This window comes from Planctomycetaceae bacterium, assembly GCA_039680605.1.
Classification (GTDB): Bacteria; Planctomycetota; Phycisphaerae; order SM23-33; family SM23-33; genus JAJFUU01.
Map to the genome: position 1 here is coordinate 1 of JBDKTA010000048.1, position 56,175 is coordinate 56,175.

Annotated in this window: 53 protein-coding genes and 1 tRNA gene (1 of these 54 only partly in view); 32 read left to right on the forward strand and 22 right to left on the reverse strand. The window is 64.0% G+C overall.

What is annotated here, in order from left to right:
* Positions 1-351: 351 nt before the first annotated feature.
* Both ABFD92_14330 and ABFD92_14335 read right to left on the reverse strand, forming a co-directional pair.
* Positions 352-1,137: a prepilin-type N-terminal cleavage/methylation domain-containing protein gene (locus ABFD92_14330; protein MEN6505714.1), complete on the reverse strand. Its 786-nt coding sequence runs from the start codon at positions 1,135-1,137 to the stop codon at positions 352-354.
* 17 nt (positions 1,138-1,154) lie between these two features.
* Positions 1,155-1,874 carry an ATP-binding protein gene (locus tag ABFD92_14335; protein ID MEN6505715.1) on the reverse strand — a complete coding sequence of 240 codons (720 nt, stop codon included), beginning with the start codon at positions 1,872-1,874 and terminating at the stop codon, positions 1,155-1,157.
* 314 nt (positions 1,875-2,188) lie between these two features.
* Here ABFD92_14335 and ABFD92_14340 point away from each other — a divergent pair, with 314 nt between their 5' ends.
* From ABFD92_14340 to ABFD92_14370, 7 genes are all read left to right on the forward strand, one after another.
* Positions 2,189-2,461, forward strand: coding sequence for a hypothetical protein (locus ABFD92_14340; protein MEN6505716.1), 273 nt, complete (start codon positions 2,189-2,191; stop codon positions 2,459-2,461).
* Positions 2,462-2,693: 232 nt separating this feature from the next.
* The gene (locus ABFD92_14345; protein MEN6505717.1) at positions 2,694-3,530 is read left to right on the forward strand and encodes a hypothetical protein; all 837 of its coding nucleotides are present in this window, start codon (positions 2,694-2,696) and stop codon (positions 3,528-3,530) included.
* 177 nt (positions 3,531-3,707) lie between these two features.
* Complete coding sequence (gene ribE, locus ABFD92_14350) at positions 3,708-4,196, forward strand: 6,7-dimethyl-8-ribityllumazine synthase (protein ID MEN6505718.1); 489 nt, start codon at positions 3,708-3,710, stop codon at positions 4,194-4,196.
* Positions 4,197-4,200: 4 nt separating this feature from the next.
* Positions 4,201-4,623, forward strand: a complete 423-nt coding sequence (gene nusB, locus ABFD92_14355) for a transcription antitermination factor NusB (GenBank protein MEN6505719.1) — start codon at positions 4,201-4,203, stop codon at positions 4,621-4,623.
* Positions 4,624-4,842: 219 nt separating this feature from the next.
* Positions 4,843-5,760: a signal recognition particle-docking protein FtsY gene (ftsY, locus tag ABFD92_14360; protein MEN6505720.1), complete on the forward strand. Its 918-nt coding sequence runs from the start codon at positions 4,843-4,845 to the stop codon at positions 5,758-5,760.
* A gap of 220 nt (positions 5,761-5,980) precedes the next feature.
* Positions 5,981-6,052, forward strand: a tRNA-Asn gene (locus ABFD92_14365).
* A gap of 93 nt (positions 6,053-6,145) precedes the next feature.
* Positions 6,146-6,493, forward strand: coding sequence for a GIY-YIG nuclease family protein (locus tag ABFD92_14370; protein ID MEN6505721.1), 348 nt, complete (start codon positions 6,146-6,148; stop codon positions 6,491-6,493).
* A gap of 162 nt (positions 6,494-6,655) precedes the next feature.
* Here the strand turns inward: ABFD92_14370 and ABFD92_14375 are convergent, their stop codons facing one another.
* Positions 6,656-7,108 (reverse strand): hypothetical protein, encoded by a 453-nt coding sequence (locus ABFD92_14375; GenBank protein MEN6505722.1) that lies wholly within the window; start codon positions 7,106-7,108, stop codon positions 6,656-6,658.
* Positions 7,109-7,119: 11 nt separating this feature from the next.
* On the reverse strand, positions 7,120-7,503 hold the full coding sequence (locus ABFD92_14380) for a hypothetical protein (GenBank protein ID MEN6505723.1): 384 nt from the start codon (positions 7,501-7,503) through the stop codon (positions 7,120-7,122).
* A 365-nt stretch (positions 7,504-7,868) separates the two neighbouring features.
* Here ABFD92_14380 and ABFD92_14385 point away from each other — a divergent pair, with 365 nt between their 5' ends.
* Entirely contained in the window at positions 7,869-8,627 is a 759-nt protein-coding gene (locus ABFD92_14385; GenBank protein MEN6505724.1) for a class I SAM-dependent methyltransferase, read from the forward strand.
* A gap of 27 nt (positions 8,628-8,654) precedes the next feature.
* Here the strand turns inward: ABFD92_14385 and ABFD92_14390 are convergent, their stop codons facing one another.
* The 4 genes from ABFD92_14390 to ABFD92_14405 form a co-directional block, all read right to left on the reverse strand.
* Positions 8,655-9,671, reverse strand: coding sequence for an aldo/keto reductase (locus ABFD92_14390; GenBank protein ID MEN6505725.1), 1,017 nt, complete (start codon positions 9,669-9,671; stop codon positions 8,655-8,657).
* A gap of 14 nt (positions 9,672-9,685) precedes the next feature.
* Entirely contained in the window at positions 9,686-10,357 is a 672-nt protein-coding gene (locus tag ABFD92_14395) for a VTT domain-containing protein (protein MEN6505726.1), read from the reverse strand.
* Positions 10,354-11,640, reverse strand: a complete 1,287-nt coding sequence (locus ABFD92_14400) for an erythromycin esterase family protein (protein MEN6505727.1) — start codon at positions 11,638-11,640, stop codon at positions 10,354-10,356. Before ABFD92_14400 ends, ABFD92_14395 begins: the two co-directional genes overlap by 4 nt.
* Positions 11,641-11,897: 257 nt before the next feature.
* Positions 11,898-13,502, reverse strand: coding sequence for a hypothetical protein (locus ABFD92_14405; GenBank protein MEN6505728.1), 1,605 nt, complete (start codon positions 13,500-13,502; stop codon positions 11,898-11,900).
* Positions 13,503-13,756: 254 nt separating this feature from the next.
* Between ABFD92_14405 and abc-f the strand changes: the two genes are divergently transcribed.
* Positions 13,757-15,703, forward strand: coding sequence for a ribosomal protection-like ABC-F family protein (abc-f, locus tag ABFD92_14410; protein MEN6505729.1), 1,947 nt, complete (start codon positions 13,757-13,759; stop codon positions 15,701-15,703).
* Positions 15,704-16,261: 558 nt separating this feature from the next.
* Complete coding sequence (locus ABFD92_14415) at positions 16,262-16,726, forward strand: hypothetical protein (protein MEN6505730.1); 465 nt, start codon at positions 16,262-16,264, stop codon at positions 16,724-16,726.
* A 186-nt stretch (positions 16,727-16,912) separates the two neighbouring features.
* Here the strand turns inward: ABFD92_14415 and ABFD92_14420 are convergent, their stop codons facing one another.
* Positions 16,913-18,019, reverse strand: coding sequence for an aldo/keto reductase (locus ABFD92_14420; GenBank protein ID MEN6505731.1), 1,107 nt, complete (start codon positions 18,017-18,019; stop codon positions 16,913-16,915).
* Positions 18,020-18,578: 559 nt separating this feature from the next.
* Between ABFD92_14420 and ABFD92_14425 the strand changes: the two genes are divergently transcribed.
* The 3 genes from ABFD92_14425 (at position 18,579) to ABFD92_14435 (ending at position 22,504) form a co-directional block, all read left to right on the forward strand.
* Positions 18,579-20,624 (forward strand): DUF6785 family protein, encoded by a 2,046-nt coding sequence (locus tag ABFD92_14425; protein ID MEN6505732.1) that lies wholly within the window; start codon positions 18,579-18,581, stop codon positions 20,622-20,624.
* A 319-nt stretch (positions 20,625-20,943) separates the two neighbouring features.
* Positions 20,944-21,498, forward strand: coding sequence for a tyrosine-protein phosphatase (locus ABFD92_14430; protein ID MEN6505733.1), 555 nt, complete (start codon positions 20,944-20,946; stop codon positions 21,496-21,498).
* 232 nt (positions 21,499-21,730) lie between these two features.
* Positions 21,731-22,504, forward strand: coding sequence for a hypothetical protein (locus ABFD92_14435; protein ID MEN6505734.1), 774 nt, complete (start codon positions 21,731-21,733; stop codon positions 22,502-22,504).
* Positions 22,505-23,028: 524 nt separating this feature from the next.
* On the opposite strand, the gene ABFD92_14440 is transcribed toward ABFD92_14435, so the two are convergent.
* The 3 genes from ABFD92_14440 to ABFD92_14450 are packed head-to-tail and all read right to left on the reverse strand — an operon-like array spanning position 23,029 to position 29,320.
* Positions 23,029-24,000, reverse strand: a complete 972-nt coding sequence (locus ABFD92_14440; protein MEN6505735.1) for a diguanylate cyclase — start codon at positions 23,998-24,000, stop codon at positions 23,029-23,031.
* Between the two features lie 10 nt (positions 24,001-24,010).
* A complete protein-coding gene (locus ABFD92_14445) occupies positions 24,011-25,027 on the reverse strand; it encodes an HD domain-containing phosphohydrolase (GenBank protein ID MEN6505736.1) in 1,017 nt (338 codons plus the stop codon).
* 27 nt (positions 25,028-25,054) lie between these two features.
* Positions 25,055-29,320, reverse strand: coding sequence for a response regulator (locus ABFD92_14450; protein ID MEN6505737.1), 4,266 nt, complete (start codon positions 29,318-29,320; stop codon positions 25,055-25,057).
* Positions 29,321-29,811: 491 nt separating this feature from the next.
* On the opposite strand from ABFD92_14450, the gene ABFD92_14455 reads away from it, so the two are divergent.
* The 3 genes from ABFD92_14455 (at position 29,812) to ABFD92_14465 (ending at position 32,821) form a co-directional block, all read left to right on the forward strand.
* Entirely contained in the window at positions 29,812-30,759 is a 948-nt protein-coding gene (locus ABFD92_14455) for a D-2-hydroxyacid dehydrogenase (protein ID MEN6505738.1), read from the forward strand.
* Positions 30,760-30,859: 100 nt separating this feature from the next.
* Positions 30,860-31,660, forward strand: a complete 801-nt coding sequence (locus ABFD92_14460) for a creatininase family protein (GenBank protein ID MEN6505739.1) — start codon at positions 30,860-30,862, stop codon at positions 31,658-31,660.
* An 81-nt stretch (positions 31,661-31,741) separates the two neighbouring features.
* Positions 31,742-32,821, forward strand: a complete 1,080-nt coding sequence (locus ABFD92_14465; GenBank protein ID MEN6505740.1) for a sialidase family protein — start codon at positions 31,742-31,744, stop codon at positions 32,819-32,821.
* 35 nt (positions 32,822-32,856) lie between these two features.
* Here the strand turns inward: ABFD92_14465 and ABFD92_14470 are convergent, their stop codons facing one another.
* From ABFD92_14470 to ABFD92_14480, 3 genes are all read right to left on the reverse strand, one after another.
* Complete coding sequence (locus ABFD92_14470; GenBank protein MEN6505741.1) at positions 32,857-33,150, reverse strand: hypothetical protein; 294 nt, start codon at positions 33,148-33,150, stop codon at positions 32,857-32,859.
* 204 nt (positions 33,151-33,354) lie between these two features.
* Positions 33,355-34,389, reverse strand: coding sequence for a uroporphyrinogen decarboxylase family protein (locus tag ABFD92_14475; GenBank protein ID MEN6505742.1), 1,035 nt, complete (start codon positions 34,387-34,389; stop codon positions 33,355-33,357).
* Entirely contained in the window at positions 34,373-35,269 is an 897-nt protein-coding gene (locus ABFD92_14480) for a dihydrodipicolinate synthase family protein (protein MEN6505743.1), read from the reverse strand. Before ABFD92_14480 ends, ABFD92_14475 begins: the two co-directional genes overlap by 17 nt.
* A 389-nt stretch (positions 35,270-35,658) precedes the next feature.
* On the opposite strand from ABFD92_14480, the gene ABFD92_14485 reads away from it, so the two are divergent.
* From ABFD92_14485 to ABFD92_14520, 8 genes are all read left to right on the forward strand, one after another.
* The gene (locus ABFD92_14485) at positions 35,659-36,777 is read left to right on the forward strand and encodes a uroporphyrinogen decarboxylase family protein (protein ID MEN6505744.1); all 1,119 of its coding nucleotides are present in this window, start codon (positions 35,659-35,661) and stop codon (positions 36,775-36,777) included.
* Positions 36,778-36,865: 88 nt separating this feature from the next.
* Positions 36,866-37,765 carry a hypothetical protein gene (locus ABFD92_14490; protein MEN6505745.1) on the forward strand — a complete coding sequence of 300 codons (900 nt, stop codon included), beginning with the start codon at positions 36,866-36,868 and terminating at the stop codon, positions 37,763-37,765.
* A gap of 42 nt (positions 37,766-37,807) precedes the next feature.
* Complete coding sequence (locus tag ABFD92_14495) at positions 37,808-39,241, forward strand: sulfatase-like hydrolase/transferase (GenBank protein ID MEN6505746.1); 1,434 nt, start codon at positions 37,808-37,810, stop codon at positions 39,239-39,241.
* A 187-nt stretch (positions 39,242-39,428) separates the two neighbouring features.
* Entirely contained in the window at positions 39,429-40,139 is a 711-nt protein-coding gene (locus tag ABFD92_14500; GenBank protein ID MEN6505747.1) for a PEP-CTERM sorting domain-containing protein, read from the forward strand.
* A 132-nt stretch (positions 40,140-40,271) separates the two neighbouring features.
* On the forward strand, positions 40,272-41,693 hold the full coding sequence (locus ABFD92_14505) for a sulfatase (GenBank protein ID MEN6505748.1): 1,422 nt from the start codon (positions 40,272-40,274) through the stop codon (positions 41,691-41,693).
* Positions 41,694-41,999: 306 nt separating this feature from the next.
* Positions 42,000-42,980 (forward strand): zinc ABC transporter substrate-binding protein, encoded by a 981-nt coding sequence (locus ABFD92_14510; GenBank protein ID MEN6505749.1) that lies wholly within the window; start codon positions 42,000-42,002, stop codon positions 42,978-42,980.
* Entirely contained in the window at positions 42,964-43,731 is a 768-nt protein-coding gene (locus tag ABFD92_14515; protein ID MEN6505750.1) for a metal ABC transporter ATP-binding protein, read from the forward strand. The genes ABFD92_14510 and ABFD92_14515 overlap by 17 nt, the downstream gene beginning before the upstream one ends.
* The gene (locus ABFD92_14520; protein MEN6505751.1) at positions 43,724-44,581 is read left to right on the forward strand and encodes a metal ABC transporter permease; all 858 of its coding nucleotides are present in this window, start codon (positions 43,724-43,726) and stop codon (positions 44,579-44,581) included. Before ABFD92_14515 ends, ABFD92_14520 begins: the two co-directional genes overlap by 8 nt.
* 18 nt (positions 44,582-44,599) lie before the next feature.
* On the opposite strand, the gene ABFD92_14525 is transcribed toward ABFD92_14520, so the two are convergent.
* Positions 44,600-44,920: a hypothetical protein gene (locus tag ABFD92_14525; GenBank protein MEN6505752.1), complete on the reverse strand. Its 321-nt coding sequence runs from the start codon at positions 44,918-44,920 to the stop codon at positions 44,600-44,602.
* Positions 44,921-45,066: 146 nt separating this feature from the next.
* Here ABFD92_14525 and ABFD92_14530 point away from each other — a divergent pair, with 146 nt between their 5' ends.
* Together ABFD92_14530 and ABFD92_14535 are read left to right on the forward strand one after the other, a co-directional pair.
* Positions 45,067-46,080 carry an aspartate-semialdehyde dehydrogenase gene (locus ABFD92_14530; GenBank protein MEN6505753.1) on the forward strand — a complete coding sequence of 338 codons (1,014 nt, stop codon included), beginning with the start codon at positions 45,067-45,069 and terminating at the stop codon, positions 46,078-46,080.
* Positions 46,081-46,209: 129 nt separating this feature from the next.
* The gene (locus ABFD92_14535) at positions 46,210-46,590 is read left to right on the forward strand and encodes a four helix bundle protein (GenBank protein MEN6505754.1); all 381 of its coding nucleotides are present in this window, start codon (positions 46,210-46,212) and stop codon (positions 46,588-46,590) included.
* 51 nt (positions 46,591-46,641) lie between these two features.
* Here the strand turns inward: ABFD92_14535 and ABFD92_14540 are convergent, their stop codons facing one another.
* On the reverse strand, positions 46,642-47,796 hold the full coding sequence (locus ABFD92_14540) for a vWA domain-containing protein (GenBank protein ID MEN6505755.1): 1,155 nt from the start codon (positions 47,794-47,796) through the stop codon (positions 46,642-46,644).
* Positions 47,797-48,080: 284 nt separating this feature from the next.
* Here ABFD92_14540 and truA point away from each other — a divergent pair, with 284 nt between their 5' ends.
* Complete coding sequence (gene truA / locus ABFD92_14545) at positions 48,081-48,836, forward strand: tRNA pseudouridine(38-40) synthase TruA (GenBank protein MEN6505756.1); 756 nt, start codon at positions 48,081-48,083, stop codon at positions 48,834-48,836.
* A 7-nt stretch (positions 48,837-48,843) separates the two neighbouring features.
* Here truA and ABFD92_14550 read toward each other — a convergent pair whose 3' ends face one another.
* From ABFD92_14550 to pyrR, 4 genes are all read right to left on the reverse strand, one after another.
* The gene (locus ABFD92_14550) at positions 48,844-49,182 is read right to left on the reverse strand and encodes a PilZ domain-containing protein (protein MEN6505757.1); all 339 of its coding nucleotides are present in this window, start codon (positions 49,180-49,182) and stop codon (positions 48,844-48,846) included.
* Positions 49,183-49,310: 128 nt separating this feature from the next.
* Entirely contained in the window at positions 49,311-50,591 is a 1,281-nt protein-coding gene (locus tag ABFD92_14555; GenBank protein MEN6505758.1) for a dihydroorotase, read from the reverse strand.
* A 76-nt stretch (positions 50,592-50,667) separates the two neighbouring features.
* Positions 50,668-51,672, reverse strand: coding sequence for an aspartate carbamoyltransferase catalytic subunit (locus tag ABFD92_14560; protein ID MEN6505759.1), 1,005 nt, complete (start codon positions 51,670-51,672; stop codon positions 50,668-50,670).
* On the reverse strand, positions 51,635-52,162 hold the full coding sequence (pyrR, locus tag ABFD92_14565) for a bifunctional pyr operon transcriptional regulator/uracil phosphoribosyltransferase PyrR (protein ID MEN6505760.1): 528 nt from the start codon (positions 52,160-52,162) through the stop codon (positions 51,635-51,637). The genes ABFD92_14560 and pyrR overlap by 38 nt, the downstream gene beginning before the upstream one ends.
* A gap of 136 nt (positions 52,163-52,298) precedes the next feature.
* Between pyrR and ABFD92_14570 the strand changes: the two genes are divergently transcribed.
* The gene (locus ABFD92_14570) at positions 52,299-52,850 is read left to right on the forward strand and encodes a hypothetical protein (GenBank protein MEN6505761.1); all 552 of its coding nucleotides are present in this window, start codon (positions 52,299-52,301) and stop codon (positions 52,848-52,850) included.
* A 45-nt stretch (positions 52,851-52,895) separates the two neighbouring features.
* Here ABFD92_14570 and ABFD92_14575 read toward each other — a convergent pair whose 3' ends face one another.
* Positions 52,896-53,915, reverse strand: a complete 1,020-nt coding sequence (locus ABFD92_14575) for a radical SAM protein (protein MEN6505762.1) — start codon at positions 53,913-53,915, stop codon at positions 52,896-52,898.
* A 493-nt stretch (positions 53,916-54,408) separates the two neighbouring features.
* Between ABFD92_14575 and ABFD92_14580 the strand changes: the two genes are divergently transcribed.
* From ABFD92_14580 to atpE, 4 genes are all read left to right on the forward strand, one after another.
* Positions 54,409-54,633: an AtpZ/AtpI family protein gene (locus ABFD92_14580; protein MEN6505763.1), complete on the forward strand. Its 225-nt coding sequence runs from the start codon at positions 54,409-54,411 to the stop codon at positions 54,631-54,633.
* Positions 54,614-55,087, forward strand: a complete 474-nt coding sequence (locus ABFD92_14585) for a hypothetical protein (protein ID MEN6505764.1) — start codon at positions 54,614-54,616, stop codon at positions 55,085-55,087. Before ABFD92_14580 ends, ABFD92_14585 begins: the two co-directional genes overlap by 20 nt.
* Before the next feature lie 40 nt (positions 55,088-55,127).
* Positions 55,128-55,985, forward strand: coding sequence for a F0F1 ATP synthase subunit A (locus tag ABFD92_14590; GenBank protein MEN6505765.1), 858 nt, complete (start codon positions 55,128-55,130; stop codon positions 55,983-55,985).
* Between the two features lie 179 nt (positions 55,986-56,164).
* Positions 56,165-56,175, forward strand: partial view of an ATP synthase F0 subunit C gene (gene atpE / locus ABFD92_14595; GenBank protein ID MEN6505766.1) — the start only. Its footprint extends 196 nt past the window's final position; the window shows 11 of its 207 coding nt (coding positions 1-11); its start codon is at positions 56,165-56,167; its stop codon lies off the right edge, out of view.

Here is a 56,175-nt window from a genome sequence, read left to right on the forward strand (position 1 = left end):
GTCGCGCAGCCCATCGCCCGCCCCTTTCGCCCGATCGTCCGCCCTCAGCCCGGCAGTCCCAAGGCTCTGTTCCAGGCGCAGCTAGCCGAAGATCGGCAACGTCGCCTCAAAAGGGGCGACCTGTGAATTGTGCAGCGTGCGACGGAAAAGACGAGCAGGCCCTTGCCCGGGCGCTTCGCCGCAGCGAAAATATACGCAGACCGCTGGGGCCGGTGGGGTTCGTCAAAAGCTCCATGCCGCCCCCCCAAAAAAAAGGAGAAGTAAACGGGACGAAGACCGCTGAAGCGGTCCTGCAGAAGGAATGAGCGGTCCGGTGGCGGCGTTTAACCACAAAGGCAGCGAGGCTCTTTATCATTTTCCGTCGATCGCGCCGGGGCAAATCACCGAGTCGGCTGGGGAGTTGGCCGGACAGATGCCGTCGCCGCTGAGGGCATCGGCGTAGATCTCGTCGCCGTGGATGACCGAGTCGGGAGTGGGCCTTGTGTGAAAGCCTACGGTGCCGCCCCGCGTCAGGTAGGAGATGCCGTCGCGGTGATTTTGAAGATCGTCGGACTTCTTCACGACCGGGTCGGCCGCGCCGCGCTTGGCCATGTCGGCCATGAACACGCTGTTGGCAGTGAACCCGCCTTTTTCCGGACTGATCGAAGGATTGGCCGCGCTTCGGGTGCCCTGGAGGTTCTTGTCGTAGGGGAACTGGATTCCGTACGAGAACTGCGTGTCGGACGACCAGCCGTTGATCTTGATGGTCGTTCCGTCGACCATGCGCGGCTTCCAGTCCTTGTCGCCGCCGCACTTGAGGATGTTCTCGGGAATCAAGGCTCTCTCGACGAGCACCCAGATCTCGTTCATCGGAGCGACCGCAACGTCTTCGAGCTTGTCGCTGGTGCCGGCTGGCTCATACTTGGCTGCTGCATCGCCGCTGACATGGCCGCGGATGCGCGCGAACCTGGCATTCTTTAGTTCATATTCCCGGAAGGCCCCGCCGATGATCTTGAGATTCGCCTGGCACGCACTTTTCCGCGCTTCGCTGATCGCATTGCCGATCCCGCAGCCGCTGCCATAGAACATCACGGCCACCAGCATCGATACCGCCACGACGACAACCAGCAACTCCACCAGAGTGAACGCTTTCTTCATGACCAGGCTCCCATGTGTTATGGATTCAGCGTCAGGGTGAAGGACGCGCCGGCGCCGGGTTGGCTTTGGGCTTCGATCGTTCCGCCGGCGGCGGTGACGATCTCGCGGCAGACGGCCAGGCCCAGACCGTTGCCGCCCGAGCCGTCGGGGCGCTGGCCGGTGGTGAAGAAGGGGTCGAAGATCAGCGGCAGATTCTCCGGGGCGATCCCCGGGCCATTGTCGGACACCTGCACGACGGTGCGGCCGCCCTCGGTCCAGGCCTTGACCGCGAGCCTGCGCGGGCCTTTGCTGCCCAGCAACGCCGTACGGGCGTTCATCAGCAGATTCAGCAGCACCTGGTGCAGTTCGACCGGCCGGGCGAGCACCGTCAAATCTTCCGGCACGTCGAGTGCCAGGTCGATGCGGTCCTTGGCCGGTTCGCGCGCCATCGCGGCCAGCACGTCCTGCACGGCCTGTCGCACGTTGACGTGCTGGGCCTGGGCCTCGCCCGGGCCGCTGATGCCCAGGATCGCCTGGCAGATCTCTGCCGCCCGCGCGCCGCCGGTAGCGGCGTGGGTCAGGGCCTTGTCCGTCAGCGAGGGGTTGCGTTTGGCCAGCGTGGCGTAGTTGAGGATCGGCGTGAGAATGTTGTTGAACTCGTGGGCGACCATCGCCGCGACGGTCCCGATCGTCGCGAGGCGCTGAGCGTGACGCAACTGGTTCGTCAACGCCTGAACCTGCGCCTCCAGGCGGGTCACCTGCTCCTGATGAGAGTCTGTACTGGATGCAGAAATAGCGGACACTCCGGCGAATCCTTTAGTGCGACGCGGTTTCACCATCGACCGGCGCTTCCGCCGGCCGCACAAATGCTCTATTATGTTATCGGGTTTCGAGCCGATTTCCTTGAAGGCATCCCCTCGGGAAGCAGCATGGGCATCTTGCCCATGAGTAGCACGGGCGTCTCGCCCGTTCAAACTGCCGGGGCATGGCCGGGACGGCCATGCGACTCACGGGCGAGACGCCCGTGCTACGAAGTTCCCGGCCGAGGACGTTACGAAGGAAGCATCTGACCATGGACGGCGGGGCACAACTGGACGCGCTGATCGCTCTGGCCGAGAGCCTGGAGATCACGGTGCGCTGCATCGCCGGGCGCCCCGGCGATGGGGCCTCTGCCGCAGACCTCGTGCGCCTCAACGGCAAGAGCGTGCTGTTTCTGGACTCGACCGCGCCGCCGGCCGAACAGGCCACGGCCGTGGCCAAGGCCTTGGCGGGCCGGCCGGAGCTCCAGGACCGGTTCCTGCCCCCCGCGCTGCGCGAAGCCATCGACCGCGCAGGAGGCCGATGAATTATGCGTCGCGGCAGATTCGACGGCCGTCAAAAAGCAATACAAAGCTGCTCTGTGTTCTCTGTGTCTCTGTGGTCGAATTGTTTTGGTGCGAACGCGCGGGGCAAGCCCCGCCGCTAACGCTGCAAGCAAGAACCGGGTGGAGGGAGTTGGTTCCGCGCTGCCCGGTTTGTTGTTCAATTGGAAATTGTAAATTGGAAATCGAAAATCACTGCGCCTTGAGTAGATAGCAATGTCACTACTGTCACTGATCAATCCGCGGCGGCTGCTCGACCGCTCCGGGCACGACCTGCTGGTGATGGGCGACGAGCGCCTCGCGGCCGAACCGCCCGGGCGATTTGCCAACACGGGGTTTGCGCTGATGCTGGCGGCCGCCGTCTGGGGCGTGGGCGCGGCATGGCTGTGGGGGGCGTCGTGGGAGCTCTTCGGCGGCGTGGGCAATTCGGAACTGGCCATGCCGGCGGCTGTCACATTGGCGGCGATCGTCGCCTGGCCGCTGCGGCGGGCTCTGGCGTCGCTGGTGGAAACGCTGTTCGGTCGCGACGCGACGGTGCGGTCCCTGTGCGGGGCGGCGCTGCTGATCCTGATGTTCGCGGCGATGTTTCACCTCAAGGCCGATTGGTCGCGCAGCGAGTGGGCGATGTGGCAGCCGATAGCGGGCATCCGCCCGCAGTGCAAGATTTACCGCGTGCTGATCCTCATGCCGCTGTGGGGCTGCTGGTCCATGCTGGCGGTTTGCCAGTTCTGCAAGAAACCTCCGGCCGAACCCGACGGCAAGGGCGGCACGTCTGCCCCGATGGCGACGTTCGCCCGCTCGTGCGGGCCCGGCGCGACGGCCTTGTGGCTGGCCATCGCCCTGGCGGCCAGCATGGGCTACTACGGATACATGGGCGAAGGGGCGCAACTGACGATGGCCGGCGCGAGCATCGCCGCGGCCATCGTTGGAACGCTGATCCTGTGCCGGCTCGGGGGCGGGCTCACGCGGCGCGCCCTGCTGGCGGGCAACGCCCTGACGCAACTGGTGCATCTGCTGACGTTCCTGGCGCTGCAAAACATTGCCATCGCCTGAGAACCGGCGTATAGTACGACATCGCTGGATCGGTGGTTTTCGTGTGGCGGACATCCTGTCCGCGCGTGTCGCGGGCGGCCCGCCCGCGCAATGCGATAAACCATGCGAAGGCAAGATGCCTTCGCCACGCGCGGGCGAGACGACCGCGACACGGTCCCAAACCCGAGGAGCCGCAGCATGAACGTATATCAAGGCAATCTGGTGGCGCCGGCCGGCGCCAAGTTCGCCATCATCGTCAGCCGCTTCAATGAGTTCGTCACCGGCAAGCTCCTGGAAGGCTGCCTCGACGGCCTGGTGCGCCATGACGTCAAGGACGACGATATCGACGTCGTCTGGTCGCCGGGGGCCTTCGAGATCCCCGTGCTGGCCCAGCAGCTCGCGGCCACCAAGCGATACGCGGCCGTCATCTGCCTCGGGGCCGTCATCCGCGGCGGGACCGACCATTATCAGTACGTCGCCTCGGAAGTCGCCAAGGGCGTGGCGATGGCCTCGATGAGCACCTCCGTGCCGTGCATCTTCGGCGTGCTGACGTGCGACACTGTCGAGCAGGCCGTCGACCGCGCCGGCGCCAAGAGCGGCAACAAGGGCGCCGCCGCCGCCGCGGCCGCTCTGGAAATGGCCAACCTCATCAGCCAGTTGCCCAGCGCGACCAAGCGGGGCAAGTAACGCTGTGCTAGCCCGCCATCGCGCAAGACGCCTGGCCCTTCAGGGGCTCTGCTGCCTCGACGTGCAGGGACCCGCGGCTCGCCCGAACCTCAGGGAATTCTTCGCCGACAGCGACGAAGACCCCGCCACGCGCAATGAGGCCGCCAAAATGCTCGACGTGGCGCTGCAGCGACGCGACGAGGCCGACGCCATCATGACCCGCCACGCCAAACACTGGGACCTGCAGCGCCTGGCGATGGTCGACCGAAACGTGCTGCGACTGACGATCGCCGAGATGATCGACGGCCGCACGCCCGCCAAGGTCGCCATCACCGAAGGCATCAAGCTGGCCCAGGAGTTTTCCACCGCCGAAAGCCCGAGATTCATCAACGGCATCCTGGACGCGGTGGCGAGGGAATTGGGTTTGGAAGAAGAAAGAAAATCCTAAACACTAAATCCTAAATCCTAAACAAATTCAAAAGGACAAATCGAATGATCGAAAGAAAAACCCTAAACTCTAATATCGAAATACTAAGCAAATTCAAAACAGACAAAATCAAATGATCAAAACCGGGATGGTATCGCGGCGTGTTTTGGTGATTAGAGTTTTTGAATTTGGTTCTTGTTTAGGATTTAGAGCTTAGGACTTAGGATTTGGAGTTCCAAAGTGGCTTTGTTCAGAAAAGCAATCGAGAAGCTCGCCGCCGGGCTGGCCCGGACGCGGCAGAAATTTGTCGGCTCGCTCAAGTCGCTGCTGACGGGGCGAAAGCTCGACCATGCTCTGCTGGACGACATCGAGGCCGAGCTCATCCAGGCCGACATCGGCGTCGCGGCGGCCACCAAGATCTGCTCCGATCTCGAAGCGGCCTTTAAGGACAAACGCATCGAGAAGGGCGACGACGCCATCGGGTTCCTCAAGGACGAGCTCAAGAAATATTGGCCGCCCGCCGACCGCTCCCTGCGGCTGGCCGCACAGGGGCCCACCGTCGTGATGGTCGCCGGCGTCAACGGAGCGGGCAAGACCACCTCCGTGGCCAAGCTCGCCTACCAGTTCAAGTCCGAGGGCAAGAAGGTCGTGCTCGCCGCGGCGGACACGTTCCGCGCCGCGGCCGTCGAGCAGCTCACCATCTGGGCGGGGCGCATCGGCGTCGAGATCGTCGCCGGCAAGGGCGCCGACCCGGCGGCCGTGGTCTTCGACGCCTGCGACGCGGCGACGGCCCGCGGGGCGGACATTCTGCTGGTGGACACGGCCGGGCGGCTTCACACGCAGGACCACCTGATGCGCGAGCTGACGAAGATTCGCGACGTGGTGGCCCGCAAGATCCCCGGCGCCCCGCACGAGGTGCTGCTGGTGGTCGACGCCACGACCGGCCAGAACGCCATCAACCAGGCCAAGGTCTTCTCCAAGGCCATCGACGTGACGGGCATCTTCCTGGCCAAGCTCGACGGCACCGCCAAAGGCGGCATCGTGGTAGCCATCCGCTCCGAGGTGAACATCCCCGTAAAGTTCGTCGGCCTCGGCGAGACCTACGAAGACGTGGAACCCTTCGACCCGGACCAGTTCGTCGAAGCTCTCTTCGCGTGAGTGGGTGGCACAGCCTTTCCAGGCTGTGAGGCCACAGGCTGGAAAGCCTGTGCCACCTGTCGGATCGTGTCGCGGGCGTCTCGCCCGCGCGTGCCGAGGGCATCTTGCCCTCGCTGGGGCAGGTGCGACTTTTGCACATGCCGCGCTTAACCCTCTTGACAGAACCGGCCGATATAGTGATGATAATACCTTCCGGCCCCGAGGCCGGGAGTGACTACCTTCCCCGATAGCTCAATGGTAGAGCGAGCGGCTGTTAACCGCTAGGTTCTAGGTTCAAATCCTAGTCGGGGAGTCCTTCGACTCGCTGCGCTCGCTCAGGACTTCGTCCTCACGGCTGCACGGCGTAGAGTCAGGGAAACTGTATCCTGGGGAAGCGAGTCGAAGGATGCTGAGCGAACGAAGTGAGTCGAAGCATTCCCTGATCGCGGCGCTCGCTCAGGATGCTGAGCGAGCCCAGCGAGTCGAAGCAGTCTGGCACGTTTACATCCTCCTCTGTCGCGATGGTGCGTACTACGTCGGCGTAACCAATGACCTCGAGCGTCGCTGCAGTGAGCATTTCACCGGCCGCGGCGGCCACTACACCAAGTACAATCCGCCCCTCCGCCTGGCATGGCACGAGGCTCATCCCACCCGCGCGGCTGCCGAAGCACGGGAACGACAACTCAAAGGCTGGACTCGCCGAAAGAAACAAGCTCTCATGGCCGGAGACTTGGCGCTGTTGAAGAGACTCTAAGGAACCTTTCGCCCCGCCAAGAGCAAAGTCCTGAGCGAGCAAATGAGCGAGTCGAAGGGCAACGGCCCAAACTCTCTGACTCTCCGGTGAACAGCTCGCCAGTGGTTAACAGACCCGTCCGCACCGGGACCATGAGCAATTTACGCCAGCAGGCCGAGCGAATCACGCGCCGATGCCGTAGAAGTAGACGGTTCTGGTGCTGCGGTCGATCACGAGGTAATGTGTGCCCTGGTGGGTCCAGCCGTTCTTTACGTCGCTCAGTTCGTAGCATTCTTTCGTGGAGATAGATGCCGGGTCCCAGGCTGGCGTGAAACGGTCGTACCCGGCAGGAAGCTTGAAGCGGAAGGAAATGGATGCCCAGGTGGCGGGCTTAAACCCTTGGGCAATCACCGCGTCGATGTCCGCCTTGGATGCGTTGAACCGCAGATAAAGGCTATAGCCCTGCCATGTGTCCCCGACACCTTGCAGGTTGGTGATGCTGGCGGAAATGGGATTCTGGATGGTGTATTGAAACATCTCCTGTGGCATGTTGGCCGAAGAAGGCCCGCTCCCCGAATCGCAGCCAGCAAGCACAAGACAAACGAGCGTCAGCAACCCATAGGAAATTCGCTTCAATGCTTCCCCCCTCATGGTCCGTAGATGGTGACGAATTCGCTGTACGTTACCAGCATCGCTGTCTGATGCAGGACCAGGAACGCCGCGCACAAAGCCAAGTTCAGCGCACCGAAACTACCTGCCGTCACTCGCCATAGCCGTCTGTGAAACATCCAAGCCGCCGCGAGGCCCATTACCATTGCCGCAGCGCTTGCCAAATAGACCATCGAGAAGTAACCATCGGCAACATGGTTCATTCCCGGCTGGCTATTGTAGGTGAACCAGAACAACCGGAGTCGATTAGCGATTTCCAGCCCCAAGCCGATCGCGGCCACGGCTGCAACCAGCAGGCACAACGCAGCAGTAGTCTGGCGAAGTCGCCCGATCGCCCCTGATGTTGATGGTTGGGCTTCCATAGTGCTCATTATCGGCTGTGTTGGCGGGAGATGTCCAGCGCGATTCGTCCGGCAACAGCCGGTTGCTTCCGCATCCTACCGCCATTTCGAACTCGCGCCGGGTAAGTAAGAGAAGGACGAGCAACACCAACCCAGCCAGACAGCGTGCCGGTCGCTAAGCGAAGGCCGTTGTGGGCGCTTCCGCAAGGAGCCCGCAATGCGCCACGAACTGGACGACCGGATCGAACCGAGATCGCATCGGGCGTCGTGTTGCGTGGCCGGGCTGGGAGCATTAGTATGAGCATCGACTGGGGGGGGTAAGCCGTCAACAGGGGTTAATGAAGATCAGACGGCATGCCAGTCGCAACGATAGAAAGGAGTCGGCTATGGACCTCGGCATGGACATGTGGAAGTACTTTGGCATCACTCACACTGACCACACGGTTATGAATCCCTTGAGCCTGGAGAAGACGCGGGAGCTCGTGGGGCTGCTGCGGCTGGCGGATGGCGGACGCGTCTTGGACGTGGCCTGCGGCAAAGCGGAGTTCCTGTGCCTGGTGGCCGAGGCGTACGGCGTGACGGCCACGGGCGTCGAGCTTTCGCCCTATACCATTGCGGCGGCCCGCGAGAACGTGCAGGCCCGCGGCCTGGGCGGCCGCATCGAGTTGCTCCACATGGACGGCGGCCAGTACCAGCCCGATGCGCCGGAGAGTCTGGACTTGGCATCGTGCATCGGGGGCTCGTGGGTGTACGGGAATCACAAGGGCACGCTGGAGGTCTTGACGAAGATGACCCGCCCCGGCGGCCTGGTGCTCGTGGGCGAGCCGTTCTGGGCGGCCGACCCCGACCCGGAATACCTCAAGCTCACGGGCTCTGATCTGAGCCTGTGCGGAACCCATGCCGGCAACGTGGCCGTTGGCGAGGACGTCGGCCTCGCTCTGCTCTATACTCTGGTGGCCAACCCGGACGACTGGGACCGCTACGAGGGGCTCCAATGGCGCGCCGCCGAGCAATATGCCGCCGCCCACCGGGACGATCCCGACGTAGAGGCCCTGCTCCGCAGCACCCGCAGGAATCGCGACGCCTATCTCCGCTACGGCCGCAACTGCATGGGCTGGGCGATATACCTTTTTCAGAAGCCCTGAAGATTCTGCGCAGAGACGGATTTCTCTTCAGGCAAACACGTGCTCGGGGCGGAGGTAGGACAGGTGCAGGTCGCTGTCGCGGAGTGACTTCTGCAACTCGCGGCGTTGGGAGTCTTTCATTGGTTGGAAGTCGTAGCACACAGCCGTGTTCTGCTGGAGTTGCTTGCGGTCGTAGATGCCGTTGACGACGACGTGGATCGGCAGCGACAGCGCGTAGCGCAGCAGGTTTTCCGGCGAGGTTTTGCCGGCCTCGCCGCCGACGAGAAGGCCGGGCAGGCCCTGCGTGCCCTTGCGGCTGTACTGCGGGGTTCCGCCCATGACTTTCATCGCGATGATGCCGAGCTTCTGCTTCTGGGCGGCCGGCAGGAGCGTCTCCTCGCACGCGAGCCCGTTTTTTGTGGGGTTGAAGGTTGCCAGCAACGTGTCGAACTCGTACATCTCGACGGCCTGCTTCATCCGCTCGGCGCCGCAGTGGCCGGTCACGCCGATGAAGCGGATCACCTTCTGATCCCGCAGCTTCCGCACAAGCGTGTAGATGCCGTCGGGTTTGCCCAGGCGGGCGAGGTCCTCGGCGGCTGTTATGCTGTGGATTTGCAGGCAGTCCAGATGATCGGTTTGGAGCAGCTTGAGGCTCGTCTCGATGTCGCGCATCGCCTTGTCGGCGTCGCGCTCGAGCGTCTTGGTCGCCAGGTAGACATCCTTGCGGCGGCGGCCGATCGCCTTGCCGAAGCGGCGTTCGCTGTTGCGGGGGTCGTCCTGGCGGCCGTACATCGGTGCGGTGTCCAGGTACGTGATCCCCGCGTCGATGCAGTCGTTGACGAATCGCCCGGCCATCTCATCGTCGGCAAAATCCGTCAGCGCGCTCTGGCCGCCCAAGGCCAGGATACTCACTTCGACCCCGGTCTTGCCGAGGGAGCGCTTGGGCATCTTGCCGGCGGAGGATGCGAAAGCGACCGCCGCGGAATCTAACCCGGCCAGCCCCGCGCCAGCCGCGCCGGCGGCGATGAGTTTCAGGACGTCTCGTCGTGCAATGCCGTGCTTCATGTCGTGATCCTGCTTCAATGCTTCACCTTTCTCGTGCAATTGTTCCACTGAGCCCAGACCAGGTAGGCGCACCACAGTGCGGCCGGCACCAGCGTCAGAACCAACAGCAGCTCCGACGAGGCAGCCGTGGCGCTGCCGGCCCAGGCCAGCAGGAAGCCCATCGGAACGGATCCGACGCACAGCGCCGACACGAAGCGTCCGCGGTGCATCCCGGCCAGGCCCGCCATGAAGGTCAGGACTTCGGGCATGACGGGCAGGGCGCGCGAGGCGATGATTCCGCCGACGCCCCAGGTGTCGAAGAAACGCTGGAGGTCGGCCATCTCCTCTTCGCTGGCCAGGAACCTGGCCGCCTTGCGCCCGGCCACACGCGCCAGCGCGTACGCCACCAGCCCGGCCAGAACCGACCCCGCCGCCCCGACCACCCCTCCCCAGAAGGTGCCGTAAATGACCCCCGTCGCCGCCACCACCGGAGCGGCCGGTATCGGCAAAAACAGGTCCGCAACCAGCAGGGCGATGGCGACAGCCCACGCGTACGGTCTTGCCGACGCGACCCATGCGGCAAACTCCGCCGACTCGAAATAGGCATCCATCGCCCTGTGCCAGAGGAAGTACGGCACAAGGATCAAGACGACAATGCCCGCCACAATTGCGGCCAGTTTCAGATGCGTGGTCTGCCTGGAAGTCATGACATAGAGGATACCCGCGAAGTGACCACGGTGGTATCCGGAACGTTGACTACCGCGTCGAAGGCATCCAGTACGGGAGTCTGCAGGAAAGCTCCCTGCATCTGGATTCGATCGGGAGCCCCCTGGCCGTCGCGCGGCGCGGTACGCAGGTCGGCAATCGCCAGACCCAGCCCCGCGTCGACAAATGCCTTTTCAACGCTGCCTTCTTCTGGCGGCGGGACCGGTTGGCTCTTGATGGCAAAGCCAAACTCTGCGTTCTCGTCCAGGAGCATGTCGGCGGTCTGACCGCTGGTGCTGGTAAGGGCAATGGCAAAGTAATCCTCGCCCATCGCCCGCCCGAGGTGCTGGCCCATCGGGAACGCGGAAAGCCGGCCGTCATAGCTGATCGCGGTCTTCTGAATATGTGCGTTGTGTGCTTGCAGGACCATGCGCGAATCGGGGGCGTGATCCAGGTGCCACTGCACCGACTCGGCCATGTAGATTTCCCTGTCGGTGGTGTCGGCCGTCAACCCGCGCCCCGCATACAGGTCGGCCATCGCGGAGAAGTGATAGTCGGCGCAGCAGGCCGCTTCGAGTCGTCGCAGGGCGATATCATAGCTCGACTGATCGCTGCGGCTGATGTAGAGCACCGCCGCGGCGCGGAAGCGGATCAGAAGCCGCGCGAGCACGCTCGTCAAGGCGTTCTGTTCAGCGGCGTTGAGCCGGGCCCATGCCGGTGATGCCGTAGCCATTGAACTGCCCGCAACCTTGCTCGCAATGCCCAGCGCTTTCTCCAGCCGGGGCATGGACTCCGGGTCAACCTTGCGAACATAGTCAGCCAGCGGCTCCAGCGCGGGCAGCAGCGATCCGCCTGCGGCGGGGATGTCGACTCCTGCAAAACGAACGGCACTTGCGGCGTCGGCATTATGTCGACGCAGCCACCGTAACTGTTCGGCGAATCCCAGGGGCAACATCCCCGCGACGAGTTGGTCCAGGTCGCCGTCCGCACCGCCGCCGCGCGCCCAGGCATCGACAGCGACGCCTTCGCTGAAGCCGAACTCAAACGCGAAAATCGTAAACCCGCATCGCTCGACCAGGAACCGAAGTATCCGCTGCCGCATCAGCCAATATTCGCGGATGAAATGGGAACTCTCGCCGATCGCCACCACCCGCGCGTGGCCAATCATGTCTTTGAGCGGCTCCAGATCATCCAGCGGCGCATCAGGAGCAAAACTCGACAACGCGACGCCGTGGCGAGAAAGCCAATTGGCAAAACGGTCACCGCTCGATGTTCCAGCCGACATGAGGGCGAAGATAGCACCTCCAGATCGGTTGTGCGAGTAAAGATTGGCCCGCAGACCTCGCGTCACCCGTTCTGCCGCAGAATCCCGCCAACGCCAACTCAAAAGGCTGGCCCCACGCCAAGAAGATTGCCCTGGCACAAGGCGACATGGAACGGCTGAAGCGCTTGTTAGACCGTTGCCTCTTTGGCCCTTGGCCCGAAGATCGCCCCGAACTCTCTGACTGTGATTTCGAACTCGACTCACTCGGAGCAGCGGCATCATCGCAAGGCATAGTTGACGACTACCGTCCGATTTAGGCCGTCGCTGTCGAACTTGACGAAGGCTTCCGGCCCACGCGACCGGACCATTCGCAGCACCCATCGGCCATCCTTCTGGATCACTTCATTGAACGATTCGGGGGTAATCTCGATCTTGCCGACCGGCTTGCCATTGGCGTGCTTGAACGTCCGCTCGGCAAAGGCGTCGTTGGCAAGTTTGGCGGCCAAGACACGTGCCTGTCGCTTGGTCAGCGCCTTGTCCTTCTCCAGCGTCGGCAGATCCGTCAAACTGGCCTCTTCAAAGCTCCACGTCTGGCGACGGGCCATCCACCACTCGACCATCTTTGGTATCGCGTCGTCGAGCTGAGGAGTCCACGTCCCGCCTGCCTCGTACCCAAAGCGGTCATCGAAGATCGTGGCTAGACGTGTGAAGGTATTGTGGAGCGACTGACGGAAGGATGCCGCATTGGATTCTTTCGCCTGTGGCGAAGGGTTGTCGATCGGCCAAGGCTCTTTGACCGTCAGGCACTCGATCAGAATATCGATGCCACACTTGTCCTGTCGATCAATCAAGGCCGCTCCAACATGCCAGCGTTGGGTCCAACCGATGCTGCCCGTTACGTCCGCTGCCGCCTTGTGTAGCTCCATCAGCCTGGCGACGGCTTCTTCCCGCGAATCGATGCGTTGAAGAACATCGATCTCCATGCGATGGCCGAGCAGCTTTTCACCGAGTGCCTGTCGGACTCTGTCAGCAGCCCCCCAGTTGATCAGCGTCCGCATTACGCCATCGGGCAGTTTCTCCCTTTCGACACTCAGCGCACCATACAACCGGTCAAGGGCTGCTTGGCGGATGCCCTTGGGTATCGCGTTGGAAAAGTTGCTTAGACCCATCCCGGCGTATCCGCGCGTGGTGGCGTCATACTTGCTGTCTGAGGCAATGATCGCCAACGCCTCCGCGCTTTCTCGCGAATAGCCGCTAATGGCCAAGCCCCATACTGCCCGGAAGCGTGTCTTGTCCCCCGTGACTGGGTCGAGTGCTTCCTTCGCCTTGATTGGGCGTTCCTCTGGCTTGAGATACGGATAGCCTCCTGCGCCAGATGATTCGGCTGGAGCCATCGGCTGAGTCGTCACTTTCCTCGCGTTGATGGGATTGATCACATACCACTGCGGTAGGCTGCTCAGTTTTGCGCGGAAAGGCGTGTGCGGTGAGTTGACAAACGCCTTCCAGAGGGCAGCATGGTCGTTTGGATCGATCTTCTCAATGGCCTTGATGACGCCGGAATAGGCGATAAGTTCCTCGTCGCCAGCCGCCAACTTCACCGCCGCCCGCACGTAGCTGTCTTCCTTGTTGTATTCCTTGATGTAGGCGATCTGTCCACTGACGAAGATGCATCCATATAGCCTTTGGTTACTGTAGAAGTGCATGCTCGATAGCTCGAAGACCAACTCCGTTCCCTCAGGGGTCGTCTGGCCGACGTAGATCTGGACGATTGGATTGTTCTCGGCAACGGCCCATTCGGCAGGTTGTCTGGCGGGTCGCAATTCAGGATTGCCAGCCAGAGCCAACTGTGCTAGCAGCAGCACGACCACCCAGTTCTTGCGCATGGGGCATCTCCTATTCTCAACTGCACGATTAGACGCTCTGACAGCCATTTGGTTCCGATGATCTTGCCGCTGGTTACAAACCCGTTCGCACCGGGACTTACCGACATTTCGAACTCGCGCCGGGGTAAGTAAGAGAATGACGAACAAGACCAACGAGTATGAGCAATAGCAGTCGCCGGACGCTACAATCATGCTTTCGCGCGGAGCAGGCCTCCGGCGGCGGGGGGGGGGCGGACGCGTAAGACGGTGCTTGAATGTCGTTGATCACAACCAATGCTGTCAGCAAGAGCTGGTCGGACGTGGACGTTTTGACGAACGTTCATGTGAGTCTGGCGCCGGCTGAGCGGGTGGGGCTGGTCGGGCCTAACGGGCAGGGCAAGACGACGCTGATCCGCATTCTGGCTGGGCTTGAAGGGCCCACCGAGGGCACCATCGACCGCAAGAACGGGTTGCGGATCGGGTATCTTCCGCAGGACCCGCCGGCGCTCGAAGGCGCCTCGCTGCACGAGGCCATGCTGGCGGTCTTCGCCGATCTGCACCGGCTGGAGGAGGAGGTCCACCGCCTCGCCGCGGCGATCGAAAGTTCCAGCGACGAGACGCTCATGGACCGGTACGGCCGCCTGCAGCACGAGTTCGAGGTCCGCGGCGGGTACACGTACGGCCGCAAGATCGAGCAGGTGCTGTCGGGGCTGAGCTTCGAGCGGGAGGTGTGGGACCGCCCGCTGTCGCAGCTTTCGGGCGGGCAGCGCACGCGGGCGTACCTGGGGCGGTTGTTGCTGGAAGACCCCGACGTGCTGCTGCTGGACGAGCCGACCAACCACCTGGACTACCAGACCGTCGAGTGGCTCGAGGAATACCTGCAGAGCTTCGCCGGGGCGATCATCGTCGTCTCGCACGACCGGTACTTCCTCGACCGCGTCACCACCCGCACGTGGGAGGTTTCCGCCGCGGCCGTCGAGTGCTACCGCGGCAACTACTCGCACTATCTCACGCAGCGCGACGAGCGGTTCAAGGAGCGCATGCGCCGCTGGCAGGCCCAGCAGGAGTACATCGCCGAGACGGAAGACTTCATCCGCCGCTTCCTGGCCGGTCAGCGGTCCAAGGAAGCCAAGGGCCGCCGCACGCGCCTCGAGCGGTTCATGAAGACCGAGGCGATCCCCAAGCCGCGCGAGCACCAGCACATCTCGGTCAAGTTCAACCCCGGCGTGCGCACGGGCGATTTCGTGCTGCGCCTGGCGGACCTGCAAGCCGGATACGACGCGGCCGCTCCGCTGGTGCACGTCGAGAAGCTCGAGATCCAGCGCGGGCAGCGCGTGGCGATCGTCGGGCCAAACGGCTGCGGCAAGACCACGCTGCTGCGGACGATCCTGGGCAAGCTGCCGGCGCTGGGCGGCAAGGTGAGCCTCGGCGCCGGCGTGCGCGTGGGGTATCTCTCGCAGACGCACGCGGAGCTGGTGGCCGACATGACGGCCGTCGACGCCGTGCGCCAGGGCGACCCGGGCGTCAGCGAGTACAAGGCCCGCTCGCTGCTGGGCGGGCTGCTGATGGGGGAGGAGGACGCCTTCAAGCGCATCGACCAGCTCTCGGGCGGGCAGCGCAGCCGCGTGGTGCTGGCGCGGCTGATGCTCGCCGACGCCAACGTGCTGGTGATGGACGAACCGACCAACCACCTGGACATTCACTCGCAGGAAGTGCTCCAGGAGGTGCTGGGCGAGTTCGAGGGCACGGTGATTTTCGTCAGCCACGACCGCTACCTGATCCAGGCCCTGGCCAGCCACATCTGGGCCATGCACGACGGGGCCATCACCGAACTCAAGGGCGACTGGAACAAGTACCTCGCCTGGCGCGACAAGGTCGAGACCGCCGGCGGGACCATGCCCGTCGGCGAAAAAGGCAAGGACGCGGCCAAGACTGACCGCCTCGAACAGTACGACCAGCGCCGCGACCAGGAGAAGCAGCGTCGCAAGGCCGCCAACAAGATCAAGAAGATCCAGCGCCAGTTCGAGCAGACCGAGACGCGCATCCACGCCCTGGAAGACAAGCTCAAGACGATGAGCGAAGAGATATCAGCCGCCTCGGCGGCAGGGGATCTGGAGCGCGTCCGCGCGCTGGGGGCCGACTACGCCGCCGGCGACGTTCAGCTCCGCGAGCTGTACGCCCAATGGGAGCAGATGGGCGCGGCGCTGGAAGAGGCGGAATGATGGAAGAATGGAATGATGGGGACGGGGTGGCATGGCGACCCACCAGAAACCAAAACGTGTGTTGCCATGCCACCCAGTTAGCGGCGGGGCTTGCCCCGCGCGTTGGCCCCCGACCCCCAAGAAACTTACCACAGAGGCGCAGAGAAAAACGAGAAGATGGGGATGAGAACGGTAGGGCGGGGTGGCATGGCGACACGCGAAGCGGGTCGCCATGGGCGGAAGGAAGGATACAACGATGCACACAGAGTTCACCGAGACCGGGGGGCAAATTAGCTGCTGAGGTCGCGGAGGTCGCAGAGGGAAGAAGTAGTTTTGTCTTTTTACAGCCTCAGCGTCCTCAGCGACCTCAGCGGCTTGATCTATCGGCGGCAGTCGCCATGGGCGTTCGTGCGCTGAGCATCATGGCGACCCACAAGAAACAGAAACGTGTGTCGCCATGCCACCCGGCAGAATCGAGATTCATTGTGTTTTTCTGGAACCGCCCCTTTGCTTGCGCATCTAATACCAGACCGCCGCCGGGATGGTGCGGGCAGCCCCCTTATCACAAGGACGCGTAACATGACAAAAAGGATTATGATGCTCGCGCTGATAACGTGCCTCTTGATTACGGCGGCCGTCTATGCCGGACGAGGTCTGAGCATGAAATGCCAGAGCCAAGAAGGCAACGCCGGAGCGGCGCAGAAGGGCTGCGGGCACGAAGCGCAGGTGCTTTTCGGGGGAGGCATGTTCTTCAACCAGGTTGGCGGATACTGCCGCGCGTGCAAGAAGTTCGTCTACCTCAGTTGGACGCGGGACAACATCCCCGCCGATATGAAGGCCCGGATCAAAGTCATCCCCCGCCCGGCGCCGCTGGGCGAGGTCTGGGACGCCCAGACAGGCAAGATCATGACCATCCACGCCTGCCCCACCTGCAAGGGGCCGTTCCTCGAAATCCGGAACCCCGACGAGTTGAAACATTGCCCCGCCTGCAACCGGCCTTACTTCGCCATCGACAAGAGCAAGCCCGAATTGGCGGTAGACTGATCCTTGTGCGCTGACCATCATGGCGACCCACGAGAAACAGAAACGTGTATCGCCATGCCACCCGCCCATTGTGGCAGGGGGAACGATCAGGGACATGGCGGCTTGACAACGGCCGCCATGGCACCCCCCGGCCCGTCCGCGCAATCGCTCTGCGGTCTCTGCGATCTCTGTGGTGAAATATCCGGGCTATCCCTTCTGCTTTTTCTCCCAGGCGCTGGCGGCTTCGAGAACTTCCTTGAGCCTTTCACGGATGGGCAGGTGCTGGGTGCAGCGGTCTTCGCAGGCGCCGCAATCGCTGCACTTGGTGCCGCTTTCGGGATCGACCACCCAGTGCCATCGCAGACGCGGCACGGACTGGTCGGGGTCGTTCTGCAGTCGCATCACGTCGCGCGTCTCCATGAACTGCGGGATCGGCACGTCGTTGGGGCAGGGCAGGCAGTATCCACAGCCGGTGCAGAATCCGTCGAATTTGCCGAGAATCTCGCCGCGAAGGCGTTCCATGGCGGCTGCCTCGTACGGGCGGAAGTTTTCCACCGCCGCGACGGCCTGGTCGATCTGCTCGACGCTCGAAAAGCCCACCAGCGCCGTCGAGATGGACGGGTCCGACACGACGAACCGCAAGGCCGCCTCGACGACGGACCGGTCGGCCGGTCCGCGGATGAAATCGAACGTCTTGGCGTGCTGGGCGAGCAGCCCGCCGCCGAGGGGGTTCATAGCCGCCACGCCCAGGCCCATGGCGCCGGCGGCGTCGACGGCTTCCTGGCGATAGGAGAAGTTGGCGGCGCAGTATCCCAGCAGCACGCCCTCGAAGACGCCCTCGGCCAGCACATCTTTCAGCAGCGGACCCGACAGGTGCGACGAGGCGACCACGTGGCCGATGAGCCCTTCTTCCTTGGCCTGGAGCATGGCCTTGACGGCGCCTTCGTCGCGGCGGCTCTGGTAGTCGCCTTCCTTGTTGAGGCACCACATGTGATAAAAGTCGATCTGGTCGACGCCGAGGCGCTTGAGCGATTTCTCAATGGCCGCTCGCATGTCCTCGGTTTTGGCGGCGAAGGTCTTGGTGGAGATATAGAACGAGTCGCGCGGCATGTGCTTGATCGCCGCGGCCATGATGTCTTCGCTCTTGTCGCTGCAGTAGCCCGGGGCGGTGTCGAAGTAGTTGATTCCGCGCCGGTGTGCGTGCAGCACCAGTTCGGCACTGGCGTCGATGTCCTCGGGCTTGGGGAATCGCATCCCGCCAAAGCCGATCGCCGAAACATTCTTTCCCGTCCTGCCGTAGGGCTTGGTCCACATCAGTGCGTTCTCCAATAAGGCCAGAAGAAGGCCGGTTCGCGGGAGGGTAACGATTTTCCTCTATGGCACCAGATACTCGCTCACCCCGGCCGATTCAAGCCCCAATCGCAAAACAACTTGCCACAAAGCAGGATCGAAATTAGCCGCAGAGGTCGCTGAGGTCGCAGAGGGAAGAAAAGAAACAACCGACGACGAGGACGAGGACGACGAGGAGGACGAAAAGAACGCTCCCCGTCCCCATCCCCGGCCCCGTCCCGGTCTTTGTTTTAATCCTCTTAATCCTCTCAATCCGCGTAATCCCGCACTCCCCGTCCCCGAGCCCGAAGAGAAACGAGAGGACGAAATTAGCCGCAGAGGTCGCTGAGGTCGCAGAGGGAAGAAGTTGTTTTGTCTCTTCACATCCTCAGCGACCTCAGCGGCTTAATTCTCCCGATTCCCGGTTCCGACAGACCCCATTCGCGGGCGGGGTTTTTGGGCAGCGGGTTGCCTTTGGATGGCTCGATGAAGTATCATGCGCGTCACGCACAGCCGATAACGGAGCCACACTGACTAGTTCCGCATGACCTTACGAGCGACCATCCTGGGCCTGCTGGGGGCGATGTTTGTCGTCACGGTAGGCTATTTCGCCAGCCAGGTCGCCAACCTGGCGCATTTCGCCAACCATTTCTTTCCGATCGTCGTATTCTTTCCGCTGGTGGTCTTCGGGGCGATCAATCCGCTGATGAAGCGCCTCGGCGGCGGTTGGCGCCTCACCAGCGGCGAACTGTCGGTCATCGCGGCGATCATGCTCATCGGGTGCAGCCTCCTGGGCACGGGGCTGATGCGATTCTGGAGCCGCGGGACCTTCATGCCCGTTCTGATCAACCACGGAAATGTCCGATGGAACAAGGCCCAGGCGATGCAGCAGGTCCCGTCTTACCTGCTGGTCAACGACGGCAAGTATGACGAAAGCCTCGCCGAGGCCTACCGCGGCCTGCGCAAGAGCCCCGACTCGCCGAGCATCGGGTTGTCAGACGTTCCCTGGGGGCAGTGGCGCGGGCCCCTGGCCACCTGGATGCCCATCATCCTGCTGTACTCCATCGCCTCGATCTGCATGGCCCTGATGGTCCGGCGCCAATGGGCCGAGAACGAACGCCTGCCGTACCCGATCGCGCAGGTCGCTGCCGCCTTCATGGGCACCGACGAGAACCCGCCGGCCGGCGGGCTCTTCCGCCATCATCTCTTCCTGGTCGGGGCCATCGCGGTCTTCGCCATCCACCTGGCCAACGGTCTCAACACCTGGACCAACGGGCGCTTCATCAGCATCCCGATGGTGTACGATTTCTTCGAACTGCTCCAGCGATACCCGACCCTGGGCAGCGGCGTCTGGGGGTTCGGGCTGGTGCATGTGGCCCTGTGGCCGACCATCATCGCCTTCGCCTGCTTCATCAACGAGAACGTCAGCTTCTCGCTGGGCATATCGGCTATCCCGTTTTTGCTGGTGGGCGTCCTGTGTACCGAGAACGGCGTCAACCTCAACTGGAGCTACCTCGACGGCGGCGTCCTGGGGTGGCAGATGGCCGGAAGCTTCCTGGCCGTGGGCGTGACCATCCTCTACCTCGGGCGGCGCTACTACGCGCAGTTACTGGGGCGGATCTTCGGGTTCGGACGTGACGGCGAAGTGCGACCTTACGAGGCCTGGGCCGGGCGAATCTTCGTTATCTGCTTTGGTCTGCTGGTGCTGATCCTGTCGAAGATGGGCCTGGACTGGCCTTTCGCCGCCATGGCGGTGGGCTTGTTCCTGCTGGGGTTCCTCGTCTTCGCGCGCATCAACGTCGAGAGCGGCCTGGTGCTCGTGCAGAGCTGGTGGCAGCCGATGGCGGTGCTGGTGGGGCTCTTCGGGGCCGAGGCCCTGGGGCTCAAGAACCTGGCGATGATCGGCATCTTCTACCCGGTGCTGAGCTTCGACCGGCGCGACTGCCTGATGCCGATGATCCTCAACGGTCTGCGGATCTGCCGCTACAACAACATCCTGGCCGGGCGCGTCGGGGCCGTCAGCGTCCTGGCGCTGGTGGCTATCACCGTCGTGGCAGTTCCCTTCGGTCTGTGGGTGGACTACAACTGGGGCTTCAAGATGGGCAACACGCCCAACGAAGCCAGCACCATCGCCAACCCGCCCTCGGGAACCTTCGAGTACCTGGCCAACTCCTTCACCGAACTCAAGAGCACCGCCGTGTTGCTCAATTCCCAGAACCTGACGCTCTGGCAGCGCCTGACGCACATCAAGCCCGACAGCAAGTTCCTCTGGTCGATGGGCCTGGGATTCGGCGCCGTGCTGATGCTGGCCTGGCTGCGGACGCGCTACGCCTGGTGGCCGCTGCACCCGATCCTGCTGCTGGTCTGGGGCACCGGCGCCCTGCAGGAGATGGCCTACTCGTTCCTGCTGGGCTGGCTGATCAAGCGGATGGCCCTGAAGTACGGCGTCTCGTGGCAGTCGCTGCGAATCTTCATGATCGGCGTGATCGCCGGCGACCTGGTCGGCGGGGCCCTGTGGATGATCGCCGGGGCCATCAGCTACGGCATCACCGGACAGCAGCCCGTCAAGTATTTCATCTTTCCGCTCTAAGGCTGTGTGCGAATTAGCCGCTGAGGCCGCTGAGGTCGCTGAGGGGAAGAAAAGCAACAACCGACGACGAGGACGAGAACGACGACGAGGACGAACAGAAGACTCTTTCCGTCCCCGTCCTTGTTTTCAATCCTCTTAATCCTCTCAATCCCATCCCAATCCCGCACTCCCCGTCCCCGTCCCGTCCCGGGCCTGAAAAGAAACAACTGCGACATTTCTGAAATTAGTCCCGGCAGGGCATACACTTTCGCAACAGGTTGGTTTTTCTTAAGGCATCAAGCCGATCATAATAGAGCCCCTTGCCGGAAAAGGTACCATTATGAAACTCAAACGACGCACATGGCTTTATGCGGCGGCGACTATCGTGGTGGTCATCGCGGCCGTGATCGTGTGGGAGGTCTGGCTCGAGGACTATCCGGTCCGACAGTTCGGCGTTGTGGAAGAAGGGGTGCTGTATCGCAGCGCCCAACCGACCGAGGCCGCCTGGCGGCGCCTGCGGGACGACTACAAGATCCGCACGGTGGTCAGCCTTCGCGAGGAGGAGCCCGACGCGGCCTGGTGCCAGCTCGAGAAGCAGTTCTGCGCCGCCAACGGCATTGGCTACGTGAGCATGCCTATCGGCCCGTACGAGATCACTGACGAGCAGTTGCAGACCCTGCTGAAACTGATCGGCGATCCGCAGCGCCAGCCGGTGCTGGTACACTGCGAACTGGGCAAGGCCCGCACGGGCGTGGCCGTAGCAGCGTATCGGATCGCCGCCAACAGGTGGTCGTGCCGCTCGGCCGTGGAAGAAGCCCAAAATTACAAGAAGCACCTCGACGTGGCGTATGTCGGGTACCTGTGGGGCCTGTCCAGGGTCTGCGACCGCAAGTAGACTGCGGCATTATCGGGTGTGCCCAACGCGCTGAAAAGCAACAACCGACGACGAGGACGAGGACGACGACGAGGACGAGCAGAAGACTCTCTCCGTCCCCGTCCTTGTTTTTAATCCTCTTAATCCTCTCAATCCCGTCCCAATCCCGCACTCCCCGTCCCCGAGCTCTGAACAGAAATGCGCTTTTCCACCGCCCTTTGGCGCGGTATTCTTTTGGTCGATGCGAAACGCTATGACACTGCTGATGGGGCTGTCGCTGACGGTGGCGGCCGGTTGTCCGGTTCACCAGGACCAGAACACCCCGGTGGGCCAGAAGCTCGAGCGCGACCCGGTGACGGGGCGGGGGTACTGGATCTACGTTCCCAGCACGTACAGCCCCGAGCGGGCGGCGCCGCTGATCATCACGTGCCACGGCACGCCGCCGTTCGACGTTTCAGAGATGCACATCCGCGAGTGGAAGATGCTCGGCGAGCGCAACGGGTGCATCATTTTGGCCCCGGCGCTGGAGGGCACTGACGGCATCCTGGGCGATGGTCCGCTGGGCAGCATGCAGGTGTGCGAGCGGTCCATCCTGTCGCTGGTCAGCATGGTGGGCTACCGCTACAACATCGACCGCGCGAACATCATGATCACCGGCTTTTCGGGCGGGGGGTTCCCGGCGTACTTCGTCGGGCTGCGCCACCCGGAGATTTTCAACGTGGTGGTGGCCCGCAACTGCAACTTCAGCGAGAGCAACCTTCACGACTGGTACCCCACCGACGCGGTGCAGATGCCGGTGATGGTCTACTGGGGCGAGAACGACCCGCTGACGATCATCCTGCAGTCGCGCAACGCCGTGAACTATCTGCGTTCGCGCGGGTTCATCGTCGACACGTCCGTCGTCGCCGGCGCCGGGCACGACCGCCACCCGGAGTTTGCGATGGCGTTCATGCTCAAGAACCGCCGCACGCCCCGCCCGTCCCTTCCGGTCAAGACCGTCAATCTCCTGACCACGACCGTCGAGTGATCGCACTCCCCGTCCCGTCCCCGTCTTTGTTTTAATCCTCTCAATCCGGTTTCAATCCCGCACTCCCCGTCTCCGTCCCCGTCCCCGTCTCCGTCTCTGTTTGCCTGTCGGCAGGCAGGTCCGGCACTCTCTCCGAAAAACTCCAAAAGCGGCAGCTAAGGCTGCCGCACTCCATAGGTCCCGCACTCCCCGTCCCTGGACTCTGAAAAGCAACAACCGACGACGAGGACGAGGACGACGACGAGGACGAACAGAAGACTCTCTCCGCCCCCGTCCTTGTTTTTAATCCTCTTAATCCTCTCAATCCCATCCCAATCCCGCACTCCCCGTCTCCGTCCTCGTTCCCGTCTCCATCTTTGTTTCAATCCTCTTAATCCTCTCAATCCGGTTTCAATCCCGCACTCCCCGTCCCCGTCTCCGTCTCTGTTTGCCTGTCGGCAGGCAGGTCCAGCACTCTCTCCGAAAAACTCCAAAAGCGGCAGCTAAGGCTGCCGCACTCCATAGGTCCCGCACTCCCCGTGCCTTCACGCCGCCGCCGTGGCCACGATCGATCGATTGCGCCCGAGGCGCTTGGCCTCGTAGAGGGCGCTGTCTGCCGCCCGCAGGACGTCATCAGGCTCGCCCATGCCGGGCGCGTACTGGGTGACGCCGGCGCTGATGGTGACGCGGAAGTCCGGCGCGAACCCGAACCGCAGGCTCTCGACGGCGGTGCGGCATCGCTCGGCGCAGATTATGGCCTGGCTGGCGTTCTGGCGGGGCAGGAGGATCATGAACTCCTCGCCGCCGAGGCGGTAGACGGTGTCGGTGCCGCGGGCCGTGGCGCCCAGGGCCCGGGCGACGGTCTGCAGCACCTGGTCGCCGCGGATGTGACCATACAGGTCGTTGATGTTCTTGAAGTGGTCCACGTCGAGCATGGTGCAGGCAAACGGTTCCATGTACCGCCGCGCGAGGCTCAGGTGCTCCTGCAGGCGGAAGATCGCCTGGCGGCGATTGAGCAGCCCCGTCAGTTCGTCCGTCGACGCCGCCTCTACCAGGCGCGTGTTCAGCGTCGTCAATTCGTTGTTCATCTTGGAGAACCGCGAGGCGTTCTGAACCAGTTCGTCGTAGAGGGCCGTCATCCGCACGCCCGCGCGAATGCGGGCCTGCAGCTCGCCAGGGTGGAAGGGCTTGGACAGAAAGTCGTCCACGCCGGCGTCGAAGGCGTCGACGAGGCGGTCCTTGTCCGACTCGACCGTCAGCATGATGACATACGTGTACCGCTGTCCGTGCTCGCCCCGCACCGCACGGCAGACCGTCAGCCCGTCCATCACCGCCATCCGCCAGTCCAAAATCACGATCTCCGGTTGGCGCTCGACGAGGATCTCCAGTCCCCGCGCCCCGCTCAGGGCCGTCAGCGGCTCATGTCCGCTTGCGGCGACGTGGTGGGCGAGCATCGCCAGGCTTAACGGGTCGTCGTCGATGATCAGCAGCGGTTTGCGTTCACTGGCCAATGTCATAGCAGGAACCTCATGCCGCCTGGGCCGAAAAATCGGACAGGCGGTTTCGCAAGTCGAGGAAGGTCGCCTCGGTCTCAAGGAAAGCCTTGACCACGACCGGGTCGAAGTGGCTGCCGGATTCCTCGACGATGATGGACCGGGCCACCTCATGGCTGTAGGCGTTCTTGTACACGCGGCGCGAGGTCAGGGCGTCGTACACGTCCGCCAGCGCCAGGATCCGCGCACAGAGCGGAATGTTCTCGCCCACCAGGCCCGTGGGGTACCCCGTGCCGTCGAACCGCTCGTGGTGCGACAGGGCAATGTCCCGGGCCATCAGCAGGAACTCCGCGCTGGGGTACTGCGCCACGGCCGCGTTGAGCGTCTCGGCGCCCAGCGTGGTGTGCCCTTTCATGACGGCGAACTCGCGGTCGCTCAGGCGGCCGGGCTTGAGCAGGATCGAATCGGGAATGCCGATCTTGCCCACGTCGTGCAGCGGGCTGGTGGAGTAGATGGTCTGGACGAAGCCTGCCGTCACGGTGTACCCGGGGCGGTCCCATTCGAGCAGGCACTGGGCGAGGGTCTTGCAGTAGTTTCGGACGCGTTCGAGGTGGTGTCCGGTCTCGGGGTCTCGCGACTCGGCCAGGCGCGCCATGGCGAACAGCGCCACGTCGCGGGTCTCCAGCGCCAGGACGCGCTGCCCGGCGCGGACGCGCACGGCCAGCTCTGCGGGGTTGAAGGGCTTGCCGATAAAGTCGTCGGCGCCGGCGTCGAGCCCCTGGACGACGTGCTCGGGTGAATCGTGCGACGTCAGCAGGATGAAGTACACGTAGCCGCCGAAGGCCTCGCCGCGGACCTTGCGGCAGAGTTCCTCGCCGCTGAGACCGGGCATGTCCCAATCGGAGATGACCATGTGCAGCCCGCCGCGTCGGAGCTTGGTCAGCGCGTCGGTCCCGTTGGTGGCGGTCTCGACCTCGTGCTGGGCCTGCGTGAGGGCGTTTTCGAGCAGCGTCAGTGACAGTTCGTCGTCGTCAACGATCAGGATCCTCATAGTGTCCTCGTTTCTTCCCGACTCGGGTCAGTGGTCTCCGCCGACCGTCAAAATTCCCGGTATCGCCTCCAGGCACCGTTCCAGCTCAGCCCGCACCCGCGGCAACCGCTGCGCCGCCGCGGTGATGTCGCCGGCCTGGCCCGCCTGTTCCACCGCGTATGCCGCCTGCCGCAACTGCCCGGCCGAGAGATTGGCCGCGGCGCCCTTGATCGAGTGCGCCAGGCGTCGCGTCTCGGGGGCGTTGCCCGCGGCGGCGGCGGCCTCGAGCTTGTGCAGCTCTCCCGGTATGGTTTCGGCAAATTTGCCCAGCATCTTGTCCATGAACTGGACGTTATTGAGACATCGCCTTTGCAGGTCCGCCAGGTCGAAAGGCACACTGGGCGCAGCGTCCTGCGAAGAGGAGGCATCGGCGCGCCCCGGCGCCGGCGCGAGGGTAGACTCGATCATGCGGATCAGCTCGTCGGGCACGAAGGGCTTGGCGATGTAACCGTCCATGCCGGCATCGAGGCACTTCTGGCGTTCGCCGCTGACGGCGTTGGCCGTCAGGGCGATGATCGGGATGCGAGCGGCGTGGCGGGCCATGACCATGCCAATGCGTTCCTTGTCGCGGATGATGCGCGTGGCGTCCAGGCCGTCCATCTCGGGCATCTGGCAGTCCATCAGGACCAGGTCGAACTTCTTCTTCATCAGCAGGTCGACCGCGTCGCGCCCGTTGGTGACGACCTCGCAGCGGAAACCGCTCATGCGAAGGATCTCGACGGCCAGCTCCTGGTTGACCTCGTTGTCCTCGGCCAGCAGGATCGACGCGTCCCGAGGCTGCACCGCCGCCGGGACCGCCGCCGCGGCGGCGCCCTGGGGCAGGGCTTCCCGCCCCTTGGACCGGGCCACGGCCTGGACGATCTCGTCGAACAGCCGCGACTGGTGGACGGGTTTGAAGACGCAGGCGTGGGCGACGGCGTAAAACGCGCCGTCTTCGAGGGAGGTTTCGGACGGCACCATCAGCACGCGCACGGTCGGGGCGATGGTGGCGTCGGACATGATCGTCCGCAGCAGCGTCTCGCCGGTCATTTGCGGCATCTGGAGATCGGCCAGCACGATGCCGAAGGGGTTGTCGCTGGCGCTGTGGCGGCGCAGCGCTTCGACGGCCTCGGCGCCGCCGGAGCTGGTCTTGGCGACCAGTCCCCAGCTGTTGAGCAACTCGCACATGGCCTGGCGGCTGGCGGCGTTGTCGTCGACCACCAGGACGGGTTTCCTGCTCAGATCGGCGAGGTCCCTGGCGGTCTGGCGCGGGGGCTGGTTGCAGGTGTCGAGCATGACGGTGAACCAGAAGGTGGACCCGGCGCCTTCTTCGCTCTCGAGGCCGGTTTGGCCGCCCATCATTTCGGCCAGGCGTTTGCAGATGGCCAGGCCCAGACCGGTTCCGCCGTGTTTTCGGGTGGCGAAGGAGTCGACCTGGGAGAAGGACTTGAACAGGCGGCCGGCGTTTTCGGGAGAGATTCCCGCTCCGGTGTCGCGCACGGTGAATCGCACCTGGGCCTTGGCGCCGCTGACGCGGACCAGCCTGGCCCGGACGACGACCTCGCCATGCTCGGTGAACTTCATGGCGTTGCCGATGAGGTTGACCAGGATCTGGCGCAGGCGGTCGGCGTCTCCGCGCACCTGGAAGGGTACGGGGGCCTCGACGAGGCTGACCAGCTCGAGGCACTTTTCCTCGGCGGCGCGGGCGAACATCTCGACCGTGTCCTCGACGACGGTCCGCAGGTCGAACTCGCGCGGGTGCAGCGTCAGCATGCCCGCCTCGATCTTGGAGAAGTCCAGGATGTCGTTGATGATCGTCAGCAGCGACAGGGCCGAACTCTTGACGATGCGCGCATAGCGGCGCTGCTGGTCGGTCAGCGTCGTGCGCGTCAGCAGGTCGGTCATGCCCACCACGCCGTTCATCGGGGTGCGGATCTCGTGGCTCATCCGCGCCAGAAAGTCGCTCTTGGCGGCGTTGGCGACGGCCTCTTTCCTGGCGGCGGCCTCGGCATGGCGGCGCGTCTCGTCCAGCGCCATCTCCGCGCGGCGGCGCGTGATGGCGCTTCCGATGGCGCTGCCCAGGGTCGTCAGGATGGACGACTCGGTCTCGTCCCAGCGGCGCCGGCAGTGGCAGTCGTCGAATCCGATGAAGCCCCAGTAGTGCCCGTCGACCATGATCGGCAGCAGCAGGACCGAGACGATGCCCTGCGACTCCAGCAGGTCCCGGATCGGCGCGGCCATGTCCTTCACGATCCCGTTGGTGGCGGCCCCGGAGGCCATGTCGTCATACCACGTGGGCGACATCGAATCGTAAGACAGATTCTGGAGTTGGGGGTTGTCGATCTCCGGTGCGGCGGTTTCGCAGGCCCATTCGTAACGCTGGCTCATGAGGCGGCGCCCCGTGCCGCTCTCGTCGTGGTTTTCGAAGACATAGACGCGGTCGACGCCGGCGGCCCGACCGACCGTCTGCAACGCCTGGGCGACGCTCAGCGACAGGTCGGTGATGGTCAGCAGCGCCGCGGTGGCTTCGGAGACCGCCCCCAGCAGGCGGTCCCGTTGGCGCAGCGCCTCCTCGGCCCGCGTGCGGACGGTGATGTCGCTGCAGACGCCCACGAACTGCGTGACGCGCCGCCCGCGCCACGACGAGGGGTTCAACGTCACCTGCCAGACGATCTCCTGCCCGTCGCCGCGGCGGAAGGGCGCCTCGAACTCGGTCCGCCGTCCCGAAAGCACCTCGGTCACGGCGCTTTGAACGAGAGGCCGCGTCTGCGGCGGCCACACGTCCACGTACGGGCGCCCGACCAGGTCCGACAGGGCGCAGTTCATGGTGCGCAGGCCCGGTTCGTTGACGGTCAGATATCGTCCGCGGCTGTCGAATAGCTGCACGGTGTTGGGCGAGCCCTCGACCAGGCTGCGGTATTGCTGCTGCGACTCCAGCAGCACCTGTGCCGACTCGCGCAGACGGGCATTGACGACGTACGAACCCAGCACCAGGATGCCCACCAGGCACGTGATGCCGATCGGCCCCAGGCGCGCGATGGCGATCTCCCGCGCCCAGCGGTCGGCGGCGATGTCCATGCCCAGCGCCGCGATCACCTTGTGGGTCTTGGCGTCGCGCAGCGGCGCGATCCCGCTGACCCAGACGCCCCATTTGTCCGGGTGCGGTCCCTCGGTCATGGCCTGGCCGTAGCTGAAGACCCTGTAGAAGCCCGCACTGGCGTCTTCATAAACCGATCCGCAAGGGGAATGATCGGGCGAGTCATCCGGTTCCGATTCGACCAGGAACTTCACCTTGCCCTGCGCAAGCTGCGTCAGATAGACAAATCGCACGTCCCGCGCGGATCCGCGAAGGGCGACCATCCGCTCCTTCAACTGGCGGTAGTTGTCGGTGCCGACATCCGCCTCTGAACACGCCAACGCCTGGACGTGTTGGGGTGAAATCCCCGCCGCCGAAGCCATGGCCCGGGCCATGACGTTGCCGCGAAGCTGAGAATCGGCATGGTTGCCGACAAAGATCGTCGCGATCCACCCCGCCGCCAGTATCCCCAGAAGAAACAGCGGCGCCCGGATGGGCACGGCCCCGTGGAACTCGCCAACCTTGTCTGGAGCGGCCGCGGCGACCGAATATCGCCACAGCGAGACCGTCATGATGATCGCCAGGAGCGTGCGAACCGCCTGGACCGGCACGCCCGTGCAGGCGAGAAACCACTCGTGGTTCAGCACGTCTGCCAGAAATACCGGCGCCCGCGGCGTGATGAGCCCCGCGGCGACCGCGTACGCGCCCATCGCCGCCGCCAGGACGCGCAGCCACAGTTTCTGCCGCGCCGGCGCGGCGGTCGAATGCGCCCACAAGACGCCCGCGGCGCCCGCGGCGGCCAGAAACCCCACGACCGTCCGGATGCCGACGTTGATCCCCGCCCAACCGTGCCCCAGGCTGCCCACGATGGCCATCACCAGCAGCGGCAGGCAGACCCATACCGCCGGCGCCTTGCCCCGCAGCGTCGCCAGGCCCCCGCGGGCAAACTCGAGCAGGAAAATGAACGACACCGCCATCACCGTCACGCGGATGCCCGTGAACACCATCGTGTCGGCAACGCTGATCGACAGCAGATCCAGCCACTCGTTGGCGCCGTGGAACAGACCGAACAGGCCCAGCCACCGCCAGGAGATGGCGTCTTTGCGCCCGCGGCTCAGGCAGACCGCCGCCAGGAGCAGGAACGACAGCCCGTAGAGCAAGAAAATGAAATCCAGCTCGGAAAGCAGGAACTCACTCATGTTCCGCCCTCCCGGTAGAGCGTAATCGTGCAGCATCCAATGGGTGTGCGATCATGACAGTCATCAGCTCCGCGCCTCGGGCGTCTCGTGCAACACGCCACGGAGCTAATCGGGAAAAATGGCAATCCACTTAATTTAGGGAACAAAGAAGCTGCGTCACAGAGACAGAAGATTTTGCATAATTCATCCTTCATGAATTTTGGCCTCAGAGGGGCCTTCGTGCTTAGCCCAGGGCGCGGGGCGAGCGAAGCGAGCCCAAGCCCGGCGGGCAATTACGTCCGCCCCTCCGGGGCTCGATGCGGAGGGGACCTGAACCCAGGGCTTGGCCCTGAAGCCTGCTGTCGCAGCCTTCAGTCCTGCGCCCTGGGCTAAGAACGCGTTGCCCCTGCGGGGCAACACCGCCCCGCTGGATATTTGACCGCGGTCTCTGGACGCCGCGCGGCCGCGGCAGTATCCTCCCCTTGCCCAAACGTTATCGCGGAAGAAATACCATGAAGATCGTCATCCTCGACGCCTATGCGACCAACCCGGGCGACCTGTCCTGGGCGCCCCTGCAGGCGCTGGGCGAGTGCGAGATCCACGATCGCACGCCTGCCGAGCTGACCGTTGCGCGCGCCGCCGGCGCCGAGATCGTCCTGACCAACAAGACCCTGCTGCCCGCCGGCGTCATCGAGCAATTGCCCCTCGCGCGGTACATCGGACTGCTCTCGACCGGCACCGACGCCGTCGACGTCGCCGCGGCCGCCGCGGGCGGCATCGTGGTCTGCAACGTGCCGGCCTACAGCACGCAGTCCGTCGCCGAAATGGTCTTCGCCCACCTGCTGAACCTGACGTTCCATGCCGCCGAGCACGCCCTGGGCGTTCGCGCCGGGCAATGGGCACGCAACAGCGACTTCTGCTACAGCGACTTTCCGCTGGTGGAACTTGCCGGAAAGACGATGGGCCTGGTCGGCTTCGGCCAGATCGGCCGCGCCGTCGCCCGCATCGCCCTGGCGATGCGCATGAACGTGCTGGTGCATACGCTCAGGGCATCCGAGGCCGCGGGCGTGACATTCGTCGAGCTGGATCGAATCTTCGCCGACAGCGACGTCGTCTCGCTCCACTGCCCGCTGACCGATCATACGCGGCGACTGGTCGACGCGCGGCGGCTGGGCATGATGAAACCCACCGCCTTCCTCATCAACACCAGCCGCGGCGGGGTGGTCGACGAGCCCGCCCTGGCGGCCGCCCTCAACGCCGGGCGCATCGCCGGGGCTGGACTGGACGTGCTGAGCATCGAGCCGCCTCGGGAAAGCAATGTGTTGATCGAAGCGAAGAATTGCTACATTACCCCGCACATCGCCTGGGCGACGAAAGAAGCCCGACAGCGGCTCATTAACGTAGTCGTTGAAAACGTGCGGGCGTTCCTGGCGGGCAAACCGCAGAACGCGGTGCTGTAAAGAAGTGGTGAGTTGTGAGTGGTGAGTGGTGAGTGCAACAACAAGGGCAACGACTCATTCTTTTGTTGTTCTCACCACTCACCACTGCTGGAGCTCCAGAATGACTGACCGCATCGAAGAATGGGACCTGACAGCCACGAACCTCGGCCGCGCTGCCAGGCAGCGCTATGAGGTGGCCGTCCTGCCGACCGGCGCCATCGAGCCGCACAACCGCCACCTGCCGTACGGGCAGGATGTGCGTCACACCACGTGGGTCGCCCGCGAAAGCTGCCGCCGCGCGTGGGCGAGCGGGGGCAAGGTGCTGTGCCTGCCGGCGATCCCCTTCGGCGTCGACTGCAACCTGATGGACTTCCCGCTGGCGATGCACGTCAGCCAGCAGGTCCTCGACGCGATGGTGCGAGAGGTGATCGTCTCGTGCCTGCGCCACCGGATCGCCAAGTTCGTGATCGTCAACGGCCACGGCGGCAACGACTTTGCGCCGCTGTGCCGCCAGGTGCAATGCGACCTCGATACGCACGTGTTCATCTGCGACTGGTGGAAGGTCGGCGCCGACCGCTACGGCGAAATCTTCGACCACCCCGACGACCACGCCGGGCAGATGGAGACCTCCGTCGCGATGACGCTGTTCCCCGAGCTGGTCGAGATGGAAAACGCCGGCAGCGGCGCCGCCGCCCCCTTTGCCCTGGAAGGCCTGCGCAAAGGCTATGCCCGCACCAGCCGGCGATTCTCCCAGCTCAACGACCACTGCGCCGCCGGCGACCCCAGCGGCGCTTCGGCCGAAAAGGGCAAGGCGTACCTGGAACTCGTAGTGGATCGCGTGGCCGCATTTTTAGCGGAACTTTCAGCCGCCAAAGTGGATAAAGACTTTCCGCAGGAATCATGTGGAGTGCGGCAGCCGTAGCTGCCGCTTTTAGAGTTTTTCGGCTACCGAGAAACTTCCAAAGCGGCAGCTAAGGCTGCCGCACTCCAAAAGGAGCAGAACATGAGTGGCGTTCGCCGCGGTTTCTCGATCCCCATCGTCGATCTCAGCCGTCGCAGCGACATGCATGTCGTCGTCGACCGCGAGACCGGAAAGTACCTCGGCCACCCGACCACCGTCCTTCTCGACGACGGGCAGACGATCATCGCCGTCTATCCCAAGGGGCACGGGCGCGGCGCCATCGTCATGAAAAGGAGCACCGACGGCGGCAAGACCTGGTCCGACCGCCTGCCCACGCCGGAAAGCTGGGCCACCAGCCTCGAGGTGCCGACGATCTACCCGGTCGTCGACGCGGCTGGAAAAAAACGCCTGATCATGTTCTCGGCGCTATACCCGCTGCGGATGGCCGTCAGCGAAGACGACGGGGCCACCTGGAGCGAACTGGAACCGCTGGGCGAGTGGGGGGGCATCACGGCGATGTCCGACTGCACGCCGCTCAAGACGCCCGGGCACTACCTGGCGATGTTCCACGACGACGGGCGCTTCATCGCCGGCGGCGGCGCACACACCAACACCATGACGCTGCTCAAAACGTTCAGCACCGACGGCGGCCTGACCTGGCAGAAGCCCCAGGCCGTGCTCGCCCGCGAAGACGTACACCTGTGCGAGCCGGGAATCTTCCGCAGCCCCGACGGGCGACAGCTCGCCGTGCTGCTGCGCGAGAACGCCCGGCGGCGCAACAGCTTCGTGATCTTCTCCGAGGACGAAGGCAAGACCTTCAGCGAGCCGCGCGAGTTGCCCGGCTCGCTCACCGGCGACCGCCACCAGGGCCTGTACCTGCCCGACGGGCGGCTGATCATCAGCTTCCGCGACACCTGCCACAACTCGCCGACCTGGGGCGACTGGGCTGGATGGGTCGGAACGTACGATGACATCGTGCAGGGGCGCGAAGGACAATATCGCGTCCGCTTCAAAGACAACCTGCTTGACGGCGACTGTGCGTACCCCGCGCTGGAACTGCTCCCCGACGGCACGGTGGTGACGATGACCTACGGCCACTGGTACGCCGACGAAATCAAGGTCGCCTCGATCCTCGCGCTGCGGTTCAAGATCGAGCAACTCGACGCAATCGTGAACGAATAGCTCGTGGGGTGGCATGGCACCCCTGTAAGCCAGACTCAGATGATGGTATCCCGTTTTCGCCGATACCGAGCCCGTCCGCTGCCGCCCCAGTGCGACAGGTCCACCAGCACCGCACCGATCACCAGGGCGAACCACCATCCGCTGATGTTGTGGTTGTTGTTGAGCATGGCGGCCATGTACGCCAGCGTCGTGTAGGGCATGAAGAAGAAGCCCAGCAGCGGCCAGATGATCGTCTCGAACGCGCGTCCGAAGTAGTCGGTCAGGATCCAGATGAAGAACATCACCACGCGCGGAATCAACATCGCCAGGATCGCCACTATGCAGCCCATGGTCGCCCTCCCTTCGGGCAGAGTAATTATATCGGCTTGGGCGACAGTAGCACGGGCGTCCCGCCCGTGAGTAGCATGGGCGTCTCGCCCATGCTCTTGTCTCTCTGGCGGATGGGACGCCCGCCCGTGCATGGCCGAGACGGCCATACCACACAACCGGCCACGGCCGGGACGGCCGTGGGACTCACGGGCAAGATGCCCGTGCTACGGGTGCTCATGCACGGCGTCGCGCATCGCGTAGATGTTTTCCAGCGGCAGGAGCTGGTGCAGGTCGTGGCTGGACGAGACGATGTAGCCGCCATCGGCGGACAACCCCTCGATATGCCGCTGCACGTCGGCCCGCACGTCCGCGGCCGTGCCGGACAGCAGCACGCCGTTGATGTCGATATTGCCGTGGAGGGCGATGCGGTCGCCCCAGGCTTCTTTAAGATGATAGATGTCCTGCTGTCCGCCGCAGGGGTCGATCGGGTGCAGCACGTCGCCCCCCATCGCCAGCAGCGTCGGCAGCAGCGGCTCGACCTGCCCGTCGATGTGGAACATCAGGAACTTGCCGGCGGCCTTGATCATCGCGGCCTGCTCGCGCATGTGGCGGAACTCGAATCGCTCCATCATCGCCGGCCCCAGCATCGGCCCGCCTCCGGCGATGAGTCCCGAGCCGATCTTCACCGCGTCGATGGGGTATTCCAGGTACATCGCCAACTCGCGTAGCGTGTACTCGTGCAGGAGCTTCTGGAACTCGTCGACGAAGGTCGGGTTCTCGATGGCCGCGATGCAGAAGTCCTGAAACCCGATCGCCGTGGCGGCCGTGAATCCGGCGGTCTGCGCCCCGATCACCACGCCCATCTCCGTGCCCTCCAGCGCCGCCAGCAGCGCCTCGAGCCGGCGGCGCAGCGCGTCCAGGTCCGGCAGCGGAAAATCGCGCAGGGCGGCGCGGCTCTTCATCGTGCCGTCGACATAATGCAGCCGCCCGTGCTCGTCGCGCATCTCCTTGCGGCCCAGGTGCCAGACATGGCTGAAGTACGCCATGTCGTTGCCCATGCGGCGGTTCCACTCGACGACGTCGGCGATGGGCAGCTCGAAGGAATGCAGCGCGTAATCGACGGCCTTGCCCAGCATCCCCTCGACGATCGCCGGATCGGCTTCGGTCTCGAACAGCGGCACGTCGGGGCGCGGGCAGTGAGCGACGGCGTCGAGATATCGTTGCCGGTCGGGCGCCCGCACGTCAGGAGGCCTTTTCATGCGCCTGAAGTTCCGCCACCAGCGGTTCGCCCAGCAGGGCCGCTCGCTGGGCGTCGTCGGGGGCAGCCGCCGGCAGGGCGGCGCCGCGCCCGCTGATTCCGCGGTCGTTGAGGATGGCCGCGGCGGCGTTGAAGACCGAGTACCCCAGCGTGCGCAGCAGGTTGAGCATCGCGCTGAACTGCGCCTGGAGGCGGCGGGCCTGGCGGATTTCCCCGCTTTCGGCGGCCGCCGCGACGCGAAGGGCGCAGCGCGGGAAGACCGAGAAGATCCCGTCGAGGTTGCTCTCGACGCCCAGGCGCACCATCGTGTCGATCTGGAACGGCTGGGCGGGGATGATCCGGAAGCCGTCCTCGAGCAGGTCGATGATCTGCCGCGTCTTCTCCCAGATGTCCGAGCACTTGATGCCGTGGATGTTGGGATGTCGCGAGAGCTCGACGACGGTCTGGATGTCCAACGCGTTGCCGGTCAGTTGCGGCAAGTCGTAAAGGAAGATCGGCTTTGCCGCGTAGTCCGCCGCGGTCTGACAGTACGCGATCAACTGCTTCTGCGTGTACTTGACGTACGCCGGCGTGAGGATGACGAGGTAATCGATGTCGCTCTGCTGGGCCAGCGCGATCCGGTCGCGCGTCCGCGGCCACGACGCGTCGCCCACGCCGATCATGACCTCGCCGCGGCCTGGCATGCGCTGCGAGGCGACTTCGATCACCTGGGCGTACGCCTTGTCGCAGAGCTGCTGCATCTGCCCCATGGTTCCGGCGGCGAGAATGCCGGCGATCCCCGCGTTCCACTGGTCGGCGATATGCCGACGCATGCCCGCCGCGTCCAGCGACCCATCTTCGTTAAGCAAACTGCACACGGCGCTGATAAGCTTTGTCTTCATCGTCGTCCTCTTATTGGCAAGGCCGAATCTTACGCTTGTGCAACTATAGTGTCGAGAGTGTGAGCAGGGGCATGGTTGCCGCGGAGCGTCCCGAAGGGACGCAGGAACATAGCCGGGGGCAAACCTGAGCGAGCGAAGCGAGTCGAAGGCGCCGCCTCCGGAAAGGGCATCAACAGGTTTGCCGTCCCGAAGGGGCGGCTGGTACCGGCTCGAACAGCCTGCCCGCCCCTGCGGGGCGGGTTCAACTCAAGGCCCGATCCGGGGGCCGCGCTTCGCTTGCCCCCGGCTATGTCCTGAGCGTCCCTCCAGGACGCACCCGTCGCTGCTGCGAACTTCTTTACTGTGATGAGCCCGCCCGGTATCTTGCCTGCTCTAAAGAAAGGTTTCCCATGCGTTCCGAAGTGACTGACCGTTACTATCGCGTTTACACGTACCAGAACGTCGACCGCGTGCCGGACCTGGAGTTCGGGTACTGGCCGCAGACGATTCGCCGCTGGATTTCCGAAGGCGCCAAGATCGACATGACGCCCCAGGAGATCAACTCGATGTTCAGCGGCAAGTTCGACGCGTTTTTCGGCCTTGAGGGCGAGGGCACGGGCATCGGGGCGGCGTGTTTCATGCACCCGTCGTTCGAGCACGAGGTCATCGAGCGCAAGGAGCATTCCGTCATCGAGCGCGGCGGCGACGGCGTGGTCGCCGAGCGTTTCGAAGCCGCCCAGGACGAAAGCTCCATCCCGCACTTCATCGACTTTCCGATCAAGACGCCGGCCGACTGGCAGGAAATGAGGAAGCGCTACCGCCGCGACGACCCGGTGCGCAAGGGCAAAGACTCCGACTTTGCCCATGTGCGCGAGGCGATGGCCCGCGGGGCGATGGTCACGCTGCACCTGTGCGGGCCTTACGGGCAACTGCGCAACTGGATGGGTTTTGAGAATCTCTCCACCGCGTTCTACGACTATCCCGAGATGATCCACGACATGATGGAAAGCTTCACCGAGTTGATCGTCGACAGCGTCGAGGCCGCACCCGCCGACATTCCGATCGACCAGGTCTCGTGGTGGGAAGACATGGCCAGCCGCAACGGCCCCTTCGTGAGCCCCAGGATGTTCCGCGAGTTCCTCCAGCCGGCGTATCATGCGGTGATGCAGGCCGCCAAAAAGCGCGGCTGCGTGCTGGGCATCGTCGACTGCGATGGCAACCCGCACGACATCGTCGGCAACTGGCTGGAAGAAGGCGTCAACATCATGTTCCCGATGGAGGTCGCCGCCGGTGTGGACGCGGCCGAGTGGCGCAAGGAGTGGGGCCTGGACCTGCGGATGCGAGGCGGCATCGCCAAGGTGCCGCTGGCGCAAGACAAGTCCGCCATCGACGCCGAGCTCGAGCGCATCCGCCCGCTGCTGGACCAGGGCGGCTTCATCCCGCACCTGGACCATCTCGTGCCGCCGGATATCTCTTACGCGAACTACTGCTACTATCGCGAAAAGAAGATGAAGATGATTGGGAAATAGAACAACAGATCCTCGATCCTAGGTCCTAGATCCTAGGGCGGGACAACGAGCCTGTTTTCCCGAGGATCTAGGACCTAGGACCTGTTTTATGCTGAATCTCGACCAGATCACCAACCCCGTCTACCGCCGGGCCGACAACGTCCGCGACCCGTCCGTCCTGCCGCTGGAGAAGGGGTATGCGATCTTCTACAGCCGCCATTCGAACCTCGACTGGGGCCCGGCCGAGAACTGGGCCATCGCCTTGGCGTATACCGAAGACTTTATCACCTTCAGCGACGACCGCGACATCACGCCCAAAGGCTACGCCTCGCCGGGCGACGCGGTGTTCTGGCATGGCCGCTACGTGCTGGTGTTCCAGAAGTATCCCGGCTACGCGCGGCTGTGCTATAGCGAATCGTCCGACGCGGTGAACTGGTCGCGGCCGCAGGCCTATCTTGAAGAGGTGCTCAAGCTGCCGTGGAACGAGTTCGAGCGGGCGATTGATCCAACGCTGGTGATCGACGGCGACACGTTGCACTGCTTCTTCGTCGGCTCGTGCGCCCGCAAAACGCGCAAAGGCCACGCCAATCTGCTCGGCCACGCCGTCACGCAAGACCCCGCGCTGAAGACGTGGGAGATCCTCACGGTCGATAAGCCGCTGATGGGCTACGATCGCATCGAAGAGGGCGGCATCGAGAACGTGACAGTGTTTCGCGCAGGCGGCCAGTGGGTGATGATCTCCAGCGAAGACCTGGGCCCGTCGCAGCACCTGGCCGTTTCGACCTCTCCGGACCTGATCACCTGGCAGCGTCAGGACGCCATCCGCCTGCCCAGGCAGAAGTGGATGGCCGTGTCCGAAGGCGCCCCGTACGTCTGGCAGGAAGGCGACGCCTACTGGATGATCCTGATGGGCGTGGATGAAACGCAGAAGACCAGCGCCGGTCTGCTGTACTCTGCCGACGGGTTCAACTGGACGCCGGCCAAGGAAGGCGCCATTGCGCCACGTTAGCGGCGGGGCTTGCCCCGCGCGTTTGTATATCGGAGCGAGATCATGACTGAACATCTCACGCGCCGTGCATTCCTGAAATCCGCCGCGCTTGGCGCCGCCGCGGCAACTGTGCCGGTGGCGAGGTTGCTGGCCGCCGCCGACGCCGCGGGGGGCCCTCGGCCGAACATCATCTTCATCCTGGCCGACGACCTGGGCTGGGGCGACCCGCATCTGTTCGGCGGGCATCCCTACATCAAGACGCCCAACCTCGACCGCCTGGCGCGCGAGGGCACGTGCTTCACCCAGTCGTATACCAGCTCGCCGGTCTGCTCGCCCAGCCGCTGCGGGTTCATGACCAGCCACTACCCGGCACGGCACAAGATCCACGGGCACTTCGCCGATCATGCCCAGAACCAACAACGCGGCATGCCCAACTGGCTCGACCCCCGCGCCGCCACGCTGCCGGGCCTGCTGAAAAAGGCCGGCTATCGCACGGGGCATTTCGGCAAGTGGCACCTCGGCCACGGCGAAGGCGCGCCGCCGCCGACCGAGTACGGTATCGACGTGTCCAAAACCGTTAACTCGACCGGGCCGCAACTGGGCAGCGAGAAAACGCAGGAGTTCTTCCGCGCCCGATCGACGGGGATGATGGTCGACGAGACGATCAAGTTCATCGAGGCCGGCCGGAATTCGGGCAAACCGTTCTACGTAAACCTCTGGACCCTCGTGCCGCACGCGCTGCTCAAGCCCACGCCCGAGGAGCTGGCTGTCTACAAAGACCTCGACCCCGACCCCAAAGACTTTCCCGCGTACATGCGGCAATACGCCGGCTCGTCGAAGAACTTCAAGTCGCAGATGAAGGTCTACGCCGCGGCCGTCACCGGCATGGACAAGGCCCTGGGCCGCCTGTTCGACTGGCTCGACAAGGAAGGCCTGGCCGACAACACGCTGATCTTCTTCACCAGCGACAACGGCCCGGAAGACTACCGCGTCTCCAACGCCGCCAACGCGGGCATGGGCAGCCCCGGCCCGCACCGCGCCCGCAAGCGCAGCTTGTACGAAGGCGGTCTGCGCACCTCGTGCATCGCGCGCTGGAAGGGGCACGTGCCCGCCGGCAAGGTAGATAAGGATTCGGTCCTCACGGCCGTGGATTTCCTGCCGACGATGTGCAGCCTCGCCGGAGCGGCTGTGCCCGAGAGCGTCAAGGCCGACGGCGAGAATGTGTCCGATATCCTGATCGGCAAGAGCCGCCCGCGCACGCGGCCGATCTTCTGGGAATGGCGCTTTGGTGTGGCTGGCAACAAGAATTACCACCCGCCCAAGCTGGCGGTGCGCGACGGCAAATGGAAGCTCTTCGTCAACCCCGACGGCAGCAACGCCGAACTCTACGATATCCCCGCCGACGGCGAAGAACGCAGGAACGTGGCCGCCGATCATAAAGAGGTTGTCGCCCGCCTCAAAACCCTGGTGCTGGAGTGGAAGAAGACGCTGCCCTGAGAGTGGGTGTGGCTACTTCGGCCACGAAGTTTTGGCTTGACAATTTCCCTGGAAGGGCTTATACTTTTTGGCGTCACATTTGTATGTTGGAGTATCTTGGCCCTGAGTAGAGGTCAGCGCCGGGACGCATTCAGAATCGCATTACTGCGGAGGTATTGCATTTAGGCGCAAAACAAGGAGTAAGCCTATGAAGCAAGCATTAACGATTATGGCTCTGGCCGTTGTGTCTATGTTGGCTTCGGGAGCAGGAGCGGCGTTGATCCGGATCGATTTTGGAACAGAAGACAGTCCCGTTGTGTCTGGCGTGGACGCCCTGGCGGCTGCGGCTGATCCCGTGGCCTTCGGCAGCTATGGACTGAATGTCTGGGACGGTCGCAACGCCGCGGAATATCAGGACACTACGACCAACCCAAGCTTTGCAGGCTTGCTGGACACCGTGACGGGGCTGGCGACCAGCGCCTACATTTCCTTCACCGGGACAGTCTACTCATACAATGCCACCGGTTGGGGTACCGGCGCCGGAAATCTTCGGGGCGACTTCCTGGCTAATACTGTCGGAGACATAGCTTTTGAGATCGGCGGATTGCTGGCCAATACCGAAACGAAGTTGTTTGTGACCAGCCAGGTCTTTACCCGGGACGGGTGGGGAGAAGTGGCCGGCTGGCATGATCAGACAGCTAGCTTCACGATCGACGGTATCCGCAACAACGTGGGAAATGGCATGCTGATCACCACGACGACTGACGGCAATGGTCGAATTACGGGGACGTGGCACAAAGATACCGGCGAATCGGATTTGACCGGTATACAGATCAGCCAACAGCCGATTCCCGAGCCGGCCTCGATGGGCCTGCTGGTTCTGGGAGGCCTGGCTTTGCTCCGCCGTAGACGCGCATAATAGTCGCGTTGCCTGATGGTTGACTCTCAACGGGCGGCTCCGGCCGCCCGTTGGTTTGCGCGGATACGGCCGATGGCATCTTCCGGATTCATCCGCTAGGCTATTGAGGTCCTTGAGAACTGAAGGTGTCCGATGTCCCGGCCCAACATCATCTATGTCTTCGCCGATCAGATGCGTTCGACGGCGCTGGGCTGCGCGGGCGTCGAGCGGGTGCATACGCCGAATCTCGACGCCTTCGCCGCGCAGGGGATGCGCTTTACCAATGCGGTCTCGAACACGCCGGTGTGTTCGCCGTCGCGGGCGACGCTGCTGACGGGGCTGCACGCGCTGACGCACCGGCTGGTGTTCAATGACATCATGCTGCGCACCGACGTGCGGTGCCTGGCGGACGTGCTCAATGACGCGGGGTATCGCTGCGGGTACGTCGGCAAGTGGCACATCGACGTGCAGGACCGCGGGGCCTTCACGCCGCCCGGGCCGCGGCGGCGCGGGTTCGACGACTTCTGGGCCTCGTACAACTGCCACCACTCGTACCTCAACGGCTATTATTACACCGGCGAGAGTCCTGATTCGGTCTGGGTGGACGGCTACATGCCCGACGCCGAGACCGACCTGGCGATCGGCTATCTCCGGCAGAAGGCGGCCCAGCGAGATCCCTTCTGCCTGATGCTCTCATGGGGTCCGCCGCACTGCCCGTACCGCCAGGCGCCCCAGCGCTACCTCGATATGTACCCGCCCGAGAGCATCGAGCTGATGCCCTCAGTCCGCCAGGGGCGCGTCTACGGCGGCAACGGTCCGGGCCCCACGGCCGAGGAAGACCGCGCCAAGCGCGAGCAGGTTGCCGGCTACTACGCGCACGTCACGGCGCTGGACGAATGCTTCGGTCGCCTGATGGCCGCCATCGACGCGGCGGGCATTGCCGGCAATACCATCGTCGTCTTCTCCAGCGATCACGGGGACATGCTGTACAACCACAACCGCGGCTGGAAGTGCAAACCCTACCGCGAGTCGATGGGCATCCCGCTGCTGGTGCGTTGGCCGGGGCGCGTGCCAGCCGGTCGCGCCGCCGGCGGCCCGGTTGGGATCGTCGACCACATGCCCACGCTGCTGCACCTGGCGGGCCTGGCCGCCCCTGAGGGCGTGCAGGGGCAGGATCTGTCGGCGTACTTCCTGGGCAGCGATTCGGCTGCCCCGCACAGCCAACTCATCAGCTTCCCCGTGATGCCGGAGAACTACTCCTACGGCGTGTGGCGCGGCGTCGTGACGTCGCAGCACACGTACGCCACCTTCCGAGACAAGCCCTGGTTGCTCTTCGACGACCAGGCCGACCCGATGCAGATGACGAACCTGGCCGGCTCGCCTGACCATGCCGCGCTGCAGGCCGATCTCGATGCCCAGACCCGCGCCTGGTTGGAGCGAACAGGCGACCCCTTCGAGCCATCCCGCACCGTGGCCGATAAGTACTACCGCGGCCACGTCGGCTGCGTCATGCCCTACTTCGAGAACGAGACCATCCGCCAGGGCTACGCCGCGCACCGTAAGAGCAGTTCCTAGAAGGGTGGCATGGCGACACACGTTTTTGTTTCTGGTGGGTCGCCATGGGGGTCGCGCGGCTCAGAAGACCAGCAGACGGAAAGGAGGCCGCATGTGGAGTGCGGCGGCCTTAGCCGCCGCTTTTAGAGTTTTTCACCCAACGGGCAACGTACAGGCCCAAAAACTTCCAAAGCGGCGGCTGCTGCCGCGGCACTCCATAGGGCGTGTCGCCATGCCACCCGGCCGTGCCACCCATTGTCTGCTGCGAGCATCTTCATTGACTTACCGATAATGCATTCCTATTATCTGTTGTAGAAAGGCGAGCCCATGAAAACGCTACTTCTGACTGCGGCGGCGGTAGCATTGCTGGCGATGGCGGGGTGCGATCGCAAGCCTGCCCCTGCCACGCGTGCGGCTGATGGCAAAGTCCACATTCTCTGCACCACCTTTCCAATGTATCTATTCACGCGGAACGTGACGGCCGGGAGCAAGACGATCTCGGTCGAGATGATGGCGGCGGCCTCGGCGGGCTGCCCGCACGATTACGTGCTGACTCCGCAAGACATGCAGGCGATCACCGGCGCCGACGCGCTGATCATCAACGGTCTGGGGATGGAGGAGTTCCTTTCGGGGATGCTCGCTAAGGCCGGACCCAAGGTCCGCATTATCGATACCTCGCGCGGGATCGACGGCGTGATCGAGATGGCCCACGAAGAGGCCGGCCACGACGACCACCATCATGAGCATTGCCAGTTCAACCCGCACCTGTTCGCCAGCCCGAAGATGGCCGCCAAAGTCGTCGCCAACATCGCTGCGGCGCTGGGCGAGCTGGCGCCGGGCGAGGCCTCGCTTTTCGCCGCCAACGCGGCCGCCTATCAACAGCGCCTCGCCGCCCTGGGCGAAGAGTTCGCCAAAGCGGCCCAGGCGCTGCCCAACAAGAAGATCGTCACGCAGCACGCGGTGTTCGATTACCTCGCCCGCGACTGCGGGCTGGAGATCGTCGCGGTCATCGAGGCGGCGCCCGGCCAGGAGCCCTCGGCGGCAGACATGCTCAAGATCATCCGGACCGTTCGCGACAGCGGCGCCGCGGCGGTCTTCACCGAACCGCAGTATTCGCCCAAGGCCGCCCAGGCCATCGCCCGCGAGACGAACGTGCGCGTCGCGGAGCTCGACCCGGTCGCCAGCGGTCCGGCCGATGCGCCGCTAGACTATTACCAGGCCGTTATGCGCGCAAACCTCGCCACGCTCCAGAACGCGCTGGGCCGCGGCGACATGAAACCCGAGGCTGCCGATGCCGCCATCGATTAGCTTTGAAAACGTCGGCGTTTCGCTGGCGGGCGTGACGATTCTCGAGTCGGTCACGGCCGAGGTCCCCGCCGGCAGCGCCACGGCGATCATCGGTCCCAACGGCGCGGGCAAGACCACGCTGCTGCTGGCGCTGCTGGGGCAGGTGCCTTTCAGCGGGAGCATCCGTATCGGTAGCCATGCGGCCGCGGCCAGTTCGCTGCGGCTGGGGTATGTCCCGCAGCGTCTGGATTTCGATCGGGCGATGCCGCTGACGGTGATGGAGCTGCTGTCGATGGGGCGTCAGCGCCTGCCGCTGTGGTTCGGCGTCAAGGCGGCGCACCGGCGGCGGGCGATGGAAGTGCTGGCGGCAGTCAAGGCCGAGCACCTGTCGCGGCGGCGGGTGGGGGCGCTGTCGGGCGGGGAGTTGCAGCGCGTGCTGCTGGCCCTGGCGATGCTCGAGGACCCGCAGGTGCTGATCCTGGACGAGCCCTCCAGCGGCGTCGATATCGCCGGCGAAAATCTGCTGTGCGAGTTGCTCGAGACGCTCCGGGCCCAGAAGGGCTTCACGCAGATCATGGTCACGCACGACCTGTCGCTGGTGACGGCCCACGCCTCTGACGTAATCTGCCTCAACCGCCGCGTCACCGGGCAGGGCCCCACGCTCGAAGCGCTGACGCCGGAGGTGCTGGCCTCGACGTTCGGGATCCACCTGGGCCTGGCGAACCTGGCCTTGCTGCACCGGGACTGCTGCCAGGAGCACCACCATGATTGACCTGTCCTGGCTGTACGACCTGGTCGGCAGGGCGGTGCCGCTGGAGTGCATGCAGCAGCGGTTCATGCAGCAGGCCCTGATCGCCCTGGTGCTGCTGGCGCCGATGGCCGCGGCCTTGGGCGTGCAGGTCATCAACTTCCGCATGGCGTTCTTCTCCGACGCCATCAGCCACTCGGCCTTTGCCGGCCTGGCGCTGGGACTGATTCTGAGCCTCGACGTGCGCCTGGCGATGGTGGGGTTCGCGGTGCTGATCGGGCTGGGGATCATCGCGGTGGGGCGGCGGACGTCGCTGTCGATGGACGCGGTGATCGGCGTGTTCTTTTCGGCGGCTATCGCGTTTGGTCTGGCCATCGTCAAGCGCGAACCGAGCCTCTCGCGGGACATCCAGAAATACCTCTTCGGCGACATCCTGACGATCTCCGATGTGGAGATCGTCTCGCTGGCGGGCCTGTTCCTGGTGCTGATGGTCTTTCAAGCCGTCGGTTACAACCGCATGCTGTACGTCGGACTCAACGCCGCCCTGGCGGCCGCCCACCGCATCCGCACGCGGATTTACCAATACATCTTTGCGGCGCTGCTGTCGGTAGTGGCGATCTTCTCGGTCTGGACGGTGGGCGTCTTTCTCGTGACGGCGATGCTGGTCGTGCCGGCCGCCGCGGGGCGAAACTTCGCCCGCTCGGCGGGGGGCATGTTCTGGTGGGCGCTGCTGATCGCCGTCAGCTCGGCGGTCGCCGGGCTGTTGATCTCGGCCCAGCCCTGGGCCCGCACCGCCACCGGCGCCACGGTGGTGCTCTGCGCGACTGCGTGGTTCGTCATCAGCCTGCTTCCGCGTCTTTGGCGCCGAAGCTGATCCGCCGGCCGCGGGGCGTCAATCGACCGGTCGCAGCGGCGAGGTGGCTTCGATGCGCGCGGCGGTCCCGTTGATAGTGCGGATGGTGGCCGACATGCCCCGGGCCAGCCTGAGCATCTTGTCCGGCTGACCGTCGATGATCACGACGGTCTTGGCGTCGGTGGTGATCGACAGTTCCCGCCCGGAGACGTTGAGAACGACCACATCGTCTGGATTGATTCGGGCGATGGTTCCCTTGTATTCGGCAATCACGTCCGCCGGGGTTGTTTGAGCCTGTGCGCACGGCGCCAGAACGGTCGCAGCCGTGGCCAGTGAGAGCGTTATCAGTAGCGTCCGCATGGCGATTCCTCCCGTTTGTCCCCCGTGGGGTCCCTATCTAATGTTAGCGGAGCCCACTTGGAGGTGGCGGGAGTTTATGCTAGTATGCGCGGCCCGGCAGGGCGGCGCGAACGCCGCGGGTTCCCTAATACAGAGGTGACAAAGCAATGCAATCCAACGCACGACTGCCTCGGGTGGCCATCATGGGCGCCACCGGCGCCGTGGGTGTCGAGTTCCTCCGCATTCTCGAGCAGCGGAACTTTCCGCTGGCCAGCCTCAAGCTGCTGGCCTCGGCTCGCTCGGCGGGCAAGAGGATGCCCTTCCGCGGCGAGGAACTGACGGTCGAGGAATTGAGCGAAAAGAGCTTCGATGGCGTCGACCTGGTGCTGGCTTCGGCCGGCGGGAGCATCTCGAAGCAGTTCGCGCCCTTCGCCACAGCCGCCGGAGCGGTGGTGGTGGATAACACCTCGGCGTTTCGCATGGTGCCCGAGATCCCGCTGGTGATCCCGGAGGTCAACCCCGACGACATCAAGACGCACACGGGCATTATCGCCAACCCCAACTGCTCGACGATCATCATGAACGTGCCGGTCTGGCCGCTGCACAAGGTCAATCCGATCAGACGCCTGGTCGTCAGCACCTACCAGGCCGTCAGCGGCGCCGGGGCGGCGGCGATGGCCGAACTCGACCAGGCCGCCCGCGCGTTCCTCGACGGCAAGGATTTCAGGCCCAAGGTGCTGCCGCACAGCGCGGCCTTCAACGTCTTCAGCCACAACAGCAAGATCGGCCCCGACGGGTACAACGAAGAAGAGACCAAGATGGTCAAGGAAACGCGCAAGATCTTCCACTGCCCGGAAATCCGCGTGACCGCCACCTGCGTGCGCGTGCCGGTCATGCGCGCCCACAGCGAGTCGGTGAACATCGAGTTCACCAATCCCATCACGGAAAACGAAGTACGCGAGATTCTCGCAAGGGCGCCCGGCGTCAAGATCGTCGACGACCGCCAGCGAAACTACTTCCCCATGCCTCGCGACGCCAGCGGCCACGACGACGTCCTCGTCGGACGCATCCGCCAGGACCTCTCCCTGCCTGACGGCCGCGGGATCGACATGTTCATCAGCGGCGACCAGATTCGAAAAGGCGCCGCCCTCAACGCGGTGCAGATCGCCGAGTTGTTGTAAGGCGGAATAACGGAATAGTGGAATAATGGAATAATGGAATACGGGGAGGGGATCTTCCGGTCGGCGCTGGCGTGCCTGGAGACAGGGCATGTTGAAAAATGTTAATCGAGGATACAAGAAGCTGCGGGTGTGGGAGGATGCCGTCGCCCTCTACGTGCTGGCTTCAAAAGCTTTCGGCAGCCCGCCCTTCGTGCTGGCAAGGTGTTTTCGAATACGCTGGATGCGGCCCACAGCATTTCGCGCAATATCGCCGAAGGCTATTGTCGCCGCAGCCTGAAAGAGTATTTGAACTTCCTGAACATCTCTCTGGGCTCGTGTGGAGAATTCTATTGCGCGTGCACGAGTATTGCAGGCGCGGGACAGATCGCGCCTGAGCTTGCCGCCGAACTGGACGCGCTTCACTTCAAGGTCGAAAACGAACTCCTCAGCCTGATCAGGTCTCTGCAGAGGAAGCAAGACAACGGAGGCTGGACAGACTCGTTCGCACAGGACGGCTCCAGCGAAGCATAAGTCGCCGCAGCCGGTTCCCGTTTTTCATCATTCCATCATTCCAGTATTCCATCATTCCGGTTTTTCAAACGTCATACCTGCGGCTGTAGCTTGCTCTCGCACGACCTTGCGGAGGTTGCCGTCGAAGCTCTTGGACTCGTCGAGGCCCCGCTTGGCCATTTCGGCTTTGACATGCTCGTCGCGTTTGGTGTTTAGCTCTCTGATTTCTTTCTGGAGCTTTTCGCGAGCGGCTGCTTGTTCTTTCACGTACGCCTCGCGCTGCTGGGGCGTCATCTTGCGCATGTTCTCGGGGAGGTCTTCGGGCGACACTTTTGCCAAGTCGACCTGCTTGTCCTTCTTGGCATCGACCAGGTCCCAGTTCGAGTTGGTGTAAACGACGCTGGCCTTAGCGGCGGCGCGCTGGGCGGCGGCGGGGGCGTTTACCGACGAAGCGTTTTTGTCCTGTGCCGCCTGATTGGCCGATCCCGCGGCCCCGGCTTTGCCGTAGGGAATGTACGTGCTGTTGAGGGCGGTGCCCAATTCGGCGATCTTCTTGTCGTACGGCGTCGAGACCGTCACCGTGCCGGCGTTCTGGTCGATAGCCGCAAACTGCCCGTCCGCCCAGGCGGCGGCGTCGGCCCAGCCGGTATTGCGGCCTTCCTGCAACGCTCCGCAGAAGATCGTGTTGACGATGATGCCTTTGCCCGCGGCGCCTTTGCACGCATCCTGCAGGGGGATCTTGTGGTCCTGCGTGGCCGGTTCGTTGCCGGCTACCACGATGATTTTGAGCGAGCCTTTGCCCGCCCACTTGAGTTCATCGGCTGCCGCCCGAGTCACGCGGGCGACATACTCTGTGCCGCCGTGGGTCTTGAGGGCGAAAAGCTTGGAATAGACCGTGTCGAGATCGTTGGTCAGGTCGCAGACACGCTGCACCCAGCCGTTTTCGCTGCTGAGGCCGTCGTTGCCGTACTGGTAGAGCGCCACGCGAAGTTTGGGCTTGGGTTTGGCCGTGGCCAACTCGTTGACGATCGCCCAGAGCTTCTGCTTGGCCGCGTCGATCAGACCATCCATCGAGTTGGACGTGTCCAGGCAGATGGCGATGTCGACTTCCTTTTCGGCCGGCGCGGCCACGCCCTTGGGATCTACCTTGGGCGACCCGGCCGCCAGGACGACCGAACCCATCATCAGTACCGTTGCCGTCAGCAAAGCTGTTATCGCATGCCTCATCGCAGGCTCCTTTCATTCAGGTTCAAAAGATGAGACGCACAACTTGCTTGGAAGTTCCATCAAATGAGCCGGGGTCTTGTGCCACAATACGGCCGCTATGAGCGACGAAGCGCTGGGTGCCGTGGCGGGAGGGCGTTAGCCCGACAGCCACGACGGGCTCAGTAAGTCCGCCGGTTCGGGGATCGTGGCTCTCCGGGTCTTCGGCCCTGCGCGCCACGGCACCCGCGGCGACCTCGGCGGCTCAGGCACTTCCCTCGGGCGCAGCCTTGTGCCACAATACGTTCATGAGCGACGAATCGCGGCGCAATATCAAGTTGGTGATCGCCTATAACGGCGCGGCCTACCATGGATGGCAGCGGCAGGCGCAGGGGATGGATACTGTCCAGCAGCGCATCGAGGAGGCCGCCGGGCGAATCCTGGGCCATCACGTCAATGTGATGGGCGCGGGGCGCACCGACGCGGGCGTTCATGCGATGGGGCAGGTGGCCAACTTCTACACGACCAACGCGGCCGTGCCGGTGGTGGGGCTGCGGCGGGCGATGAACTCGCGCCTTCCGCGCGACATCGCCGTGCGAAGCGCCGCCGAGGTTCCGGAAGGATTCCACGCCTCGCGCAGCGCCGTGGGCAAGACGTATCGCTATCGCATCCACGTCGCCCCGGTGAGGCCGGTAGAACTGTGCGGGCTGGTGTACCACTACTGGCGGCCGCTGGATGTCCAGGCCATGCGCGAGGGGGGCGTCCGCCTCACGGGCAAGCACGACTTTCTCGGGTTTGCGTCGTCGGCGGAAGAGCGCCAGACGACCGTGCGCACGGTTCGGCGCTGCGAGGTGGCCGAGGACGGCGAGCAGGTCGTCGTGACGGTGGAGGGGGACGGGTTCCTCTACAACATGGTTCGCAACATCGTCGGGACGCTCATCGAGATCGGCCGCGGGCACTGGAGCCCCGAGCGGATCGACACGATCCTGGCGTCATGCGACCGCCGCGACGCGGGCCCGACCGCCCCGCCCGACGGGCTCTACCTGATGTGCGTTCACTACTGATCGGCGGCTAGACTCTCAACCCCAGGTTCAGCGGGCGGGCGAACTGCAGGGCGACACCGGCCCGGTCGTCGCTTCCGCCGTCCTGGCAGCGGATCAGTTTGGCGTGGCAGGCGAACTCTTCGAGCATGAAGGTGTTTTGCGTGCTGCGTGGAACGGAGAAGGCCAGGTTCACCGCGCCGTCAAGGCTCTGGGCCACTTCGGCGGCGACGGCTACGTACGTGCCGCCGTCGGACAGGTCGACGCTGCGCCCGCTGCCGAGCATCGTGCCGGCGCGAGAGAAGATCGTCACGGGGCACGAAATCGCAACGCGTGTGAACTGTCGCCGTTCTTTTGCCTGTTGCGTCATGAGCTGACTTCCCTGTTGTTCAGTCTGAATCGTCCTGACTCAAACGCCGTTCATCACGTTTAACCGCGAATTGACACCAAAGTATTCTCTCACGGATTTTATTTATGTCAATCGCAAAGCCGCAAAAGCTACTTGTCCACCAGGCGGTATTTCACTTTGCCGCCGACGATCGTCGTGGTGGCGCGGCCGGTGAGCTTCCAGCCATGATACGGGCAGTTGCGGCTGAGCGAGACGAAGGTGTTGGTGTCGACGGTCCAGTTGGCGGCAGGATCGATGATGGTCACGTCGGCCAGGGCGCCCGTGGCGAGGGTGCCCAGCGGTCGGCCGATGACCCGCGCCGGACCGGCGGTCATGCGTTCGATCAGCGTGGGCCAGTCGCACAGGCCGGTCTCCACCAGGGCCTTGATGAACAGCCCCAGCGCGCAGTCCAGGGCGATGATCCCGAAGGGCGCCAAGCCGAACTCGAGTTCCTTTTCTTCCTTGGAGTGCGGGGCGTGATCGGTCGCCAGGCAGTCGATCGTGCCGTCGGCCACGGCGCGGCGCAAAGCCTCAACGTCTGAGGCCGTTCGCAGCGGCGGGCTGACCTTGTATTTGGAGTCATATCCGGCGCAGGCGGCATCGGTCAGCAGCAGGTGGTGGCAGGTCACCTCGCCGCTGACGGCCAGACCGTCGGCCTTGGCTGCTCGCAGCAGGTTCGCGCTGCCGCTGGTGGAGATATGCTGCACGTGGTAGGCGCCTTGCGTGCGGGCGACGAGCTCCAGGTCGCGCCGCAGCATGATCTGTTCGCCGCTGGCGGCGATGCCGCCCAGCCCCAGCCGGACCGCCACCGGCCCGGAGTTCATCACCCCGGCCATCAGTTCCGGGTCCTGGCAGTGCTGCATGAGGGGTATGCCGAGGTTCCCGGCGTACTGCAGGGCCCGCTGCATGACCAGGCTGCTGGCGACGCCGTCGCCGTCGTCGCTGAAGGCCACCGCGCCCGCCGCGGCCATCATGCCCATCTCGGCCAGTTCCTTGCCCGCGCGGTCTTTGGTGATGCAGCCTACCGGGAGCACGCGGGCCAGGTCCGCCTCGCCGGCACGCTGGAGCACGTAGTTGATCGCCCGCTCGTCGTCAGCCGGCGGGTGCGTGTTGGGCATCGCCAGCACGGTGGTGAACCCGCCTGCGACCGCGGCCCCTGCCGCCGAGGCGATCGTCTCTTCCTCTTCATGCCCGGGCTCGCGACAGTGTACGTGCAGATCGATCAGCCCCGGGGCCACGATCTGCCCGTCGGCGTCGATTATCTGCTTTGCCGCGGCGCGGCAAGGCCCCACGCGCACAATCTTGCCCGCCGTAATCGCCACGTCGGTGACCTCGTCCAGCCCGTTGGCCGGATCGATCACCCGCCCATTCCTGATGAGGATGTCGTTCATGGTCTGGTCTTTCAAGTTCCGGGGTCACTGAAGTGACCCGGCCGGGTCAGTTCACTGACCCCGGAACATCCTGCGATTACTCATTCCCCTGCGACACCAGGTACAGCACGGCCATGCGGATCGCCAGGCCGTTGGTCACTTGCTGGAGAATGCAGCTATTGGGTCCGTCGGCGACGTCGGAGGTGATCTCGACGCCGCGGTTGATCGGGCCCGGGTGCATGATCAGCACGTCCTTCTTGCAGCGTTTGAGCCGCTGTCCGTTCATGCCGTACAGGCGGCTGTACTCGCGCAGCGACGGGAACAAGCCGCCGCCGAAACGCTCGAACTGGATGCGCAGCATGTTGATCACGTCCACCTCGCCGAGCACCTCGTCGAGGCTTGTGCAGACGGTGCAGCCCATCGAGGCGATCGCCGCGGGCACCAGCGTCGGCGGACCGACCACCGTCACCTGCGCCCCCAGCTTGGTCAGGCCCAGGATGTTGCTGCGGGCCACGCGCGAGTGGGCGATATCGCCCACCAGCGCCACCTTGAGCCCCTCGATGCCTCCGAGGCGCTGGCGCATGGTAAAGATGTCCAGCAAGCCCTGCGTGGGGTGCTCGTGCGATCCGTCCCCGGCGTTGACCACCGACGCCTGAAGATTGCTCGCCAGCAGGTGCGGCGCGCCGGACTGACCGTGGCGGATCACAAAAATGTCCACGCCCATGGCCGCCACGTTGCGGGCGGTATCGAGCGTCGTCTCGCCCTTGGTCACGCTGGAGCCCTTGGAGGTGAACAGCAGCGTGTCCGCCGAGAGGCGGCTGGCGGCCAGTTCGAAGCTCATCCGCGTGCGGGTGGAGTCTTCGAAGAACATCAGGGCGACGACCTTGCCTCGCAAGGCGGGCACTTTCTTGATCGAGCGGGTGGAGACTTCCTTGAAGGTCTCTGCCGTGTCCAGGATGTGCGTGATCTCGGCGGGCGAAAGTTCGTCCAGACCCAGCAGGTCTTTGCGACGCCAGACCAGCGCCTCGGGGGCAGGTTCGGCGGCGGCCTGTGCCGGGACCGATTTAGTCTTTCTTGATGATGTAGACAGCTTCTTCGCCATCGTTTTCTTCCAGTCGGACCTGTACGCGGTCCTGGGGGGCCGCCTTGATGGTTTTTCCGACGAAATCGGCCGCGATGGGCAACTCGCGCCCGCCGCGGTCGATCAAGACCGCCAGGCGGACGACGCTGGGGCGTCCGAAATCGTGCAGGGCGTCCAGCGCCGCGCGGATGCTCCGACCGGTCTGCAGCACGTCGTCGACCAGCAGCGTCCAGGCGTTGTCGAGGTCGAAGTTGATCTCGGTGGCCTTGACCAGCGGGGCCCCGCGGCTGCGGGACAGATCGTCGCGATAGAAGGTGATGTCCAGCACGCCGTGCTCGACCGTGCGCCCCTGGGCGCGCAGAAACTCGACGATCCGTGCGGCCAGCGTCTCGCCGCGCGTGCGGATGCCGACAACGGCAATGGGGCGGTCGGCGGGCAATTGGTCGACGACGGCCTCAAATAGACGTTTGACCGCGGTCTGGACTTGAACGGCGTTGAGGATCTTTTTCATAGGTCGCAATCGCCTGTCGCAGGGGGATGATACAGTCCTCTGCCGGAGAAGAAAACAAAAAACCGAGGACGAGGACCACGGATTGATGCACCCGGAGGATTGCCGTGTTACGCGAGGCGAGTACAATAAAGGCTTGATGAGGACCTATCGACCTGAAAGCTTGCTTCTTATTGCGGCTGCACGGCATGTGCTTGATGTTGCGTCGAGTGACTACCTTAAGCAGGCCGCCAATGATGCTCTGGCGGGTGGAATATATTCCCCGGCTCTGACAGAAGTCGCGATGGTTCCTGCCCCCATCATGTCCGAGATCGGTCCCCAATTCCGGCAAGCTTTGCAGGAACTTGGCTTGCCGATCCCTGACAGAGAGGCTGCCCTTTGGCATATTGCGGCATATCACGCTCAGCGGATTGCAGACGGCGAAGTTTCCCCGCGTGTTGGGATGCGGGCCATAAGGGACGAGGTGGAGTACCCGGGCCGTCTCTATGAGCGGTCGCGGGAATTCTTTGGCGATTCCCACGACCTCCACGTCCTCTATGGAATGTACTATGGCTACGACGACCTCGCCGAACGCCCGGATGAAGTATCTTTTGAGGGCAAGTATGGAAGCGAAGCGATAGCGGCTTTGGACGCTGCTGTAGTTGCCGAGGCGAAGGCTTGGCTATTGCGCCATAGTGACATTACACTTTGATTAAGCAAGTTGGGTCGTTGTCGAAAACGGGGACATCATTGGTGGTCAGTCTTTGTCTTGGACCGGCGCGCCTCGATCATAGAACAACGTCGGCAAGGACGCGATCAGCGCCTCGGGGCGGTATAGACTTTCGGTTTCGCCGCGGCAGTTGTACCAGCATTCGGTGCAGGGGTTATTTTCCGACGCGCGGCGGAGGCGGTCCATGATGACTTGCGGATGATCGGTATAGAGATTGCCCACCGGATCGTGCCGTCGTTCGACGCAGATCGCCACCTCGCCGGTGGCGTCGATGTTGAAGAACGCCCGCCCGGCCCGGCAGTCGGGCACGCCGCCGCGCAGGAAGCGGTCGAACTGGCCGAGGTACCAGGGATTGGACAGGAAGTTCGGGCACGTCTTGCGGAGGTTGACGAGGTATTGCGAGACCGGTCCGTCGTCGTGGGCGTGAGACCGCGAGCCGGTCTTGAGGTGCCCGTACGGCTGGACCATGAAATAGGCGTTTCGCCTCGCGGCCATCTCGATCAGCGGGGCGATGTCGTCGAGGTTGTCCTGCATGAGCACGGCGATGACGTTGACCCGCTGCCACTTGTGGCGCCGGGCCTTGCTGAACATCTCGACCGCCCGCCAGGCCTGCTCCCAGGCGCCCGGGGCGTGGCGGGCCTTGTCGTGGCGGGCGGGGTCGGCGTAGTCGATGCTGATCGAGACGCCCCAGAGCCCCGCGGCCATCAGGGCATCGGCCACGGCGGCCGTGGCCAGCCATCCATTGGTGGTGACAAAGGGGAAGTGGTAACGCCCGACGGCCCGGACGATCTCGGGCAGGTCGTGTCGCAGGAGCGGTTCGCCGCCGGCCAGCGATACCAGCAGGGAGCCCCAGCGGGCGAGTTTGGCGCTTCCGGTTTCGTAGTCGCTGACGGGGTGTTCGGCGGCCAGGCCTGCCGGGTCGTGCCAGTAGCTGCAGAAGCGGCAGCGGAAATTGCATCGGTAGGTGACCTGCCAGGCGCACCAGACGGGGTGCCTGGAACTCCAGGCACGAAATAATCTCAGTTTTTTTCCAAGGGGGCTGACCATTTTCCGGCAGGAAGCATCTCCGCAAGAGGCCGCTGCAGCGTAACTTTAGTGAGGCCGGGGGTGCAAAAGCAAGATCGATCAGATAAAGGCGGAAAGACTCATGTCGCCGCGGTTGCCGGCCGATCCTATAATAGGATAGAACAAGCTCCGCTGCCCCCGAAGATGGTTAACGCAAGTCAACATAAAGCGGCAAGCGGACACGCTCAGACGCCGTAAGCGACGCCTGAGCGTTTTTTAGGGGATCCAATTAGCCGCTGAGGTCGCTGAGGTCGCTGAGGGAAGAAGTTGTTTTGTATTTTCTCATCCTCAGCGTCCTCAGCGACCTCTGCGGCTTAATCTATCACCGGCAGTGAGAAACGAATTGCTTTGTCATTTGGTGCTTCTGCCGCTTCCCCCTGACTAAGGCATACCCATTACCACATTTTGTTATTGCTGATTGACTCCACTGTCCGCCAGTCGTACGATTGCTAGATTGGTTAGCAGGCGTCAGTTTATGAACGAACACAGGCATCCGGTTTGGCGCTACGGTCCGGTGGGCCTGGAGTTCGGCGTGACGGTTGCGGGTTGTGCTTTGCTGGGCGTATGGGTGGATCGGCGACTGAACTGGGCTCCGACGGCTACGATCGTGTTGACGATTGTGGGTTTCGCCGGCGGGCTTTGGCGGTTACTGAGGCAGGTGAAGAGCCTGTCGGACGACCATGACAGGAAGTCGACCTGAAACAGGCGGCGGCGGGCGCTACGGCGGGGGCACGGTAGCGGCCCTGCTGCGTTGGGTGGTTTCGCCGGTGGTGAGCGTGGGGGCGGTTGGCGCATACCCGACCTGGCTGCTCGGCGGCGCTTCGGCGCTGGAAGCCGAGGGCGTTGCCGGAGCGATCGTGCTGGCGGCGATGCTGGCCAGCGGGCTGGTGATATCGGTGCTTCTGCGGGCGTCGCTGGCGACGGCGATGATGGGGGTGCTGGCGCTGGGCATGGCGCGGATGATCGTGTGCCTGCTGGCGGCTATAGCGGCGTACTGGTGGACGGAACTTCCGCTGCGTTCGCTGGCACTGTGGATGGGAGGGTTCTATGGCGTCGCTCTGGCCGGAGAGACGACCTGGTTGTATCGGACGATGAAACGCCTTTGGCCGGCCAAGGCGCCCCAGCCCTCGGCGGGCAACGCGAGGAAGAGTTAGATAACCATCGATGTTAGCGGAAACCGACATTGTCAGCCATATGATCGACCACCCTTGGCCGCACGGGCAAGTGACCCTGGGGCCGCTGACGCTGACGCTGATGTCCAGCGGAATAGCGACGATGATCCTGGTGGCGGTTCTGCTGTCGATCGTGGTTCCGGTGCTGGTCCGGCGCAGGGCGGAAACGCCTCATGGCGGATACAACTTTGTTGAAGCGATCGTGGTGTTCGTCCGGGACATGATCGCCCGCCCGGCGCTGGGAGACCGCGCGTATCGCTATCTGCCTCTGCTGCTGACGCTGTTCGTGTTCATCCTGGGGCTGAACCTGATCGGCCTGGTGCCCATTTCATCCCTGCTGCGGATGGCGGGTCTGGATGCTCATCTTCTGGGCGGTCCGACCACCAGCGTACCGGCGATCACGGGCGCCCTTGCGATGGTCTCGCTGGCGGCGATCCTGATCGGCGGGTTGTGGGAATCGGCCCATCGCCAGCATCTGGCCCGCGGATGGCCGGTGTGGCTGTGCGTGGCAATGTCGCCGCTGCTGTGGGCGTGGAGTATTACGCCCAAAGTCCCGGGAGTGGCCGGCGTGATGCTGGCGCCGCTACTGATGGTTCTGGAAGTGCTCGGGGCGCTGGTGAAGGTCTTTGCCCTGATGATTCGCCTGTTCGCCAACATGTTGTCCGGTCACACCATGATCGCCATCCTGGTTATGCTGGGTCTGCAGGCGCTCGATAACGCCTTGCGCGAGAACCTGGCGATGGTGCCGTTGAGCGTGCTGCCGATTCTCGGCGGCGTGCTGATCAACCTGTTGGACGTGCTGGTGGCGGTGCTTCAGGCGTATATCTTCACCTTTCTCTCTGCAATTTACCTAGGATTATATGCGGGGGGTGGCCATTGAAACATTCGAGTCCATCCCCTTTTAGGAGACCGTCGATGATGCGTGTACTGTTAATTTCATCAGGTATTTGTCTGGTCTTGGGCAGCGCCCTATACGCTCAAGAGGCCCCGCAGACCGCCCCGGCGGCGACTGCGGAAAAGGCTGACGCCAAGCCTAATACGGCTGAGGGCGTTGCGTTTCTGGGCGCCTG

What these genes read in the sequence shown, in the direction of transcription:
- ABFD92_14455 (MEN6505738.1), top strand. Translation starts at nt 29,812, where the DNA reads ATGAAGATCGTCATCCTCGACGCCTATGCGACCAACCCGGGCGACCTG.
- ABFD92_14395 (MEN6505726.1), bottom strand. Translation starts at nt 10,357, where the DNA reads ATGACTTCCAGGCAGACCACGCATCTGAAACTGGCCGCAATTGTGGCG.
- ABFD92_14515 (MEN6505750.1), top strand. Translation starts at nt 42,964, where the DNA reads ATGCCGCCATCGATTAGCTTTGAAAACGTCGGCGTTTCGCTGGCGGGC.
- ABFD92_14445 (MEN6505736.1), bottom strand. Translation starts at nt 25,027, where the DNA reads ATGAGGATCCTGATCGTTGACGACGACGAACTGTCACTGACGCTGCTC.
- ABFD92_14570 (MEN6505761.1), top strand. Translation starts at nt 52,299, where the DNA reads ATGAGGACCTATCGACCTGAAAGCTTGCTTCTTATTGCGGCTGCACGG.
- ABFD92_14440 (MEN6505735.1), bottom strand. Translation starts at nt 24,000, where the DNA reads ATGACATTGGCCAGTGAACGCAAACCGCTGCTGATCATCGACGACGAC.
- ABFD92_14485 (MEN6505744.1), top strand. Translation starts at nt 35,659, where the DNA reads ATGCGTTCCGAAGTGACTGACCGTTACTATCGCGTTTACACGTACCAG.
- ribE (MEN6505718.1), top strand. Translation starts at nt 3,708, where the DNA reads ATGAACGTATATCAAGGCAATCTGGTGGCGCCGGCCGGCGCCAAGTTC.
- ABFD92_14430 (MEN6505733.1), top strand. Translation starts at nt 20,944, where the DNA reads ATGAAACTCAAACGACGCACATGGCTTTATGCGGCGGCGACTATCGTG.
- ABFD92_14405 (MEN6505728.1), bottom strand. Translation starts at nt 13,502, where the DNA reads ATGCGCAAGAACTGGGTGGTCGTGCTGCTGCTAGCACAGTTGGCTCTG.
- ABFD92_14435 (MEN6505734.1), top strand. Translation starts at nt 21,731, where the DNA reads ATGACACTGCTGATGGGGCTGTCGCTGACGGTGGCGGCCGGTTGTCCG.
- ABFD92_14495 (MEN6505746.1), top strand. Translation starts at nt 37,808, where the DNA reads ATGACTGAACATCTCACGCGCCGTGCATTCCTGAAATCCGCCGCGCTT.
- ABFD92_14400 (MEN6505727.1), bottom strand. Translation starts at nt 11,640, where the DNA reads ATGTCGGCTGGAACATCGAGCGGTGACCGTTTTGCCAATTGGCTTTCT.
- ABFD92_14530 (MEN6505753.1), top strand. Translation starts at nt 45,067, where the DNA reads ATGCAATCCAACGCACGACTGCCTCGGGTGGCCATCATGGGCGCCACC.
- ABFD92_14505 (MEN6505748.1), top strand. Translation starts at nt 40,272, where the DNA reads ATGTCCCGGCCCAACATCATCTATGTCTTCGCCGATCAGATGCGTTCG.
- ABFD92_14370 (MEN6505721.1), top strand. Translation starts at nt 6,146, where the DNA reads ATGCTGAGCGAACGAAGTGAGTCGAAGCATTCCCTGATCGCGGCGCTC.
- ABFD92_14450 (MEN6505737.1), bottom strand. Translation starts at nt 29,320, where the DNA reads ATGAGTGAGTTCCTGCTTTCCGAGCTGGATTTCATTTTCTTGCTCTAC.
- ABFD92_14500 (MEN6505747.1), top strand. Translation starts at nt 39,429, where the DNA reads ATGAAGCAAGCATTAACGATTATGGCTCTGGCCGTTGTGTCTATGTTG.
- ABFD92_14575 (MEN6505762.1), bottom strand. Translation starts at nt 53,915, where the DNA reads ATGGTCAGCCCCCTTGGAAAAAAACTGAGATTATTTCGTGCCTGGAGT.
- ABFD92_14520 (MEN6505751.1), top strand. Translation starts at nt 43,724, where the DNA reads ATGATTGACCTGTCCTGGCTGTACGACCTGGTCGGCAGGGCGGTGCCG.
- ABFD92_14590 (MEN6505765.1), top strand. Translation starts at nt 55,128, where the DNA reads ATGATCGACCACCCTTGGCCGCACGGGCAAGTGACCCTGGGGCCGCTG.
- pyrR (MEN6505760.1), bottom strand. Translation starts at nt 52,162, where the DNA reads ATGAAAAAGATCCTCAACGCCGTTCAAGTCCAGACCGCGGTCAAACGT.
- ABFD92_14460 (MEN6505739.1), top strand. Translation starts at nt 30,860, where the DNA reads ATGACTGACCGCATCGAAGAATGGGACCTGACAGCCACGAACCTCGGC.
- ABFD92_14420 (MEN6505731.1), bottom strand. Translation starts at nt 18,019, where the DNA reads ATGTGGACCAAGCCCTACGGCAGGACGGGAAAGAATGTTTCGGCGATC.
- ABFD92_14550 (MEN6505757.1), bottom strand. Translation starts at nt 49,182, where the DNA reads ATGACGCAACAGGCAAAAGAACGGCGACAGTTCACACGCGTTGCGATT.
- ABFD92_14490 (MEN6505745.1), top strand. Translation starts at nt 36,866, where the DNA reads ATGCTGAATCTCGACCAGATCACCAACCCCGTCTACCGCCGGGCCGAC.
- ABFD92_14475 (MEN6505742.1), bottom strand. Translation starts at nt 34,389, where the DNA reads ATGAAAAGGCCTCCTGACGTGCGGGCGCCCGACCGGCAACGATATCTC.
- ABFD92_14525 (MEN6505752.1), bottom strand. Translation starts at nt 44,920, where the DNA reads ATGCGGACGCTACTGATAACGCTCTCACTGGCCACGGCTGCGACCGTT.
- ABFD92_14555 (MEN6505758.1), bottom strand. Translation starts at nt 50,591, where the DNA reads ATGAACGACATCCTCATCAGGAATGGGCGGGTGATCGATCCGGCCAAC.
- ABFD92_14465 (MEN6505740.1), top strand. Translation starts at nt 31,742, where the DNA reads ATGAGTGGCGTTCGCCGCGGTTTCTCGATCCCCATCGTCGATCTCAGC.
- ABFD92_14385 (MEN6505724.1), top strand. Translation starts at nt 7,869, where the DNA reads ATGGACCTCGGCATGGACATGTGGAAGTACTTTGGCATCACTCACACT.
- ABFD92_14340 (MEN6505716.1), top strand. Translation starts at nt 2,189, where the DNA reads ATGGACGGCGGGGCACAACTGGACGCGCTGATCGCTCTGGCCGAGAGC.
- ABFD92_14390 (MEN6505725.1), bottom strand. Translation starts at nt 9,671, where the DNA reads ATGAAGCACGGCATTGCACGACGAGACGTCCTGAAACTCATCGCCGCC.
- ABFD92_14540 (MEN6505755.1), bottom strand. Translation starts at nt 47,796, where the DNA reads ATGAGGCATGCGATAACAGCTTTGCTGACGGCAACGGTACTGATGATG.
- ABFD92_14560 (MEN6505759.1), bottom strand. Translation starts at nt 51,672, where the DNA reads ATGGCGAAGAAGCTGTCTACATCATCAAGAAAGACTAAATCGGTCCCG.
- ABFD92_14470 (MEN6505741.1), bottom strand. Translation starts at nt 33,150, where the DNA reads ATGGGCTGCATAGTGGCGATCCTGGCGATGTTGATTCCGCGCGTGGTG.
- ABFD92_14380 (MEN6505723.1), bottom strand. Translation starts at nt 7,503, where the DNA reads ATGGAAGCCCAACCATCAACATCAGGGGCGATCGGGCGACTTCGCCAG.
- ABFD92_14425 (MEN6505732.1), top strand. Translation starts at nt 18,579, where the DNA reads ATGACCTTACGAGCGACCATCCTGGGCCTGCTGGGGGCGATGTTTGTC.
- ABFD92_14510 (MEN6505749.1), top strand. Translation starts at nt 42,000, where the DNA reads ATGAAAACGCTACTTCTGACTGCGGCGGCGGTAGCATTGCTGGCGATG.
- ABFD92_14345 (MEN6505717.1), top strand. Translation starts at nt 2,694, where the DNA reads ATGTCACTACTGTCACTGATCAATCCGCGGCGGCTGCTCGACCGCTCC.
- truA (MEN6505756.1), top strand. Translation starts at nt 48,081, where the DNA reads ATGAGCGACGAATCGCGGCGCAATATCAAGTTGGTGATCGCCTATAAC.
- ABFD92_14480 (MEN6505743.1), bottom strand. Translation starts at nt 35,269, where the DNA reads ATGAAGACAAAGCTTATCAGCGCCGTGTGCAGTTTGCTTAACGAAGAT.
- ABFD92_14415 (MEN6505730.1), top strand. Translation starts at nt 16,262, where the DNA reads ATGACAAAAAGGATTATGATGCTCGCGCTGATAACGTGCCTCTTGATT.
- abc-f (MEN6505729.1), top strand. Translation starts at nt 13,757, where the DNA reads ATGTCGTTGATCACAACCAATGCTGTCAGCAAGAGCTGGTCGGACGTG.
- ABFD92_14580 (MEN6505763.1), top strand. Translation starts at nt 54,409, where the DNA reads ATGAACGAACACAGGCATCCGGTTTGGCGCTACGGTCCGGTGGGCCTG.
- ABFD92_14330 (MEN6505714.1), bottom strand. Translation starts at nt 1,137, where the DNA reads ATGAAGAAAGCGTTCACTCTGGTGGAGTTGCTGGTTGTCGTCGTGGCG.
- ABFD92_14585 (MEN6505764.1), top strand. Translation starts at nt 54,614, where the DNA reads ATGACAGGAAGTCGACCTGAAACAGGCGGCGGCGGGCGCTACGGCGGG.